Source organism: Variovorax beijingensis (assembly GCF_003951285.1).
GTDB classification, from domain to species: Bacteria; Pseudomonadota; Gammaproteobacteria; order Burkholderiales; family Burkholderiaceae_C; genus Variovorax; species Variovorax beijingensis.
This window is the reverse complement of the sequence record NZ_RXFQ01000015.1, coordinates 110,928-159,817: the sequence shown is the minus strand read 5'-3', so window position 1 is coordinate 159,817 and position 48,890 is coordinate 110,928. Positions and strand designations below refer to the sequence as shown.

Sequence of the window (48,890 nt, the reverse complement as noted above, 5' to 3'; positions counted from 1 at the left end):
GTCCGTGCATGACGCCAACCGAAAAGCCAAGCTCAATGAATTCGTCGAGACTGGAGCAATCGCTGTTCCCGAGGAGTTCAGGCACCGGAAGCTCCCCAGCGTCAATCCGCCCTTTGCTCGATGGGAGGGGGCCGATGTCAGCCTCCTGCTAATTGGGTATGCCAATGAGGAGGAGTTCTCGTTTGAGCGCAAGATGAATGAGGGAAGTCCAGATCTGAGTCTTGCAGGCGATGTATTTGCGGCGTACTACCTCTCTCAGATTGGCCGTTTGCACACAGAGCTTTGGTATCTCACCCGATTCGGCCGCAAGTTCAACAACCTTTCGGTACGCGATATACCTTTTACGGCGCTGGGTATGGTGCTGGATGCGCAGCCGAGGGCAGAGAGGCTGGCGCTAGCGCATCTTGCCGCATATCGAGGGGGGAGATTTAGGGATACTCTGTACCATCCCCTGTTCATCTATGTCTTCCGCGTCCTTGCCAGCTACTTCGATCAACCAGATATCGAAGTGACCGGAGACGCAAAGAAGGATGAGGTGACTCAAGCCCTCTTTGCGCTTTGGCGTACTCCAGATGCGAATCAGTTGGTCGACGTATGCCTAGACACGCTGGATCAGCATACGCATCGCTGTCGCGTTGGTGATGCACGTCACTTCTACGAATTCGAAGATTGCCATTGGATCCGTCTGCCCATCGAAATCTGGCTGACGTTTTGCCTTCGCGAAAAGCTGGGCCTGCAGAACCCCGTGCTGGATCATCCGTTGATGCCGAAGATGGACTACCGTGAACTCCGGCAGGTTGGCTGGAAACCGAGTGCCCTCGTTCAGCGCGTCTATGACCGCATGCTGCAAGAAGGCATGGACGAAGATCAGGTGCTGAGCGGCATCATGACCAACGGATAGTCCATCGTCGTTGATCGGATTCAGAGGGCTTCAGACTGATTGCGAAGGCAGTTTGGCTTTAATTGATAGCCTGCCGCAAGAAGTTGTTGAACGCGGAATGCATATGCTTGGTCTTGCGCACTAATTGTTTGGTTTGTAATCTTGCCTCCGGCCGCTTCTCTGATCCAGTCTTGAGTCTGCTGCAGCAAATTGAGGGTACTCGGATCCGGAAACGCTCCATTAATTGATGACTTGACCTCCGGTGCCCAGATGACCATGTTGGCATCATCGATGCCGAGCAAATCGACACCATGCCCGGAGTTGTTTTGGATGGAGCGGAAGGAGAGGCCCGTCGAACTCTGCATCAGATCTAACGCCAGCGCTTCGCCCAATTTTCCGTCATTGCGCGCGAGATTCGACATGCTGACGCGAGTCACGAATGAAGCCTCGCCACTCACCTGGCTCAGGTTCAACGGTGCCCTGGCGATGGCCTCTGCCGAACCCGTGGCCGGCCCCGTATTGCCCAGTCCGCCAGGAATCACATTGCCAACTTCAATGGCGTTGCCGTTCGCGTCGACATAGCGCGTCACGCCGTACTGCCCAAAACCACGCGCCTGCGTCGTCGCACCCGGCCTGGTACCGCCAAGCGTTGGGCTGGTCGGATTGGCAGCGCCTGTGGTGACCTCCGCAACAGCGTTGACCAGATTCAGGCACCTCTGCGGATTGGTGCCGCAATAGCCGACGAGCCCTTCGCCCGCGACCCCAGTGGAGCAAGCTGAGCTACGACTTCTTCGTCGGTGCACCGATCAGCAAGCCCGAGGGCTATCGCACTGCAAAGGTCACGCTCGGCTTCAATCTCAATGCGAGCTTCTGATGCATCCCGCAAGTCGACGATCACTGTGTCGCCGCCGACTTCCGCGGCCTGGTATCGGCCGTCGGGCGAGGTGAATGCGCAGCCCGCCACTTGCCCGGATAGATGGGCGATCGGTGCAACGGACGGATGAAGCCTGGTCATGAAGAAGAGACGAGGAAGGCGTGAGCATGACACGCGCTGCCGTCTGATAAGCTGCCGACGCTCCTCTCCCCCGACTGTTCCTTCCACCCGTCCTTGCGAACGCATTGCGCATGTCGTCCGAAGAAACCCTGCGCCGCTGGCGCCTGATCCTCGGCCGCTATGCGGCGCAGCCTCTGTCGCAGACGCAGTTCTCGGCGGGCGACTGGAAGCTCGACCAGTCGCTCGAATATCTCTACGGACGTGAGTACGAAGGCCGCGGCCTGGCCCGGCCCAATGGCGGGCCGGGTTCGCTCGACCCGAGCCAGTTGCGCGCGGTCGACTGGCTCAACCGCTCGCGGAGTCTCTTTCCGCAAGAGGTCTTCGAGCGCATGCAGACGCAGGCAATCGATCGCTACCAGCTGACCGACCTGCTCTCCGACCCGGCGGTGCTGCGCTCGCTCGACGCCACGCCCGGCCTCGCCAAGGCGCTGCTGGGCATGCGCGGGCGGCTGTCGGGCCAGATGCGCGACGCGGTGCGCGAGGTGATCCAGAAAACCGTCGACGAGATCACGCGCAAGCTCAGGAACGACTTTGTCAACGCACTCGTCGGCCGGCGCAACCGCATGCGGCGCTCGCACATCAAGAGCGCGCAGAACTTCGATGCGCGCGCCACCATCGCGGCCAACCTGAAGCACTACGACGTGGAGCGCAAGCAAATCGTCATCGAGCATCCGCGCTTCAATGCGCGCGTGAAGCGCAACCTGCCCTGGGACGTGGTGCTTTGCGTCGACCAGAGCGGCTCGATGATGGATTCGGTGATCTACAGCGCCGTCATTGCAGGCATCATGAGCTCGCTGCCCGCGGTGCGCGTGAAGCTGGTGGTGTTCGACACCAGCGTGGTCGACCTCACGCACCTGGCGCACGATCCGGTCGAGGTGCTGCTCACGGTGCAGCTCGGCGGCGGCACAGACATCGGCCGTGCGGTGGCGTATTGCGAGTCGCTGGTGGGCAACCCGCAACGCACGGTGTTTGCGCTCATCAGCGACTTCATGGAAGGCGCCGCGCCCGGGCCGCTCCTGGCCGCGGTGCAGCGCATGGCACAGTCGCGCGTCAAGCTGCTCGGGCTGGCCGCGCTCGACGAATCGGCCAACCCCGTGTACGACCGGCAAATGGCGCAGCGCCTGGCCGACAAGGGCATGCACGTTGCGGCCCTCACGCCCACGCATTTCGCGCAGTGGCTCGCGGAAGTGATGAACTGATGGCCTGGTACGACGGCTATCGCGCCTACGACGACGACACACTGGCCACGCTCGCCAACCCTGGCTTGCTTCGGCGCGCCGCAAAGGACGTGGAGGCGGGCAAGATCGCATGGGCAGAGCAGGGCACCGAAGCTGGGGTGGTGACGGCCGACGGCCAGCGTGTGCAGCTCGATGCACGCGGCCCGCAGCAGGCGCGCTGCGACTGCCCGGCACCGGGCATCTGCAAGCACATATTGAGCGCATCGCTGTGGCTGCGCGCATTGGAGCCGGCCGCGCCAGGCAGCCCAGCCGGCGCGCATTCGGACGAGCAGCAAGACAGACAGGCACCGCCCGGTACGGACCCGCTCGCGGAAATCCTCGCGCTCGATGCCGCGGCGCTTTTCAAGGCCGCGGGCGTGGCTGCCGTGCGCCGCGCCGCAGCCGCCGCCAGCAGCGTCGTCGAATGGCGGGTGCAGGGCGGGGCGCTCGTCATGGACCTGCCCGAGCTCGGCGCCTCCTGCCGCTGGGTGGCGGGCGCGGGCTATGCGGGCATGGTGTCCGAGGTGCCTGCCGCGGAACGCAAGGCGGTGCACCTGATCGCCATTGCCGCGCTGCGCAGCGCGCACGGGCAGCCCTTCGCATGGCCCGAGAGCGCGCGGCCCGCGCCGGTCGAAGACACCGTGCGCCTGGGCGAGCGGGAGCGTGCGTTCCTGCTGCAGGTGGAGTCGATGCTGGAAGAGCTGCTGACAGGCGGCCTCTCGCACGTGAGCGAGTTGACGTCGGCGCGCCTCCTGGCGCTCAACATGTCCGCGCGCGGCGAGGGCTTGCCGCGCCTGGCCGCCTTGCTGCGCAACCTTGGCGGCACGGTCGACCTGCTGGTGCGGCGCGACCACCGCGCCGAGGAGCGCGACGCCTTCGCGCTCATGGCGCGCATCCATGCGCTGTGCGCTGCGCTCGCGCGGGCCGAGGGTGAACTCGCCGTGGCACTGCGCGGCCGGCTCAAGCGCGACTTCGACGAATCGGCCGCACTCGACCTGCTGCCGCTCGGTGCGCACTGGTGGCAGACGCGCGGCGGCGCGCGCGGGCTCACCGTGGCGTTCTGGGACCTGGCCGGTGCGCGCGTGCTGCAGGCCTCGCTCGCACGGCCCGACGGAAGCGACACCGCCTTCACGCGCGGCAGCGCATGGTCCGCAAACGCGCTGTGGTCCGGCGCGGGCGCCGCGCAGAGCGTGTGCGAAGCGGCCCTGCGCCTCGAACAACCTCGCCTCGCCGAAGACGGCCGCCTGGCGCTCGGCGGCACCACGCGTGCCCAGCCCCTGCCTGCGTGGACGGCCGACGACCCGCGCCTGAAGTCGATCGGCTGCGGCAACTGGTCCGAACTCGGCGAGCGCCTGCGCGCCGCCACCGGCCTTGCGGCCGAGCCTTTCGACGCAGTGTTGCTGCGGCCATCGGACACGCGCCCGCCGGTGCTCGACGAAGCACAGCAGCGCCTCGACTGGCTGGTGCAGGACGACGCGGGCCGGTGGCTGCGGCTTGGCATTCCCGTTGGCCCGGAGCACCGGCAGCGCGTCGACAACCTCGACCGCCTTGCCGCGCGCCGTGCCCCAGTGCATGCGGTGCTGGTGCGCATCGAGCGCTCTGCCGCGAGCACCGAACTGATGCCAATCGCCGTGCTGAGCAGCAACGCGAAGAAGGCGCTGCAGGCGGTGCCGCTCGACTTTGCCGACGAGGCCGCGCGCACGACGTCGCTCGCCAACCGCATCCTGCGCATGCTCCAGGCACGGCAGCAGCAGCGGCAGGCGGTGCCGGTGGGTGCGCCCACGCTGGCGGCGCGCCTGCTCGCTCCCCTGACAGAAGTGACCGAGACGCAGGCCGCCACCGGGCGCATGGCATTGACCGCGGCGCAGCGGCAGCGCCTGCACGATGCACTCGACCGCGCAGGCTCTGTCGGCCTGGAGGTGCTGTCGAGTGCGCTGCGTGCGCACCTCGCTTCGCCGGCCGCGGTGCCGCTGCTGAAGCTGGGCTTTCTGTGCCAGTTGCTTGGCGAGCTCGACGGCTTGCCGGAGCAAAGGAAGGCGCAGCCGACTTAGAACCTTTGGCTTCGGTTGTTTCTGCAGGCCGCGAACTGGCCGAAGCGTCACGCCCAACTGCCAAAATGAGCGCGCAGGAGAACGAGGAGAACGCATGGGATTTCTGGACAAGATCTTGGGCGCTGTCACGGGCAGCGCCGGCACCGCAGCCGCCAACGGCTTGACGCGCGAGCAGGCGCAGCTGTTGAAGCAGGCCTTCGAGCCGCTCGAAAAAGCAGGCAAGGAGCTGCCCCAAAAGGCCGCCGCGTTCCTGGTCGACGGCACGCAGGAAACCGTGCTGCTCGACCTGCAGGCTGCCAAGTCCTTCGAGCCAGGGCAACTGCTCGGAGCCCCCGGCCGCCTGCGTTGGGGTTTCAGCAACTACCAGAACAAGGCGCTGGAGAAGATCGGCAACCAGAGCCTCGAGCAGCGCGGCCGCTTCTACGCCAGCGTGGATGCCAGTGCTCCTGCGCTCGACGTGCTGGTGCGACTGGGCAAGCTGCTTGCTGCAGCCGACGGCGGACAGTCGCTCGAGCATCCGGGCGCGCCGGTGCCCGACTGGCTTCAGTACCTCATCAACGACGCGGTGTTCGCGAGCTTCAACAAGAGCAACTCCAGCAACGCTGCCGAGCGCGATCTCGCCAAGCACCGGCCCGCGTGGAACGTGCATCTCATTGCAGCCTTGCTCGCGCACGAAGGACTCGATCCGCATCTCGCCCTGCAGGAGATCTTCGAGCGCAAGGGGCTGGACAGCTGGTACCACGACCGGCTCGACGGCCTGGTCGAGGCCCCTGCCGTCGCCGACTGCATGCGCAGCCAGCGCGATGCCACCGAGGCGTTGCCCGCAAAGCTGTCGGCTGCGGGCCGCGTTCTGCTGGCCAGGCGCATCGGCAAGGACAAGGCGCTTTTGAACGACTTTGCGCCGCTGTTCCTGCGCCTGGCCATCGACGGCAGCAAGACGGTGCGCGCCGAGGCGACGCCGCACCTCGAGGGCATTGCGGAGGTGCAGCGGCTCGAACTCCTGGGGCAACTGCTGAAAGACGGCGACACCACCCAGCGCACGCAGGCCGCCGAACTGCTTGCGCGTCTGCCGGGTGACGCCGCGCGCGCGATGCTCGACGTGGCGGCCGGCACCGAGACCAGCAAGACCGTGCAGCAGGCCATCCGCTCGGCCATGTCGCGGCTCGACGCCGCGGGCGACGCGGGCGAGCTCGAATTGCCCGAGCCGCCGGCCTGGCAACCCTTCGAGGACATTCCGCTTGGTGAAGAGGCGGTGCAGTTGCTCATTGCCAACCGCATCGAGCTGCTCGAGAAGAACCGCGTCGCGGCCGAGGCCGAGATCGAGGAGAACAAGGCCTCCAAGCAAACGTACAAGTACAAGTGGCGCCAGGACAACTACGCCGCCCACAAGAAGCTCACCGACGAGGACATGCGCGTGGCCGTGCGCGTGCTCAACGGGCAGGGCAGCAAGAACGACCAGAACCGCGCGAAGAACGGCCAGCTGCAGCAGGTCGTGGGTTTCGGCAATCGCTTGCAGTCGATGCCGGGATTCGGCATGCCGCACCTGATCCGCTGGCTGGCCGTGTCGCGCCACTGGACCAGCTTCTGGTTCGACGACGGTTTCCACAAGTGGCTCGGCCGCCAGCCCGTGGGCTCGGTCGACCTGCGCGCGCTGGCCGAGCTGCTCAAGCGCTCCGGCATGCCGATCGACGACGTGGCGCACACCGCGCTTTACCAATATTGGAACCAAGCCTCAGCGGTCGAGGTGCTGCCGGCCGACCGCGTGTGGCCCTTCTTCGCGGAACACCCCGAGTACATCGACGAAGGCCTGGGCCTTGTCGCGCCGCCCAAGCGCGAAGGCCGCCAGACCCAGCTCGACCTGAACGCCACGCTGCGCACGCTGGCGGTCTTTCCGACCGTGCAGGCGCGCTGGCTGCCGCGGGTCATGGAATTGGCGCTCGGCGAAGGCAAGACGCACCGCGCAGCCGCGCAGAAGGCACTGTCGATGCTGCCCGACATCGGCCGGCGCGTGGTCGAGTCGCTCGGCTCCACCAAGAGCGAGGTGCGCATCGAGGCCGCCAACTGGCTGGCCGAGCTCAAGTACGCCGATGCCGTGCCCGCCATTACCAAGGCGCTCGAGAAGGAAACCCGCGAGACCGTGCGCGCGGCCTACCTCACGGCGCTCGAGGCACTGGGCGACGACATCTCCGCACGCCTTGCACCGGCGATTCTTCTGGCCGAGGCGAAGAAGGGCCTGAAGGCCAAGCCCCCGGCGGGCCTTGCGTGGTTCTCTCTCGACGCGCTGCCCGCCTGCAAATGGCTGGACGGCAGCCCGGTCGAGCCCGAGATCGTGCGCTGGTGGGTGGTGCTCGCCTGCAAGCTCAAGGAGCCGGGCGGCAACGCGCTGCTCACGCGCTACCTCGGCCTGCTCGATGCAGCCAGCCGGCAGGCCGTCGGCAGCCTGGTGCTGCGCCAGTTCATTGCGCACGACACGCGCCACCCCACGCTCGACGAAGGCATTGCGCATGCCAACGCCCATGCACCGCAGCGCTACCAGGGCAACCAGCAGCGCTACCAGAACGCGAAGGCCGAGCACAAGCAGTACTACGAAGCCGACTTCCAGAAGACGCAGGAGCAGGTCTTCGAGGAGTGCAAGCGCGAGAAGATGAGCGAATACCTCGGCAGCGCGATTGGCGAAAAAGGCACGCTTGCCCTGACCGCCCATGCGCCGGGGCACGAGGTCGTCACGCTGCTGCAGCAGTACATGCGCGACCATTACCAGCGCCGCTCGCAGATCGAAGCCATGCTCGAAGGCGTGGCACCGGGCAACGACCCGGTGGTGATCCAGCTGCTGCTGGGCATATCGCGCCGCTATCGCACTGCCTCTGTCCAGGAGAAGGCGCGCGCGCTGGTGCAGCAGATTGCCGACCGCAACGGCTGGACGCAGGACCAGCTCGCCGACCGCACCATTCCCACCGCGGGCCTGGACGACACCGGCAAGCTCGAGCTCGCGTACGGCGACCGCATCTTCACCGTGGTGCTCGACGCCGCGATGAAGCCCGAACTGCGCAACCCCGAAGGCAAGATCGTCAAAGCCCTGCCCGAGCCGCGCCAGAACGACGACCCCGCGCTCATCAAGGATGCGAAGGCCCAGTTTTCGACCAGCAAGAAGGAGCTCAAGCAGGTCATCGACCTGCAGACCGCGCGCCTGTTCGAAGCCATGTGCACCGGCCGTACCTGGCCGCAGGCCGAGTGGCGCGAATACCTGCACCGGCACCCGATTGCCGGGCGGCTGATACAGCGGCTCGTGTGGCTCGAACTGGATGCGGACGGCGCGGTGCGCGGCAGCTTCCGGCCCACCGAGGACGGCAGCCTGATCGACACGCAGGACGACGAGGTCGAGCTTGCGGCCGACAGCCAGCTGCGCCTGGGCCACGCTTCGCTGGTCGACGAAGGCACAGCGGCCGCGTGGAACAGGCACTTCAAGGACTACAAGCTGATGCCGCTCTTCGCGCAGATGACGCGCAAGCCGCCGGCGGTCGCGTTCATCGACGACAAGGGCCAGCCGGTGAGCGAAATCAACGACAGGCTGGGCTGGATCAGCGACACCTTCACGCTGCGCGGCAGCTTTGCCAAGCTCGGCTACCAGCGCGCGCAGGCCGAGGACGGCGGCTTCTTCTACCAGTACACCAAGGAGTTTTCGTCGGCCGGCGTGCGCGTGGCCATCGAGTTCTCGGGCAACACCTTGCCGGAAGAGAACGTGCCCGCGGCGCTCAAGACGCTGGGCTTCGAGGACATGAAGACCCGCGGCTACAGCGACCGGGCGCTGCCGCTGTCAAGCGTGCCGCCAGTGCTCCTGGCAGAGGCCTATGCCGACTACCTGGCCATTGCACAGGCCTGCGCCGGGTTCGACGCGGGCTGGGAAAAGAAGATGCCGTGGTAAGCCCGGCGCGCCGACCCACAGAAAAACCAGCAGCAACATCATCATGAGCACCGGCACATCACCGTCTTCTTCCCCCGCGACCCAGGCCGTGCGCCTTGCCCCCGAGGCACGCTATGCGGACGAGCTCGCGCGGCTGCATGCGGCCGACACCGATGCGCGGCCCACCGGATGGAAGCTCTCGCCGCGCGCGGTGCGGCGCTTCATCCTCGGCGACGAGAAGCTGCAGGTGAGCCGCAAGTTCTACGGCGACGATCCGCTGGTCGACCGCGCCATCGTGACGCTCATGGGCCACCAGGGCCTCATGCTGGTGGGCGAGCCGGGCACCGCGAAGTCGCTGCTCTCGGAGCTGCTTGCAGCCGCCGTCAGCGGTGATTCGGGCCTTACGGTGCAGGGCACCGCCGGCACCACCGAAGACCACATCAAGTACAGCTGGAACTACGCGCTGCTGCTGGCCGAGGGGCCGAGCCAGCGCGCGCTGGTGCCTTCTGCGCTCTACCAGGCCATGCGTGCGGGCAAGCTGGTGCGCTTCGAGGAAATCACGCGCTGCCCGCCCGAGATCCAGGACGTGCTGATTTCGTTGATGAGCGACAAGCAGCTCATGATTCCGGAACTGGGCGACGATGCCCGGCTCTATGCACAGCGCGGCTTCAACATCATTGCCACGGCCAACCTGCGCGACCGCGGCGTGCACGAGATGTCGTCCGCATTGAAGCGTCGGTTCAACTTCGAAACGGTCAAGCCCATCCGGGACCATTCGTTCGAAGTCGAACTGGTGATGGCCCAGCTGAAGCGCGAACTCGAAGGCGGCGGCGAGTCGCCGGTCGAGGTGCCGCGCGACGTGGTGGCGCTGCTGGTTACCACCTTCCAGGAGTTGCGCGCGGGCCAGACGCAGGATGGCACCGCCATCAAGGGCCTCGATGCCGTGATGTCCACGGCCGAGGCCGTGAACGTGGCTTATGCGGCGGCCCTGCAGGCGCGCCATTTCAACGGCGGCCGGCTCACCGCGCGCGAGATCGCGGGCCAGCTGCAAGGCGTTGTTCTGAAGGACAGCACCGACGATGTGAAGCGCGTGCGCCACTACTTCGACACCGTCGTGCGCGAACGCGGCAAGCGCGACGCGCAATGGAAGACCTTTCACGACGCGGCACGTGCGCTGTGGCAGTAGTTGCAGAAGCAGGCAGCGTTCTGCCTGCCGGGCTGGAGGCCGCGCGTGGCCGGCTGTTCGGCGAGGACGGCGAGGGCGTGTTCTTCGTGCCTGTGAGGCACCACAGCCCGGCCTGTGCATTCGCATTGAGGGCGCTGCTGCGCGAGGTCAGGCCGGCGGCTGTGCTGATTGAAGGACCGGACGACCTGAACGCACTGCTGCCGCTGCTGCAGCACCCGCAAACCATCGCCCCCGTTGCATGGCTGTGCCAAAGCACCCGGCAGGTTCCGGTCGACGACCCCGACTCGGAAGAGAAGACGCGCACGGAGTCGCGCACGTCGTTCTTTCCGTTTTGCGACTACAGCCCCGAGTGGATTGCGGTGCGCGAAGGCGCGGCGCTCGGCGCGCGCCTGGGGCTGATCGATCTTCCCTGGAACGACAAGGCCTGGCATCGCGACGAAGGCGACGAGGGCGACGAAGGCGATGCACGCGACGCAGCGCGCAGCCTGATGGAAGAGCGCCATTTCGCGCACAGCCGCTACCTCAACGCCATGGCCGCCCAGCTCGGCTGCGTCGACCATCAGGAGCTGTGGGACCGCCTGTTCGAACTGCGCACGTCGGCCGCTCTCGGCCACTGGCGCGCCTTCTTTTCCGACGTGTTCAGCTGGTGCGCCATGGCGCGGCTCGACTACGAGCCCGAGGTGCTCGAGGCCGAGCTGAGCCTGCCGCGGGAGCGCCACATGGCGGCGCACATCCGTCGCTGGCGCAACGAGGTCGAGGGGCCGATCGTGGTCGTCACCGGCGGCTTTCACACGCTCGAGCTGGTCAACCAGTGGCAAAAGGCCAAGCCCTCGAAGGCGCCCGCCGGCAAGGACGCACCCGACAACGCATGGCTGATCCGCTACAGCTTCGAGCGGCTCGACGCGCTCAACGGCTATGCCTCGGGCATGCCGTCGCCCGGCTATTACCAGCAGGTGTGGGAACGCCTCGAAGCCGGCGAGGCCGACCCCTTCACCGCAGTGGCGCTCGACAGCCTGACCCGCTTTGCGCGCCAGACCCGCGCGCAGGACGATGCCGATGCGGTGTCTACCGCACTGGTGCAGGCCGCCGCCGCGCAGGCCATGCGGCTCGCGGCGCTGCGCGGCAATGCCGGTCCGGGCCGGCAAGACCTGCTCGATGCAATCCGCTCCTGCTTCATCAAGGGCGCCATCGACGAAGGCACGCGCGGCTTTACCGCCGACCTGCGCAACTTCTTGAGCGGCACGCGCATCGGCGACGTGCCGCCCTCGGCAGGCTCGCCGCCGCTGATCGAGGACGCGCGCAGGCTCGCCCGCCAGGCCGGCGTGCGGCTGGACGACAGCACCGCGCGCATGGCGCGGCTGGATCTTTATCGCAAGCCTTCGCACCGCGAGCGCAGCCGCTTCTTCCATGCCATGGCCTACCTCGACACGGGGCTCGGCACCTGGCTCGCGGGGCCGGATTTTCTTGGCAACAGCCGTTTGCATTTGCTGTTCGAAGAGTGGCGCGCCGCCTGGTCGCCGCTGGTGGAGGCGCGGCTGATCGAGCTGGCGGGCGATGGCGCCAGCGTGGAGGCCGTCTGCATGGTCAAGCTGCGCAAGGAAGAGATCGCGCTGTCCGACGAGGGCCGCGGACGCAGCGCGAGCGCGGCCGTGGCGCTGTTGCTGCGCGCCTGCATGGTCGGGCTGCAGTCGCGCCTGCCCCAGCTGCTCTCGATGCTTTCCACCCACCTCGACGAAGATGCCTCGCTCGGCTCGGTGGTCGAGTGCGGGCATCGGCTCGTCACGCTCTGGCGTGCGCGGGAGCCGCTGGGCGTGCAGCAGCATCCACAGCTGCGCAGCCTGCTGGAGCGTGTGTGGCCCGCGGCGCTGTTCCTGCTGCCCGATGTGGGCGGGTGCCCAGAAGAAGGTGAGGCGGGCGCGGTGAAGCAACTGCTTTCACTGCGCGAGCTTGGGCGCCTGCTGGCCTCGCTGCAAGGCGAACCGGGAGAAGCCGGCGACGGTGCCATCGACCTCGACCTGCTGCGTACGCAACTCGAACGATTCGCGACCGGTGCGTCGGCCGCGCCCGCGGTGGCCGGCGCTGCTTCGGCCCTGCTGTACCTCGATGGACACTGGGACGAGAACGCACTCGACACCGTGGTGCGGCAACGCTTCGGCGCGGGCGCACAGCCGCGCGAGGCGGTACGTTTTCTCAACGGGGTGATGGCCGCGGCGCCTGAACTGCTGCTGCGGCTGCCCGCGCTGCTCGAAGGCCTCGACGGCCTGGTGCAGGGCTGGGACGCCGAGGCTTTCGTGGCGCATCTGCCCGACCTGCGGCAGGCCTTCACGCGCCTCAAGCCGCAAGAGACGTCCGACCTGGCCGGCCGTATTGCCGCGCTGCATGGCATGGGCGAAACAGAGGGCCAGGCGCTCTACCAGATGCACTACGAAACCACCGAACACGACCTGCACGAAGGCGCGCAACTGCAGCTCGCGCTGGCCGAGTGCATGCGCCGCGACGGGCTTGCCGCGTGGCTGGCGGCCCCACCGCACAAGAAGAACAACATCGAGAGCGCGACATGACCATCGATCTCCAGACGCTCAAGTGCGGCGAATGCGGCAGCAGCGCGCTCAAACGCCCCTCTTGGAGGGCATGGCCACCAGACTGGTGGCCGCAGGATCCGGCCATTGAATGAAGGCGCCCGCTGACAAGCGTGCCATCTCCTTTCCGGCGCCCGTCAGTTGCGAATATTGCGTTTAGTGCGTATATTTCGTTTGAGGCGCCGGCGTAGCGCCAGCTATGAAAGGACCCAGCATGACCCAGATACTCGACCCAGCCAGCGAAATGGAAGCGGAAATGGCCGGTGCGGCGACGGCGTGCCTGGTTGCGGCCCTGGATCACTCGAAGGCAAAAGCGATCAAAGTAACCATCGAAGTGGACGGGGACGGCAAGGGCGAAGCCCCGGTGCTGCTCCTGCCTCCGCGTGCCTTGCACTTCCTTGCCGACGTGTTGCGCCAGATGGCCAAGCGCGAGCCGATGATGCTCGTCCCGCAGAAGCTGGAACTCACGACGCAGCAGGCTGCGGCACTTCTGAATGTGTCGCGCCCCTTCGTGATCAAGGAGATCGAGGCTGGCCGGCTGAAGTGCCGGCTGATCAACCGGCACCGCCGCATCGAGTTCGAAGAACTCATGCGCTACAAGGACGAGCAGAAGCAGCGGTCGGCCGACGCCCTCAAACGATTGAACGACCTCTCCCAGGAGATGGGCGAGGAGCTGTGAGTGGCAGGAAGCGCTCGGTACACAGCGGTGCTCGACGCCAACGTCCTGCATCCGGCGTTGCTGCGCGACGTGCTGCTCAGCCTGGCCGACGCGGACCTCTACAGCGCGAAGTGGTCCGTCCACATCCGCGAGGAGTGGACGCGCAGCCTGCTGCGGGACCGACCCGGCATGGGAGACCAGATTGCCGCTGCGGCGCAAGCCATGGAGGACGCCATTCCGGACTGCCTCGTCTCAGGCTACGAACACCTGATCGAGGGTCTGAAGCTGCCGGACCCTGATGACCGCCACGTGCTGGCGGCGGCGATCACTGGACACGCGGATGCGATCGTCACATGGAACGAGAAGGACTTTCCCAGGGAAGTGCTGGACCCGTTCGGCATCGAGGTACAGACCCCTGACGAATTCGTCCTCAATCAGTTGATGCTGGAGAAGCTCGCCGCCCTCGCGGCTTTGAAGCGAATGCGCGAGCGCTGGGCCCGGCCGCAGTACGACGCGATCGCGTTGGTCGCCCTGCTCGAAAAGCGCGGGTTGCCCCAGACTGCGGCGCACCTGCGCGATGTCGTGGCACTCATCTAGCTGTCTTGGCAGGAGCGCGCGGACTTGGCGCTATGTCATCCGGTGCGGCGTCAAGGGGATCACGTCGGCACCGATGCGCAGCTGGTCCAGGTAGTCCGCCCAGCGCTGCATCATTTCCCGGCGCGCGGGGAGATGCGCGGTGCGGTTGTACGCACGACCGTTGGTATCCCTGACCATGTGGGAGAGCTGGTGCTCGATGAAGTCCACGCGCTCGCCAAGCACCTCGTCCATGATCGTCCGCGCGGTTGCCCTGAACCCGTGGGCCGTGTGGACTTCGGCGCTGTAGCCCATCCCGCGCAGAGCGGCATTGATCGTGTTCTCGCTCATGGGGCGTTCACCCGTCCGTATGCTGGGAAACACGAACCGCCCATGCCCCGTGATCGGGTGGAGGTTCCGCAGGATCTCCACCGCCTGGGTTGCCAGTGGAACGACGTGATCGACCTTCATTTTCATCTTCGGGCCGGCGATGCGCCACTCGGCCGCGTCCAGGTCGATCTCGGCCCATTCCGCGGTGCGCAACTCGCCAGGCCGGACAAACAGCAGCGGGGAGAGCTTCAGCGCGGCAACGGTCGTGGGGTGGCCGCTATAGGCATGGATGGAGCGCATCAGGTCTCCGACGCGCTTGGGCTCGGTAATGGCCGCGAAGTGCCTGGTCGCTTTCGAGGCCAGCGCTTCGCTCAGATCGGCAGTGACGTCCCTCTCTGCCAGTCCTGACACCACTGCGAAGCGAAACACCTGCCCGCAAAGCTGCTTGACGCGATGGGCGGTATCGATGGCGCCGCGTGCTTCCAGCTTGCGGACCACTCGCTCCAGAATGTCGCGCGGACCGATGGTGGAGATGGGCATCTTGCCGATGAAGGGGAACACATCCTTCTCGAGCCATGTCTTGACCTTGAGCTGCGTTCCACTCGCTCGTTTGGCCGCAGTCTTTCCCAGCCACTCGCGCGCAACCGCCTCGAACGTATTCGCCGCCGCGTCGGCTCGGGCTCTCTTTTCGTCGCGCTTGGCCGCGCTCGGGTCGGTCCCGTCCGCCAGGAGCTCGCGAGCGGCGCCGCGGCGATCCCGAGCTTTGGCCAGCGAGACCGCCGGGTAGGTTCCCAGCGCCAGCGTTTTCCGCTTGCCGGCGAAGGTGTAGTCCATTCGCCAGTATTTCCCGGCAGTCTTGACCAACAGGTACATGCCGGCGCCGTCGGCATATTTGTCGCCGTTGGCCTTCCCGGTGGGCTTCACCTGCCGAACGAACGTGTCTGTCAGCGCCATCTCCACTCCTTAACGGTATCTCGCCACGGGGATTTCCGGGATACCGGGAAAAATAACGGTATTTCCGGGCGATGGGATGCTACGCCGCGTGTCGTCGCGAGGCAAAGAAAAACCCGCTACGCCTAGGGAGCGTGCGGGTTTCTGATGTGGGGCGAGACGCCGTGGATCGGGTCCTTGGTGCCTTCGACAGGAATCGAACCTGTATCTGAGTCTTAGGAGGACCCCGTTCTATCCATTGAACTACGAAGACGGAGGGCGGCCCGGACTTTACCAGTTTGGCGCGCCGCCGCGCAGCGACCGGCTCAGCGCAGGCCGATGCGCGAGGCGTGCCAGCGCAGCACGTCGGCGCGCAGCGGGTCGGAGGCCTCGATGCGATCGGCGCGCACCTGCAGCGCGCGCATCTGCTCGACTTCCTCGATCACCTTGCCGGGGCTGAGCAAGGCCTGAACGAGCACGCTGGCCTCTTCGGCGAGCGCCTTGAGCGCGCCAGCCAAGCCACCGGATGCGCTCGTGCCGGACGATCGGTCAAGGGTAGACATACGGGAACTCCTGGGATTCGTTGGTCGGGAAATAGCCACCATTTTAGGGTTTACCCGAATTTCCCCCGGATTCAAGGAAAAAGCGCACGCCATCGGTGCTGTTGCATGCGTCCGCATCCGTGCCGTTTCCCCTCGATGGCGCACAGGCCAGGCCCCGCTCGCCGGTTGCTCGGCGCGGGCTAACCCCAAGACAAAATCTTGGAAAAGTTGACCATGGTCAAGCAGGCGGAGTTCTTCCTGCGCGCACCATCGCCCCTGTTCGCATCTCGGCTCAGATCCACCAAAAAAGAGCGCACCTTACACAGGAGACAACATGATGAAGAACTTCTTTTCGCGCACCCGCGCTTGTCGGGCCAAGGTCTTCACCGCGGCCATGTTGGCGCTCGCGGTCGCCACACCAGCCTCCGCATGGGAGCCCACCAAGCCGGTGGAGTTCGTGATTCCGGCGGGCACCGGCGGCGGCGCCGACCAGATGGGCCGGCTGCTGCAGGGCATCGTCATCAAGTACAAACTGATGAAGGAGCCGCTGATCGTCGTCAACAAGTCGGGCGGCGCGGGGGCCGAGGGCTTTCTTGCCGTGAAGGAAGCCAAGGGCGATCCGCACAAGATCATCATCTCGCTGTCCAACCTGTTCACCACGCCCATGGCCACCGGCGTGCCTTTCAACTGGAAGGACATGACGCCGGTCGCGATGATGGCGCTCGACCAGTTCGTGCTGTGGACCAACGCCGAGCAGCCGTACAAGAACGCCTCGGAGTTCATCGCGGCGGCCAAGGCGGCGGGCCCGAACAAGTTCAAGATGGCCGGCACCGGCTCCAAGCAGGAAGACCAGATCATCACGGTGGCGCTGGAGAAGGCCACCGGCACCAAGTTCATCTACGTGCCGTTCAAGGGCGGCGGCGAGGTGGCGGTGCAACTGGTGGGCGGGCATGTGCAATCGACGGTCAACAACCCGATCGAGGCGGTGGCCCAGTGGCGTGCGGGCAAGCTGCGCGCGCTGTGCGTGTTCGACGACCAGCGCATGCCGTTCAAGGCCAAGGTGACGGAGACGCAGTCGTGGAACGATGTCCCCACCTGCAAGGAAGCCGGCGTTCCCACCAAGTACACGATGCTGCGAGGCATCTTCATGCCCGCCGGCGTGACGCCCGACCAGCTCGCCTTCTACGTGGACCTGCTGACCAAGATCGCCGCCACGCCGGACTGGAAGGAATACATGGAGAAGGGTGCCTTCAACCCGACCTTCATGACCGGCGACGCGTTCACCAAATGGCTCACGGAAGCGGAAGCCACGCACCGCACGCTGATGACGGAAGCCGGCTTCCTGGCCAGCAGCAAGTAGCAGTTACCGAGCGTCGCGCGGCGCTCCTCGCCTGATGAGACGGCCGCCCGCGGGGGCGGCGGGCGGAGCGCTGCACTTTGGGTTTCACGGCATACACACGAACGATGGGGACTCCATGGAGCACGAAGAGAATTCAGCAGACGGCCCGGTGCGCACGGGCGTAGCGACCCACGTGGTCGAGGCAGTGGTCGCATTGGTCCTGGTGGCCATCGGCCTGGTGGTGATCTACGAGAGCCAGAGGCTGGGCTCCGGCTGGACCAGCGACGGCCCCGGCGCGGGGTACTTCCCCTTCTACATCGGCGTGATCATCACGATCTCCGGCGCCGGCATCCTGTACCAGGCCTTGCTGGGCAAGAACAGGAAGACCGAGGTCTTCGTCGACTCGGTGCAGCTCAAGCGCGTGCTGTCGGTGCTGCTGCCGGCCACGGTCTACGTGGGGGCGATTTCCTTGCTCGGCATCTATGTGGCATCGGCGATCTATATCGCGCTGTTCATGGTGTTCCTGGGCAAGTACTCGTGGGTGAAGAGCGTCATTGCGGCACTGGTCGTCAACACGGTGTTCTTCTGCATGTTCGAGGTGTGGTTCAAGGTGCCGCTGTTCAAGGGCGCACTCGATCCTCTCCGGTTTCTCGGCTACTGAATCTCACGGAGCAAATGCGAAATGGATGAAATCAGTGCCCTGATGCAGGGCTTCTCGGTAATCCTCACGCCGATGAACATCGGCCTGATGTTCGTCGGCATCATCCTGGGGGTGCTGATCGGCGTGCTCCCGGGATTGGGCGGCGCCAACGGGGTGGCGATCCTGCTGCCCCTCACGTTCACGATGTCGCCGACCTCGGCGATCATCATGCTGTCGTGCATCTACTGGGGTGCGCTGTTCGGCGGGGCCATCACCTCCATCCTGTTCAACATCCCGGGCGAGCCGTGGTCGGTGGCCACCACCTTCGACGGCTATCCGATGGCGCAGCAGGGCAATGCGGGCGCCGCGCTGACCACCGCCTTCACCTCGTCGTTCGTGGGCGCGCTGCTGGCGGTGATCATGATCACCTTCCTGGCGCCGCTGGTGGCCAAGTTCGCGCTCAAGTTCGGCTCGCCCGAGTTCTTTGCGGTGTACCTGCTGACCTTCTGCAGCTTCGTGGGCATGGGCAAGGGCTCGCCGTTCAAGATCCTGGCGTCGATGGCGCTCGGCTTCGCGCTGGCCAGCGTGGGCATGGACACGGTCACGGGCCAGCTGCGGCTCACCTTCGGCCAGCCCGAGCTGATGCGCGGCTTCGACTTCCTGATTGCGGTGATCGGCCTGTTCGGCATCGGCGAGATCCTGCTGTCGATGGAAGAGGGCCTGAAGTTCTCGGGCAAGAGCGCGAAGATCGATCCCAAGGTGGTGCTGCAGACCTGGAAGCAGCTGCCGCAGTACTGGGTGACTTCGCTGCGCAGCTCGCTGATCGGCATCTGGATGGGCATCACGCCCGGCGGTGCGACACCGGCTTCGTTCATGGCCTACGGCCTGGCCAAGAAGATGTCCAAGCGCGGCTCCAAGTTCGGCACCGGCCAGATGGAAGGCGTGGTGGCCCCGGAGACCGCAGCGCACGCCGCCGGCACCAGCGCGCTGCTGCCGATGCTGGCGCTGGGCATTCCGGGCTCGCCCACCGCCGCGGTGCTGTTGGGGGGCCTGCTGATCTGGGGCCTGCAGCCCGGACCGCTGCTGTTCGTCGAGCAGAAGGACTTCGTCTGGGGCCTGATCGCCAGCATGTACCTGGGCAACATCGTGGGCCTGATCGTGGTGCTGAGCACGGTGCCGCTGTTCGCTTCGATCCTGCGCATTCCGTTCTCGATCATTGCACCGGTGATCATCGTGATCTGCGCCATCGGCGCCTACACGGTGCACAACGCGATGCTGGACATCTGGTTCATGCTCGGCTTCGGCGTGGTGGGCTACCTGTTCAAGAAGCTCGACTTCCCGCTGGCGCCGCTGGTGCTGGCGCTGGTGCTCGGCGACAAGGCGGAAGACTCGTTCCGCCAGGCCATGCTGGTCTCGCAGGGCGACGTGATGATCATGTTCTCGAACCCGCTGGTCGGCGGCATCACCACCCTGGCGCTCGTGCTGCTGTTCTGGCCGCTGATCTCCAAGGCGCTGGCGCTCGTCAAGCCCAAGAAGCCCGACGAGTTCGCCGTCGAGCGCCCGGTGGACTGAACGGAGAACAACGACATGCCAGTGATTGCACTCACCCAGGAGATGGGTTCCCTTGCCAAGGACGTGTCGCTTCGGCTTGCCGAAACGCTCGGGCTGGAGGTCATGCGCCACGAGACGATCGAGCGCGTGGCCGACCGCATGCAGGTGCCGACCAGCTTCATCGGCCGCCTGCGCGACGGCAAGGCCGGTTTTGTCGAGCGGCTCACCGCCGACCGGCGCAGCCTCGCGCTCTACACGGCCGAGGAGCTCTTCGCGCTGGCCGACCGCGGCAACGTGGTGCTGCGCGGCTGGGGCGCGACCTGCCTGCTGCGGCCGGTGCCGCACGTGGTGTGCGTGCGCATCACGCGCTCGATGAAGAAGCGGGTCGAATGGCTGATGGCGCACCTCGAAACCGACGATGCCGAGTTTGCCGAAGCCGAGATCCGGCGCAGCGACGACGCGCACGCCGCGCGCATGCATGCGCAGTTCGGCGTGACATGGGGCGACCCGGTGCTCTACGACCTGGTGCTCAACACGGACCGCCTCTCGGTGGACAGCTGCGTGGCGCAGATCCGCGCGCTGGTGGAGCGCCCGGAGTTTGCCGAGACGCCGGTCTCGCGCGCGCTCCTGGCCAACATGGCGCTCGCGGCGCGGGTGAAGTCGGCGCTCAAGGACAACGAGGCGACCGGCGACATCCGCGTGACCGTCGAGGCCGACCAGGGCAAGGTAAGGCTGAGCGGCATCGTGCTAGATGCACAGGAGCACGCCCTCACGCAGGAGGTGGCCTCCAGGGTCGACGGCGTGAGCGACGTCGACAACGCGCTGCGCCTGATGACCGTTCCGCGCCGTTTCGCGTCGGCCAAGCAGACCTGAGGACGGCGCCTGCCTAGATCTTTCCTCGTTTGCGGAGCCGGCTCAGGGTTTCCGCGGAGAGATTGAGGTAGGACGCCAGCTCCTTGCTGGGAATGCGGTCTTCCAGCTCGGGGTGCTTGCGCATGAAGCGGTGCACGCGGCCCGGTGCGTCGAGCAGATGCAGCGTGATGGTGTGCGCCATGATTTCGCTCATGCCGCGCATCACGCAGTATTCGAACAGTTCCTTGGTCTCGGGGTGGCGGTCCAGGAACGCGATCCACTCCTTCAGCGGCAGGCTGGCCACGCGGGCCTTGGTGACGCAGACGATGCCGTAGGGCGTGGGCGTGCCCAGCCGCAGCGCCGCGTAGCTGGTTTCCATGTCGTGCGCATCGGCAAAGCGCAGGATCATTTCCTTGCCCTCGGGGTTGCTCACCACCCGCTTGAGGATGCCGTCGAGGATGAAGTACTGCTCCATCTCGCGCACGCCCTGGTGCAGCAGGAAATCGCCCTTGTTTCCATCCACGATGACGAGATGGGTTTCCAGCTCGGCGCGGTCGCTCTCGCTCAGGTCCTTGAGAAGGATGTTCTGCCGGAGCTGCGCGCGAATGATGTTTTTCTCCGGGTGGTTTTCCAACAGCGTCATGGGTCCCGTCTTGCTCGAATGCGCAACAACAACTTCTGGTTCATCTGGCCGGTGCCGTTTTCCGGAAAGTTGACCGAGGTCAACGCCCGAAAGCATGCCCCCGAATCATAGTCCCGGCTCGGGCCTCGGCCATTCACCCAAGCAAGAAGGAGAGACATGTCTTCAGTAAGAACGGACAAAGAGGCATCCACCACCCTGGACGACGCCCTCAAGCCCAAGAACAGGGCAAACGACGGCGATGCGGTCGTGCTGGCCCTCAAGCACCCTGCCGACGAGGCATCGGGGGCGCAGGAAGCAACCATCGACGGCTTCCACCTGGTCATCGATGCGCTCAAGCTGAACGACATCGACACCATCTTCGGCCTGCCGGGCATTCCCATCACCGACCTCACGCGCATGGCGCAGGCAGAGGGGCTGCGGGTCATCTCGTTCCGCCACGAGCAGCATGCGGGCAACGCCGCCGCCGCGGCCGGCTTCCTCACGCAGAAGCCCGGTATCTGCCTGACGGTGTCGGCCCCCGGCTTCCTGAACGGCCTCACGGCGCTGGCCAATGCCACCACCAACTGCTTCCCGATGATTCTCATCAGCGGCTCGAGCGAGCGCGAGATCGTCGACCTGCAGCAGGGCGACTACGAAGAGATGGACCAGCTCGCGATCGCCAAGCCGCTGTGCAAGGCCGCCTTCCGCGTGCTGCACGCGGAGGACATCGGCGTGGGCATTGCGCGGGCCATCCGCTCGGCCGTGTCGGGCCGGCCCGGCGGCGTGTACCTGGACCTGCCGGCCAAGCTGTTCGCGCAGACCATGGACGCCGAAGCCGGCCGCCGCTCGCTCATCAAGGTGATCGATCCCGCTCCGCGCCAGATTCCCGCGCCCGACGCGGTCAAGCGCGCGCTCGACCTGCTCAAGCGTGCCAAGAAGCCGCTGATCCTGCTGGGCAAGGGCGCGGCCTACGCGCAGGCCGATGCCGACATCCGCGCGCTGGTCGAGAAGACCGGCATTCCCTACCTGCCGATGTCGATGGCCAAGGGCCTCCTGCCCGACACCCATGCGCAGTCGGCCGCGGCCGCGCGCTCCTACGTGCTGCAGGAAGCCGACGTCGTGATGCTGGTGGGCGCGCGCCTGAACTGGCTGCTCTCGCACGGCAAGGGCAAGACCTGGGGCCAGGACAAGGGCGCCAAGCAGTTCATCCAGATCGACATCGCGCCGACCGAGATCGACAGCAACGTGGCCATTGCCGCGCCGGTGATCGGCGACATCGGCTCCTGCGTGGCGGCGCTGCTCGCGGGCGTGGATGCCAAGTGGGCCAAGCCGCCGGCCGAATGGACCGGCGCCATCGCCGAGCGCAAGGACAAGAACCTCTCGAAGATGGCCGTGACGCTGGCCGCACGGCCTTCGCCGATGAACTTCCACAGCGCGCTCAGCGTGATCCGCGACCAGGTGAAGGCGCGGCCCGATGCCATCGTGGTGAACGAAGGCGCCAACACGCTGGACTTCGCGCGCAGCATCGTCGACATGTACGAGCCGCGCAAGCGCCTGGACGTGGGCACCTGGGGAATCATGGGCATCGGCATGGGCTTTGCCGTGGCCGCCGCGGTGGTCACCGACAAGCCCGTGATCGCCATCGAGGGCGACAGCGCCTTCGGCTTCAGCGGCATGGAGGTGGAGACCATCTGCCGCTACAACCTGCCCATTTGCATCGTCGTGTTCAACAACAACGGCGTCTACCGCGGCACCGACGTGAACGCGAGCGGCACGCCCGACGTGGCGCCCACCGTGTTCGTGAAGAACGCGCGCTACGACAAGCTGATGGAAGCTTTCGGCGGCGTGGGCGTCAATGCCACCACTGCGGATGAATTGCAGAAGGCGCTGGCAGAAGCCGTCGCCTCGCGCCGTCCGACCCTCATCAATGCCGTGATCGACGAGACCGCCGGCACGGAAAGCGGCCGCATCACCAGTCTGAACCCCAGCACGGCGAAGAAGAAGTAACCCCGCATCATCAAGGAGAACCTCAAATGAGCAACAAACCCCTCAACGGCATCAAGATCATCGACTTCACGCACGTGCAAGCCGGCCCGGCCTGTACCCAGATGCTGGCCTGGTTCGGCGCCGACGTGATCAAGGTCGAGCGCCCGGGCGCCGGCGACGTCACCCGCAGCCAGCTGCGCGACATCCCGAACGTCGACGCGCTGTACTTCACCATGCTCAACAGCAACAAGCGCTCGATCACGCTGGACACGAAGAAGCCCGAAGGCAAGGCCGTGCTGGAAAAGCTGATCCGCGAATCCGACGTGCTGGTGGAGAACTTCGGCCCCGGCGCGCTGGACCGCATGGGCTTCACCTGGGCGCGCATCCAGGAACTGAACCCCAAGATGATCGTCGCCTCGGTCAAGGGCTTCAGCGACGGCCACCACTACGAGGACCTGAAGGTCTACGAGAACGTGGCGCAGTGCGCCGGCGGCGCCGCCTCCACCACCGGCTGGTGGAAGGGCGAGAACTCGGTGCCGACGATCTCGGCCGCCGCGCTGGGCGACTCCAACACCGGCATGCACCTGGCCATCGGCATCCTGACGGCCATCATCGGCCGCCAGCAGACCGGCAAGGGCCAGAAAGTGGCCTGCTCGATGCAGGACGCCGTGCTCAACCTGTGCCGCGTGAAGATGCGCGACCAGCAGCGCCTGGACAGCGTGGGCTACCTGGAGGAATACCCGCAGTACCCGCACGAGATGGAGGCCTTCAAGGACAAGGTGGTGCCGCGCGGCGGCAACGCCGGCGGCGGCGGCCAGCCGGGCTGGATCCTGAAGTGCAAGGGCTGGCAGACCGACCCCAACGCCTACATCTACTTCACGGTGCAGGGCCACGCCTGGGACCCGATCTGCGACGCGCTTGGCAAGCCCGAGTGGAAGACCGACCCGGACTACATGACCCCCAAGGCCCGCCAGCCGCACATCGACCAGATCTTCGCCACCATCGAGGACTTCATCAAGGACAAGACCAAGTTCGAAGCGGTGGACATCTTCCGCAAGCACGACATTCCCTGCGCCCCGGTGCTGTCGATGAAGGAACTGCTGCACGACGAGTCGCTGCGCAAGAGCGGCTCCATCGTCGAAGTGCCGCACAAGGAGCGCGGCAGCTACTGGACCATCGGCAGCCCGATCAAGTTCTCGGACCTCAAGCCCGAGGTCACCGCCTCGCCGCTCCTGGGCGAGCACACCGACGAGGTGCTGGCGGAACTGGGCTACACCAAGGAACAGATCGACAATCTCAAGGAAGCAAAAGCCGTGTAGCGGCTCCCCCGGCGCCGCCCGTTCGAAGGCACGGGCGACGCCGGGAAATCGACTTGAAGCGCCAGAGGAAAAAATGCAAGCGAACGTTGATTTGAAGCAGCTCGTCGAAGGCGCCGGCGACGCGATCATGGTGTGCGATGCGCAAGGGGCGATCACGCTCTGGAACCGCGCGGCCGAGCGCATCTTCGGCTTCACCGAAGCCGAGGCGCTGGGCCAGTCGCTCGACATGATCATTCCCCAGCGGCAGCGCCAGCGGCACTGGGACGGCTACCAGAAGACCATGGAAACCGGCATCACCAAGTACGGTGCCGACCTGCTGCGCGTGCCGGCGCTGCACAAGGACGGGCACACGCTGTCGATCGCCTTCACGGTGTCGATGCTGTTCTCGCAGAGTCGTGAAGTCACGGGCATCGTCGCCATCGTGCGCGACGAAACCACCCGCTTCGCCGAAGAGCGTAAATTGCGCGCTCGTCTGCAAGAAGCAGAGGCCACGATCAAAGGAGACAGCTGATGAGCAAGGCACTTGAGGGCGTTCGCATCCTCGATTTCACCCATGTGCAATCCGGTCCCACCTGCACCCAGCTGCTGGCGTGGTTCGGCGCCGACGTGATCAAGGTGGAGCGCGCCGGAGAAGGCGACGCCACGCGCGGCCAGCTGCGCGACATTCCCGGCGTGGACAGCCTCTACTTCACGATGCTCAACCACAACAAGCGCTCGATCACGCTCGACACCAAGAAGCCCCGGGGCAAGAAGGTGCTCGATTCGCTGATCAAGACCTGCGACGTGCTGGTGGAGAACTTCGCGCCCGGCGCGCTCGACCGCATGGGCATCACCTGGGCCCATATCCAGGAGCTCAACCCGCGCATGATCGTGGCGTCTGTCAAGGGCTTCGGCCCCGGCAAGTACGAGCACTGCAAGGTGTACGAGAACGTGGCCCAGTGCGCCGGCGGCGCGGCCTCGACCACCGGCTTCGAGGACGGCCCACCAGTCGTCACGGGTGCGCAGATCGGCGACAGCGGCACCGGCCTGCACCTGGCGCTGGGCATCGTGGCGGCGCTCTACCAGCGCAACAGCACGGGCCGCGGCCAGCAGGTGCTCGCGCCCATGCAGGACGCGGTGCTCAACCTGTGCCGCGTGAAGATGCGCGACCAGCAGCGGCTGGAGCGCACCGGCACCATGCACGAATACCCGCAGTACCCCGACGGCAAGTTCGGCGACGCGGTGCCGCGCGCGGGCAATGCCTCGGGCGGCGGCCAGCCGGGCTCGATCCTCAAGTGCAAGGGCTGGGAGACCGACCCCAACGCCTACATCTACTTCATCACGCAAGGGGCGGTGTGGCCCGCGGTGTGCAAGGTCATCGGCGAGGAAGGCTGGATCGACGACGAGGCCTACGCCACGCCGGCCGCGCGCCTGCTGCACCTGAAGCCGATCTTCGCGCGCATCGAGCAATGGACCATGACCAAGACCAAGTTCGAGGCCATGGACATCCTCAACCAGTACGACATTCCGTGCGGGCCGATTCTTTCGATGAAGGAAATCGCCGCCGATCCGTCGCTGCGCGAGACCGGCACCATCGTCGAGGTCGACCACCCGACGCGCGGCAAGTACCTGACGGTGGGCAACCCCATCAAGATGTCCGACAGCCCGACCGAGGTCACGCGCTCGCCGCTGCTTGGCGAGCACACCGACGAGGTGCTGATGCAGCTGGGCTATACGGCCAGCGACGTGGCCGCGCTGCGCGCCGAGGGCGTCATATGACCACCCCCGAAGCGGCTCACTTCGTGTAGCCGCCTCCCCCTCGAGGGGGCAACACCGGTGGCCCGGCGGAGCCGGTTCCACGGTGTTCCTGGTATGGGGCGGGGGGCGCTTGGGCGGTGCGGTAATTGAACAGGAGCGCAATGCCTGCGAAAGGGGAATTGCGGCCAATTATGTATAACTTATCGTGAATGCATTCAATAAAATAGTTTAACTATTATTTATCGATCATCGAATCTACATTTTGATCATGCCGATCCGCAAAACATTTGACGCCCGGCATTCAATTTCTAGGAGAAATTTCATGATCGATGATTTGCCAATTCAATACTGGAGCAGCGAAACCGAGCGCAATGCCTACAACGCGGCGTTCTACGAATTGGGTTTCCGCTGGCATTGGGATCGCGAAGTCTATTGCCAGCTGCTGCGCGAGAGCCAGGATGGCATCGAGCGGATCTGCCATTACCTGCGTACCCACCAGCCGCATCTTCTGCGTGCCTATGACGCCAAATTCCTGGCCGAGGTGATCGAGCAGAAAAAGGAAGAGCATCAAAAGCGCGAGCTCGATGCCGGTGCCATGAAAAGGCGCTATTTCAACTGGGCCGAAACCCGCGGCGCCGAACTCGGCGCCTGAAAGCTGCCATGAATATCCACGAATACCAGGGCAAGGACGTATTGCGCAAATACGGCGTCCCCACGCCGCGTGGATATGCCTGCTTTTCGCCCGACGAGGCGGCCGACGCCGCGGCGCGGCTCGGCGGCCGGGCCTGGGTGGTCAAGGCGCAGATCCATGCGGGCGGCCGCGGCAAGGGCGGCGGCGTGCGGCTGGCCTGGTCGGCCGCCGAAGTGCGGCGCCATGCCGACGAACTGCTCGGCATGACCCTGCGAACGCACCAGACGGGCCCGCAAGGCCGGCTGGTGAAGCGGCTGCTGGTGGAGGAGAGCGTCGAGATCGAGAAGGAGTTCTACCTTGGCATGGCGGTCGACCGCGAATCGCGCCGCGTGGCCCTGATGGCCTCGAGCGAAGGCGGCATGGACATCGAGGACGTCGCGGCGCGCACGCCGGAAAAAATCCGCAAGCTCTTCGTCGATCCGTCCGCCGGCGTGAAGGCGGCCGAGGCCGACGGCCTGGCGCGCGACATCGGCTTTTCGGGAAAGCTGCTGCCGCAGGTGCGCACGCTGGTGCAGAACCTCTACCAGGCCTTCGACGCCTGCGATGCATCGCTGGCCGAGATCAACCCGCTGGCGCTCACGCGCGACGGCCGCGTGCTGGCGCTGGATGCCAAGTTCAACTTCGATCCGAACGCGCTGTTCCGCCAGCCCGAGATTGCCGCGATGCGCGATCTCGACGAGGAAGACCCGGCCGAGGTCGAGGCCTCGAAGTTCGATCTTTCCTACATTGCGCTCGAAGGCGACATCGGCTGCCTGGTGAACGGCGCGGGCCTGGCCATGGCCACGATGGATGCGATCAAGCTCTACGGCGGATCGCCCGCCAATTTCCTGGACGTGGGCGGCGGTGCCACGGCGGAGAAGGTGACCGAAGCCTTCAAGCTGATGCTGCGCAACCCGAACCTGCGCGCGATCCTGGTCAACATCTTCGGCGGCATCATGAAGTGCGACGTGATCGCGCGCGGGGTGGTGGCCGCGGCGCGCGAGGTCCAGCTGGCGGTGCCGCTGGTGGTGCGCATGAAGGGCACCAACGAGAGCCTGGGCAAGACCATCCTCGGGCAGTCGGGCCTTCGGATCATCAGTGCGGACGACATGGCGGAGGCGGCCGGGCTGGTGGTGGCTGCTGCGGGGCGGGGGGCCTGAAATGTCGATCCTCATCAACAAGCACACCCGCGTCATCACCCAGGGCATCACAGGAAAGACCGGCCAGTTCCATACCGCCATGTGCCGCGACTACGCCAACGGCCAGAAGTGCTTCGTCGCCGGCGTGAACCCCAACAAGGCGGGCAAGTCCTTCGACGGCATTCCGGTGTTCGGCACCGTGAAGGAAGCCAAGGCCGAGACCGGCGCCACCGTGTCCGTGATCTACGTGCCGCCGCCGTTTGCCGCCGCGGCCATCGACGAGGCGGTGGATGCGGGGCTCGACCTCGTCGTGTGCATCACCGAAGGCATTCCGGTGCGCGACATGATCCGCACCCGCCACCGCATGGAGGGCAGCAAGACCCTGCTGCTCGGCCCCAATTGCCCAGGCCTCATCACGCCCGAGGAAATCAAGATCGGGATCATGCCCGGCCACATCCACCAGAAGGGCCGCATCGGCGTGGTGTCGCGCTCGGGCACGCTGACCTACGAGGCCGCGAGCCAGCTCGCGAGCTTCGGCATCGGGCAGTCGACGGTGGTGGGCATCGGCGGCGATCCGGTGGGCGGGCTGCGGCACATCGACGTGCTGAAGATGTTCAACGACGACCCGCGCACCGACGCCGTGATCATGGTCGGCGAGATCGGCGGCAGCGACGAGGAAACATGCGCGCGCTGGATCAGCGAGCACATGCGAAAGCCCGTGGTCGGCTTCATCGCCGGTGCCAGCGCGCCGCCGGGCAAGCGCATGGGCCATGCGGGCGCCATCGTCTCGGGCGGCAAGGGAACGGCGCGGGAAAAACTGGCGGTGATGAAGGAGTGCGGCATCCACGTGACCGACAACCCGGCCGAGATGGGAAAGCTGCTCGCGTCGCTGGTGATCCCCGACTACCTGCCCTTCGACTGAACGCAGAACCACTCCGACAGAAACTAAAGGAAGGCGCGACATGCAGCAGCAACAGCAGCAACAACAACAACGGTGGGTCCGTTTCGAACACGGCGGCGAAACTGGCTTCGGCACGCTCGAGGGCGATGCCGTGCACGAGCACCGCGGCAACATGTTCGACCGCCCGGAGCCGACCGGCCGCGTGTTCCTGCTCTCGGGCGTGCGGCTGCTCACGCCCACCGAGCCGACCAAGGTCATCGCGCTGTGGAACAACTTCCACGCGCTCGGCGAGAAGCTCAAGCTGGCGGTGCCGGCCGAGCCGCTGTACCTGCTGAAGGCGCCCAACTCCTACCTTGCGCCCGGCGCGCCCATCCGCAAGCCGCTGTGCGAGGGCAAGGTGGTGTTCGAGGGCGAGCTCGGCATCGTCATCGGCAAGGCGTGCACCGCCGTGTCCGAGGCGGATGCGCTCGGCCATGTGTTCGGCTACACCTGCGCCAACGACGTGACGGTGGCCGACATCCTGAACCGCGACGCCTCGTTCGCCCAATGGGTGCGGGCCAAGGGCTTCGACACCTTCTGCCCGATGGGCCCGGCGGTGGCCACCGGCCTCGATCCCGCCACGCTCACTGTCACCACGCTGCTCGACGGCGAGGTGCGGCAGAACTATCCGATCAGCGACATGCGCTTTTCGGTCCGGCAACTCGTGAGCCTGATCTCCCAGGACATGACCCTGCAACCCGGCGACGTGATCCTGTGCGGCACCTCCGTCGGCGTCGGCTCGATGAAGCCCGGCAGCCTGGTCGAAGTGGAGATCGGCGGCATCGGCAGGCTCGGCAACCGCTTCGGCTGAGACCGACCCGCGCCGGAAGAATCAACAACCTTGGGGATCGACATGAAGATTGCAGTCATTGGAGCGGGCGCCATCGGCGGCCTGGTGGGCGCGAAGCTCGCCCTGGCCGGCGAGGACGTGACGTTCATCGTGCGCGGGAAGAATCTCGACGCCATCGCCACCAACGGCTTCACGCTCATCGGGGCGGATGGCACGCAGCAGGTGGCGCGCAACGTCAAGGCCACCGACCGCTACGACCAGGCGGGGCCGCAGGACATCGTCGTCCTCGCGATGAAGGCGCACCAGGTCGAGGCCGTGGCCAACGACGTGCCCAGGCTCTTCGGGCCCGAGACGGTGGTGGTGACGATGCAGAACGGCATCCCGTTCTGGTACTTCCACCAGCACGGCGGCGCGCTGGCGGGCACGCCGGTGCGCAGCGTCGACCCGACCGGCCTGGTGGCCGCGAAGATCCCGGCCGAGCGCGTCATCGGCTGCGTGGTGTATCCCGCCTCCGAGCTCACCGCACCCGGCGTGGTGAAGCACATCGAGGGCGACCGCTTCCCGGTCGGCGAGCTCGACGGCTCCTCGAGCGCGCGCGTGAACCGCGTCTCGGCCTGCCTGGGCGCGGCCGGCTTCAAGGCGCCGGTGCTCGACAACATCCGCGCCGAGATCTGGCTCAAGCTCTGGGGCAACCTGACCTTCAACCCGATCAGCAGCCTGTCGCACTCCACGCTGGTCGACATCTGCCAGTACCCGCCGTCGCGCGAGCTGGCCGCCGCGATGATGCGCGAGGCGCAGGCGGTGGCGCACAAGCTGGGCATCGAATTTCGCGTGACGCTCGACAAGCGCATTGCGGGCGCCGAAAAGGTCGGCAAGCACAAGACCTCGATGCTGCAGGACGTGGAAGCCGGCCGCGCGCCCGAGATCGATGCGCTGGTGGGCGCCGTGGTCGAGCTGGCCCGGCTCACCGACACGCCGACGCCGCACATCGACACCGTGTATTCCCTGGTCAAGCTGCTGGCGCGTACGATGGAAGAACAGCGCGGCCGGGTCTGCCTTCACGAGATGGCGGGCTAGCTCCACTCAGGCTGCGCAATTCGGCGCCGAGGGGGCGCCGGTCGTGCGCTGTGACCGATCGATGAAATGGAACGGATGATGCGACGTACACGCAGCGCGAAGATCGTGGCCACGCTGGGCCCTGCCACCACCGACGAGCCGGCCATCCGAGCCCTGTTCGAGCGCGGCGTGGACGTGTTCCGGCTCAACTTCAGCCATGGCACGCAGCATGACCATGCGCGCCGCCTCGACACCATCCGGCGGCTCGAGAAAGAGTTTGGCCGGCCGATCGGCGTGCTGCTCGACCTGCAGGGGCCGAAGCTGCGGCTGGGCACCTTCGAAGGCGGCCGCGCGCAGCTCGACGCGGGTTCGCGCTTCCGGCTCGACATGGACCCAACCAGCGGCAACGCGCGCCGCGCGCCGCTGCTGCATCCGGAAATCTTCGCGGCGCTGCAGGTGGGCACCGACCTGCTGCTCGACGACGGCAAGCTGCGGCTGCGCGTGGACAGCTTCGGTCCCGACTTCGCCGAGACCACGGTGCTGGTCGGCGGCCCGATCTCCGACCGCAAGGGCGTCAACGTGCCGAGCGTGGTGCTGCCGATCTCGCCGCTGACGCCCAAGGACCTGGACGACCTGGCCTGCGGGCTTGCCATGGGCGTGGACTGGGTGGCGCTGTCCTTCGTGCAGCGCCCCGAAGACATCGAGGAGGCGCGCGCCATCATCGGCAAGCGCGCGTGGATCATGGCCAAACTCGAGAAGCCCGCGGCCATCGACCACCTGGACGCGATCGTCGACCTGTGCGACGGCGTCATGGTGGCGCGCGGCGACCTCGGCGTGGAGCTGCCGCCCGAGCGCGTGCCCGAGCTGCAGCGCCTGATCGTGCGCGCCTGCCGCAAGCGCGGCAAGCCGGTGGTGGTGGCCACGCAGATGCTCGAATCGATGATTGCCGCGCCGGTGCCCACGCGCGCCGAGGTGTCAGACGTTGCCACCGCCGTGTACGACGGCGTGGACGCGGTGATGCTGTCGGCCGAATCCGCCTCCGGAAAATATCCGCTGGAGGCCGTGGCCATGATGGACCGCATCATCTCGCGCGTGGAGGCCGATGCGTCCTACCGCATCGGCATCGACGCCACGCACGAGGCCTCGCTGTCGACCACGGCCGATGCGGTGTGCGCGTCGATGCGCCAGGTGGCCGCGCTGCTTGCGCCCGCCGCCACCGTCACCTACACCTCGTCGGGCTTCACCAGCCTGCGCGCCGCGCGCGAGCGGCCGGCCGTGCCCATCATCAGCCTCACGCCCGACGTGGCCACGGCGCGCCGCATGGCGATGGTGTGGGGCGTGCATGCGGTGCTGGTCGATGACGTGCACGACGTGGCCGAGATGATCGAGTGCGCCTGCCGCAACGCCTGCACCGAGGGCTTCGCGAGCACCGGCCGCGACGTGGTGGTTGTCGCGGGCCTGCCGTTCGGGCTTTCGGGAACGACGAATCTGCTGCACGTGGCGCGCATACCCTAGCCTCCTGCCGGGCGCGGCCTGGCGCGCAGTACGATGCCCGCTCGATTGCAGCAGCCCCCTTTTTCCGAATGAAGCACGCGACCCTGCGCCAGTTGAAAGTCTTCGAAGCGGTGGCGCGGCTGCTGAGCTTCTCGCGCGCGGCGGAGGAGCTTCACCTGACGCAGCCGGCCGTTTCCACGCAGGTGCGCAAGCTCGAGGAGCACGCGGGCAATGCGCTGTTCGAGCAGTTCGGCAAGAAGATCTACCTGACGCCGGCCGGCACCGAGCTGCTGCAGATCAGCCGCGCGATCATCCAGCAGTTCGAGGCGGCCGAGAACGCGATGCTGCAGTTCAACGGCGTCTCGGGCGGCAAGCTCAACGTGGGCGTGATCAGCGCGGGCGACTACTTCTTTCCGCGCCTCCTGGTGGAGTTTGCGAGCCGGCACCGCGGCGTCACGCTGAACTTCACGGTGCACAACCGCGAAGGGCTCATGACCCACATCGCGGAGAACCTCACCGATCTGGCGATCATGGTGCGCCCGCCGACCGACCTGGACACCGTCAACCAGCCGTTCGCGCCGCATCCCTACGTGATCGTCGCCGCACCCAACCATCCGCTGGTGGGTGTGCCGCGCATCCCGCTGGCGCGGCTCATGCGCGAGCCCTTCGTGGTGCGCGAGAAGGCCTCGGACACCTGGCATTCGATGGAGGAGGGCTTCGGCGGCGACCTCCGCGGCATCAACATCGCGATGGAGATCCGCAGCACCGAGACCATCAAGCAGGCGGTGATCGCGGGCATGGGCGTGAGCTTCGTGTCGGCTCACACCATCAGCCAGGAGCTGCGCGCCGGCAGCCTGCGCGTGCTCGACGTGCAGGGCTTTCCGCTGATGCTCAACTGGTACGTGGTGCACCGGCGCAGCAAGCGGCTGCCGCCGGTGGCGCAGGCCTTCAAGGACTTCCTGCTGGCCGATGGACCCGCGCTCATTTCGCAGATCGTGCCGTTCGAAGCTGCGCCGTGAACCTCGTCAGCGCAGGCCGATGCGCGAGGCGCGCGAGCGCAGCAGCTCGGCGCGCGCCGGATCGGTGGGCTCGATGTCGTCCGCCGCCACCTGCAGCGCACGCATCTGCTCCACCTCGCCGATGATCCTGTTCGGGCTCAGCAGGGCTTCGATGAGCACCAGGGTTTCGTCGAGAAGCGCCTTGAAGGCATCGGCAAGGCTTTCGGCGGCGCCGGCATGGAATGGTTCGCGAAGGGTGGGCATCGATCAACTCCTGGTTGCTTGGGATGCCTTCATCTTGGGCCCGCGTTCGCATCAAGTAAAACGATATTAATTGCCAGTTGAGTGCAAAATTAATGCACTCAAAAAGGATGCGGCATGGACATCAACCTGGCCCGGACGTTCCTGGAAATCGTGGACACGCGCAGCTTCCAGCGCGCCGCCGAGCGGCTGCATGTCACGCAGACTTCGGTGAGCGCGCGCGTGCGAACGCTCGAGGAGCTGCTGGGCCGGCCGCTCTTCGTCCGCAACAAGGCGGGTGCGGTGCTCACCGCGGCCGGCGAGCAGTTCCTGCCGCACGCCACCATGCTGGTGCAGGTGTGGGAGCGCGCGCGCCACCAGGTCGCGGTGCCCATCGGCAGCCGCGCCGTGCTCGCCATCGGATGCGAGATCAGCCTGTGGGATCCGCTGCTGCTGCAATGGCTGCTGTGGATGCGCACGGCCGCGCCGCAGCTGGCCATCCGCACCGAGGTGGGCTTTCCGCACGACCTGCTCGACAAGGTGGCCGCGGGCGTGCTCGACATCGCCATTGCCTACGCGCCGCAGCAGCGGCCCGGCCTGCGCGTGGAACTGCTCATCGAGGAGAAGCTCGTCATGGTCACGACCGCGCAGCACCCGCGCGTGCCGCGGCCCGCGGACTACGTGTATGTGGACTGGGGCCCGGAGTTCGCGGCGCAGCACGGCCTTGCCTTTCCCGAGCTCTCCAACGCCGCGGTGAGCGCCGGGCTCGGGCCGCTCGGACGCGAGTTCCTGCTGGCCGCGGGTGGCACCGGCTACTTCCGGCACGACGTGGTGCGCAGCCACCTCGAATCGGGCCGGCTGCGCCGCGTGCCCGGCACGCCGGAGTTTCTTTATCCGGCGTATGCGGTGTACGCGGTGGGAGCGGACGCGGCCATCGTCGATCCCGCGCTTGCGGGCCTGCGCCAGGTGGTCAAGGCGAAGCCGGAGGCTTAGGCGGCCAGCATGTGCCTTGCACGCTCCACGCGCTCTTCATGCGACTGCAGCAGCGACTCGTAGTAGAGGCACAGCGGCATGGCAACGAACACCATGCCCGCGACGTAGACGATCAGGCCCATCAGCGGAAAGTCGTCGCCTCCCCAGTAGGGAATGGACGCCACCGCGGCGCCTGCTGCAATGACTGCAATCACGCACTGCAGCGCGTGGCGCAAGAACGTGGTTCGCGAGTAGCCCGGCGGGTCGTACTTCTGACGGTCCAGCGTGGAACACTCGCCCTTGTCTCCTTCACCGTGCATCGTCGTTCCTTGTTAGAAGGGCGTTAACGATTTTTAACCCTGCGAATTACCGCGGTCAAGGCGGCAGACCCGCAGCTCAGTCGTACTTGAGCGTGTAGATCAGGTCGAGCCCGCTGGTCTGGCCGGCCTGTCCGCGCAGCGTGAGGCGCTGCGTCAGGTCGTAGAAGATGAAGATGGTGCCGAAGGTGCCGCCCAGGCTGCGTTCGTAGGTGAGGTAGAAATCCTTCGACAGCCGCTTGCCGAGCGTGACCGCCGACTCGCGCAGGTCGCCGCCGTTGCCGGGGCCCTTGAAGCCGAGTTCGTCCAGGCCGAAGCGGCTGGCCAGGCTGCCGCCGCTCGTGCCCTTGCTGACATGGCCGATCAGTGCGAGCGCCGCCTGCTGCAGCAGCGCCGATTCGCCGCCGCTGGTGGCCGAGGCGCGGCCGAGCACCACCCACGAGAGCGTCTCCGCATCGGACAGCGCGGGCTCCGAATAGAGCTTGACGCGCGGCGACTGCGCGGTGCCCGTGATCTGCACGCCGGCGCGCTGCGAGATGTTGGGCCGGATGGCCAGGATGTCGAGCGCGGGATTGTCGAAGGGCCCGTTGAAGCGGGCCACGCCGGTTTCCACGTCGAGCTGCTGGCCGTAGGCGCGGTACTGGCCCCGCACGGTCTTCACCTCGCCGGTGATGCGCGGCGGCGCATCGAGGCGGGTGCTGCGGATCTCCAGGTCGCCCTCGAGCCGCGTGGTGATGCCGCGCCCCTGCACCGCGAAGTCGTCGCCCAGGTCGAAGTTCACCACGATGTCGGGCGGCTTCGCGGTCTGCGGCTTGGCAGCCTGCGCCTCGTTGCGCGCGGCATCGCGCCGGGCCTGCTCGGCCATCTCGCGGTCCTTGGCGGCGGAGCGCACCACCACGTCGGTGCCCAGGCTCGGCGCGGTCTCGTCGGGCAGGATGATCACCGCGCGGTCGGTCCTGAGCTTGCCACGCACGCTGAACTGGCCGCCGTCGAGACGCGCCTGCAGATTGCCCGAGAGCGTGAGCTGCCGGTCGGTGCGCACCAGCACGCGCAGCGCGCGCAGGTCGGCCTGCAGCGCCATGCGGATGCCCGTGCCCGAGGCGCCCGCCGCGCCCCAGGCCATGTCGCCGCGCGCCGAGAGCGAGCCGCCGTCGCTCGCGGCCTGGCTGGCCGCGGTGCTGCGGTTGCCGCTCTGGCCCCCGATGCGCACCGTGCTGCCGGCGCCGCCCTTGAGCGTGAATTCGGTGATCTCGATGCGCTCCCCGGTGAGCGTGGCACGCAGCCGGCCGTCGCGCAGGTCGAGCCCTTCGACCGGCGCGCGCAGCGCGAGCTTGTCGGCGCCCAGCGTGCCGTTCCAGCGCGGCGCCGCGCGGTTGCCCGAGAGCGCGGCATCGGCGTCCAGCGTGCCCGCCACGCGCCAGCCGGGCGGCGCGAGCATCGACCACACGCCCAGGTTGGGCAGCGTGGCCTTGATGTTGCCGGCCAGCGGCGCATCGGGCGCCCATTGCCAGCCGCCCGCGCGCTGCTGCATGCGCGTGTCGAGCCCGGCGTCGATCTTGCCCGCGCGTTCGCTGTCCCAGGCCAGCGTGGCGCGCACGGCCTCGCCTTGCGCATCGAGGCGCAGTTCGGCCTGGCGCAGGCCCGCCGGCGTGCTGGGCGTGGTGCCCTGCGCAGTGGCGGAATTCATCGTGCGCTCGCTGGCCGTGCCGGTGCCGCGGCTCGTGATGCGCGTGACCAGCGCGGCCTCGCCCGCCTGCACGCGGATGTCGCCGCTCTGGCGCGCGATCCGCGCATGGGCGCGCAAGGTGTCACCGGCGTCGATGTCCCAGTCGCCGTCGAACATGAGGTCGCCGCTCACGCCGAGCTCGTTGAAGGTGGCGCTGGCGCCGAAGGCCTCGGCCCAGGCCATCGGAAGGCCCTGCAGCTTGCCCTTGGATTGCAGGCGGAAGGCCTGGTTGGGCGCCGCGCCGCTTTGGGTGAAGCGCAGCGGCTGCCATTCGATGCGCACGGTGCCGGGCGCCGGCCCACGCAAGGTGGCGGCGGCGGCCGAGGCTTCGAGGTCGAGGCGGTGGCTGCTGCCGCTTCCGCTGGTCTTGATGGTGGCGCTGACTTCGCGGCCGAGTTCCAGCGTCCAGGGCGCGCTGGCGGTGGCGGGCTGCGCGCTGTCCTGGGCCTGCAGGCGCAGGCTGGCGAGCGCCGCGCGCCATTGGTTGGGGCCCGCAAGGCCGCCGCTCGCGCGCGCGTCGAGCGCGAGCTTCTGTGTGCCGGTGCTGGCTTCGCCCTGCAGCGCGAGCGTGGCCTGCGCCAGGCTGCCGGCAAGGTCCGCGCGCAGGTCTTTCAGCTGGACCGTGGTGGCCGCTGCATTGCCGTTGCCGTTGCCATTGGCAGCCGGCATGCGCAGTTCCAGGCGCGGCACGCCGAGCGCGGCCTTGAGGCTGGGCTCTGCAATGCCGCGCTGGGCCGGCGCATTGGGGTTCTCGAGCCGGCGCTGGATGGTCTGCCAGCCGCCCTGCCAGCTGGCGTCGAGCCGCGCGGAGCCCTTGGCGGTCTTGCCCGCGAACAGCTTCGACAGTTCGGGCAGGCCTTCGATCCAGCGCTGCACGGCTTCGGCGTCGTCGATGCGCGCCTTGATCTCGCCGGCCCCTTGTGCCGGTGCGATGCGGCCTTCGAGCTGCGCGCCGCCGCCCGGCAGCGCGAGGTCGAGCTTGCCGCTCGCGGCCTGCTCGGCCACGCGCACCTGCAGCCGGCCCCCGATGCTGGCGCGCTCGGCTTCGACGCGCAGCGTTTGCAGGTCCAGCACCTGGTTCTTCCACTGGCCCTGGGCGAGCACGCGGTCGAGGCCGAAGCCCGGCATGGCCGCGCTGCCGGCGCCGCCTTGGGCACGCAGCGCGAGGTCGAAACCGATGGTGTCCTCGCGCTGCTGCGCCGTGGCCGTGCCGTTGATCGGCGCGCCCGACAGCTCGCTGTGCAGCAGGCCGGGCCGCACGCCGCGCACGGAGGCGCGCGCCTGCCAGGGTGCGGGCGCGGGGCTCCAGCGGCCTTCGGCGTCGATGCGGCCGCCGCCCGCGCGCAGCGTGGCTTCGGGGATCGTCCAGTTGGTGCCGTCGAACCCCACGCGCGCCTCGACCTGTTCGAGCGGCAGCGCGCCCTTGTCCCAGGGGCCGGGCAGCGCATTGCGGATGCTGGCCGAGGCCTGCCAGGCGGCGGGGCCGGTGGCCGCGTCGGGTTGCAGCTCGACCGTGCCGGTCAGGCGGGTGCGCGGTGCGCCGGGCCAGAGGCTGGCCGCATCGACGTTGCGCAGGTCGGCCTTGGCATCGATGACCGGCTGCGGCAGCCAGGGCGCGATGTTCGCTTGCAGCTTCGCTTCCATGGGAGCTTCGGCATCGGGCTCGACCGGCTTCAGTTCGGCGGCCACCTGCAGCCGCGCGTCGGTGCCGGCAAGCGTGCCCTGGATGGCGGCTTGGGCCAGCACCTCGATGCTGCGGTCTTCGGCCAGCGGCGCCTTCACGCGGCCGTCCAGCGTGGCGTCGAGCGCCATCGGCGCAGGCCCTTGCAGCTTCACGCGCGCGCTGTAGTGACCGTCGGCAATGTCGACGCCCTTGACCTCCAGTCGATGCTCCGCGCCGGTGTAGCGGTAGCTGCCCGCGAGCTGGTTGGCCTGGAGCGCGGGCGGCCCGGCCCAGCGCAGCTCGTCGATGCGGAACGGCAGCTCGACCTCGATCGGCAGCGCGAGCTGTTCGAGCGGCTCGGTGGGCGTGTCGCTCGGCGGGCCGCGGCGCTCGATCAGCAGGCGTGCCGCATGCACCTCGCCGACCTGCAGCTTGCGCTGGAACAGCGGCGCGAGCTGCCAGCCGATGTTCGCCTCGTGCACCTCGACAGCCAGCTCTTCGCTTTGCCAGCGCAGCCAGCCGATGTGCCCGCCGGTGCGCAGCGAGCCCGTGACCTCGCGGCTTTCGAGCGTCTGGCCGGCGGGCAGGTAGCGCGCGGCCTTGGCGAGCGCGAAGGCCAGCGACTGGTTGGAACCGATCCACCACCACGCGCCCGCGCCGATCACGAGCACCAGTGCAAGCAGGCCCGCGGCCGTCCAGCCCAGCGCACGCAGCGCGCGCCGCGTGCGCGAACGCTTTGCGCGTGCGGGCGGCGTGGACTGGGGTTCGGCGTCGGTCTGCATCGATGGGTGCGCGCTCAGAAAGTGAAGCCCAGGCGAAAGTGCAGGCGGAACTTGCGCGTGTCCACGCCGTAGGCAAGGTCGGCCTGCACCGGCCCGACCGGGCTGCGCCAGCGCGCGCCCACGCCCACGCCGACCTTCGGCTTGAGCTCGCCGGGCTTGTCGGCCACGGCGCCGGCGTCGACGAACACCACGCTCTCCCATTCGGTGAGCTTGTCGTTGTAGACGAAGGGCCGCTGCCATTCGGCGCTCACGACACCGAGGTAGCGGCCCGCCACGATCTGGCCGTCGTCACGCACGGTGCCGATCTGGCGGTAGCTGTAGCCGCGCACGGTGGTGTCGCCGCCGGTCAGGAACATCAGCGTGGAGGGGATCTGCGCGCTGTCCTTGGCGGATACCGCGCCGGCTTCGGCGCGCAGCTGGAGCCGGCTGCGGCGCGCCAGCGTGGCGGCGTCGCGGTCTTCGGCGAAGCCCAGCGGCAGCACGCCGAGCCAGCGCGCATAGGTGCGCGTGAAGGGCAGGCGCTCGCCGGTCAGCGTGTAGCCGGCGCCCAGTTCGAGCGCCAGGCCGAAGCCGCGCGTGGGCGCGGCGTTGTCGTCGAAATAGCGGCCGGTCCAGCCCCAGTTGGCGGTCACGGCCGAGGCCGAGGGCGGTGCATTGGTGCCGCGGTTCTGCGCGTAATCGTACTGCAGGAAGTAGCTGCGGTCGATGTGGCCGCTGGACTTGCTGCGCCCGCTGCGCAGGCGGCCGCTGTCGACCACGTAGCTGCCCGACGTTTCGCTCTTGAGCCCGGCGCCTGCGAACCAGCGCCATCCGCGGTCGTCGGGAATGGCGTTCCACTCGGTGCCCAGCGACTTGATGTCGCGGTCGACCGACAGCCGCGACACGGCGCGCCAGCCGAGCAGCGGCAGCCGGTTGTGGATGTGGTCCACCGACAGCCGCGGCCCGTTGTCGGTGGTGAAGCCGGCGCCCAGCACCACCTTCTGCATCGGGGCTTCGCGCAGCTGCGCAATCACCGGGGCTGCGAGCGGCGTGCCGCTTTCGGTGTCGAGCGTGAGGAACACCGAGTCGTAGTAGCCGCTGCTGGCCAGGCGCTGCTGGGCGTCGAGCAGCTTCTGCTGGTCGTAGTCGGTGCCGGTGGGGAGCTGTGCGATGCGGCGCGCGCCGTCGGCGTCATAGCGCTCGGTGCCGCGCAGCACGAGCGGGCCGAAGCGGTAGGCCGGGCCCGACTGGTAGGTGACGCTGAGGCGGGCCTCGTGCCGGTCGGCATCGACCTCGGCGCGGCTCACTGCAACGCTGCCGGTGGGAAAGCGCCTGGCCGTGAGGCTGCGCAGGGCGATGGTCTTGGCGTTGTCCCAGCCCTGCTGCGTGAAAGGCTGGCCCGCGCGCAGCGCCCAGGCGGTGCGGATCGAATCGCGCTGGGCCTCGGCCGCGGGATCGTCGGCCATCGCGCCGCTGTAGCTGATCTGCACGTTGCTCACGCGGGTGAGTTCGCCCGGCTCCACCGTGATGACGATCTCGCGCGGCGCCCTGTTGCTGGCCGGCGTCTCGTTGAGTTCCAGCGTCAGCGTGGGCGTGAAATAGCCCAGCGTGCCGAGCAGCTCTCGGGCGTTGGTCTCCGCCGCCACCATGAGCCGCGAAATCTCGGTGGCGCCCAGGTCGTCGAGCGTGCGGTAGCGCTGGATGTCCAGGTGCAGCGCGAGATAGTCGCGCACGGTATCGGGCCCGCGGACGTCGACGGTGAAGGCGTCGCGCCGCGGCGCGCTTCGTTCGCCGTCCTTGCGGCCCGTGTCGGCGGCCGAGCCATCGCTGCGCACCAGCGCGGGGGTGGCCGTGTCCTGCGCGCTGTCCTTTTTCGGCAGCAGGCTGCATCCCTGCAAAAGCAGGACACCGCAAAAAAGCAAGGCCGGCAAGCACGCCGGCGCAATGACTGGAACCACCCTGAGCATGGGCGGATTTTGACAGCAAGGCGCATCGGTTCCGTAAGCATCCGGAAACAGTTCCGGGCTTCGCACCTGCCTTACTTAGAAAGCATTCGCATTGCTTCTTCGAGACCCCGCAGCGTGAGCGGGTACATGCGGTTGGACATGAGCTGCTGCATCACCGCGATGCTCTGGCGGTACTGCCACACGCCCTGCGGCTCGGGGTTGATCCAGGCGAACTTCGGGAAGGTGTGCGTGAGGCGCTGGATCCATTCGGCGCCGGCTTCCTCGTTGTTGTATTCGACGCTGCCGCCGGGCTGCAGGATCTCGTAGGGGCTCATGGTCGCGTCGCCGACGAAGATGAGCTTGTAGTCCTTGTTGTACTTGCGCAGGATGTCCCAGGTCGCGAACTTCTCGGAGAAGCGGCGCTTGTTGTTCTTCCACATGAAGTCGTAGACGCAGTTGTGGAAGTAGAAGAACTCCAGGTGCTTGAACTCGGTCTTGACGGCCGAGAACAGCTCCTCCACGCGCTGGATGTGCTCGTCCATGGTGCCGCCCACGTCCATCAGCAGCAGCACCTTGACGTTGTTGTGGCGCTCGGGCCGCATCTTGATGTCGAGGTAACCCGCATTGGCGGCGGTGGAGTGGATGGTGTCGTCCAGGTCCAGCTCTTCCTCGTGGCCTTCGCGCGCGAACTTGCGCAGCCGCCGCAGCGCCACCTTGATGTTGCGCGTGCCGAGCTCCTGGCTGTCGTCGTAGTCCTTGTAGGCGCGCTGGTCCCACACCTTCACGGCGCTCTTGTTCTTGCCCGCGCCGCCAATGCGCACGCCCTGCGGGTTGTAGCCGCCGTGGCCGAAGGGCGAGGTGCCGCCGGTGCCGATCCACTTGCTGCCGCCCTCGTGGCGCTCCTTCTGCTCCTCGAAGCGCTTCTTGAGCGTTTCCATGAGCTCGTCCCAGCCCATCTTCTCGATCTTGGCCTTTTCCTCGGCCGTGAACTCGCGCTCCAGCGTCTTGCGCAGCCAGTCGAGCGGCACTTCCTTGGTGAAGTCGGCCAGCATCTCCACGCCCTTGAAGTAGGCCGCAAAGGCGCGGTCGAACTTGTCGTAGTGCTTCTCGTCCTTGACCAGCGCGGTGCGCGAGAGGTAGTAGAAGTCGTCCAGGCCGAAGGCGCCGTCGGAGTTGGGCCCCACCACGTCGGCCTGCAGCGCCTCGAGCAGCGTGAGGTATTCCTTGACCGAGACCGGCAGCTTGGCCGAGCGCAGCGTGTAGAAGAAATCGATCAGCATGGTCGGGCTTTCCTTGGACTTCTCTTCAGCTTCGCGGCTTGTCGAGCAGGTAGAGCAGCTGGGCCTTCACCTCGGGCCACTCGCCCGCGGCGAGGCTGTACATGACGGTGTCGCGGATGGTGCCGTCGCGGCGCATTGCGTGGCCGCGGATCACGCCATCCTTCTTGGCGCCGAGCCGCTCGATCGCGCGCTGCGAAGCGAAGTTGAAATTGTCGGTGCGCCAGCCCACCACGTTGCAGCCGAGGGTATCGAAGGCGTGCGTGAGCATGAGCAGCTTGCAGGTGGTGTTGACGTGGGTGCGCTGGCAGCGTCTGGCGTACCAGGTGTAGCCGATCTCCACGCGCTTCACGGCCGGCAGGATGTCATGGAAGCTGGTGCTGCCGAGCACGGCGCCGGTTTCGGCCTCGGTCACGGCAAACGCAAAGCGGTGGCCGGCCTCGCGCCCCTGCAGGGCGGTTTCGATGTAGGCGCGGGTCTCGTGCGGCTCGGGCACCGAGGTGACGCGCAGCTTCCAGAGCTCGCCGTCGGCCGCGGCGGCGCGCAGGCCCTCTTCATGACCGAGCGACAGCGGCACCAGCGCCAGGTCGCGCGCCTTCAGCGTGACAGGTTCGACGAACGCCATCTCAATTCCCCAGCGATTGTTTTTCAGCCTCTCGGCTTGCCGTACTTGCGGTCGTACCAGGCCCGGGCCAGCTGCACGCCGCCACCGCCGCCGATGCCGATCAGCACGATGCCGAAGATCTCGCGGTTGCCATAGCCATTGGGGCCGAAGGCATCGAGTCCCAGCTTGAGCCCGATCCAGCGGCCGAGCAGCGCACCCGCCACGAACAGCACGGCCTGCGCCACGCCCAGCTTGAGCAGCTGGCCGACGGGATGCGGCGCTTGTGGCTGGCTCATCGATTGTTGCGCTGCATGAAGACCAGCTTTTCGAACAGGGTCACGTCCTGTTCGTTCTTGAGCAGCGCGCCCACCAGCGGCGGCACGGCGACCTTGTCGTCCTTGCTCTGCAGGGCCTCGAGCGGAATGTCCTCGGCCACCAGCAGCTTGAGCCAGTCGAGCAGCTCGGAGGTTGAGGGCTTCTTCTTGAGGCCGGGCAGGTTGCGCACGTCGTAGAAGGTCTTCATCGCGGACGTGAGGAGCTCCTGCTTGAGGCCGGGGAAGTGCACCCCCACGATGCTCTTCATCGTTTCCGCGTCGGGGAACTTGATGTAGTGGAAGAAGCAGCGGCGCAGGAAGGCATCGGGCAGCTCCTTCTCGTTGTTGGAGGTGATGAACACCACCGGCCGGTGCTTGGCGCGGATGAGCTCGCGCGTCTCGTAGCAGTAGAACTCCATGCGGTCGATCTCGCGCAGCAGGTCGTTCGGGAATTCGATGTCGGCCTTGTCGATCTCGTCGATGAGCAGCGCCACCGGCTGGTCGGCCGTGAAGGCCTGCCAGAGCACGCCCTTGACGATGTAGTTCTGGATGTCCTTGACGCGCTCGCCGCCGTCCACGTCCTTGAGCTGCGAGTCGCGCAGTCGGCTCACGGCGTCGTATTCATAGAGGCCCTGCTGCGCCTTGGTGGTCGACTTGATGTGCCACTGCAAGAGCGGCAGCCCGAGCGATTGCGCCACTTCCTCGGCCAGCATGGTCTTGCCGGTGCCGGGCTCGCCCTTGACGAGCAGCGGGCGCTTGAGCGTGATGGCGGCATTGACGGCCAGCATCAGGTCCTGAGTGGCGACGTAGTTGTCTGAGCCCTTGAATTTCATGAGTGAACGCGAGCAGGGTGGAGAAGGCGGGGTGGAGAAAAGAACACACTCGATTCGCTTCGCGCAGCCACTTGGACGGCTTGAAGGGGTTCCCGGAGGACCCTTGCATATAATCGAATGTTGATTCGAAAAACTGTATCTCCACGAGATTGTGCGCGCAAAATGAACAAGTTGTTGACCACGATGTTTGCCTTCGCTGTCGCTTGCGTGACGGTCTCGGCGCAAGCCCAGCAAGTCACGGGCAATGCCCAGGAGGGCGCCAAGAAGGTTGCCATGTGCGTGGGCTGCCACGGCATCGTCGGCTACCAGGCCAGCTTTCCGGAGATCCACAAGGTGCCGATGATCGCCGGCCAGAGCGCCAGCTACATCGCCGCCGCCCTCACCGCCTACAAGGGCGGCGACCGCAAGCACCCCACCATGCGCGCGATTGCCGACACCCTGAAGGAGCAGGACATCGCCGACCTGGCCGCCTACTACAGCCAGCTGGGCCTGAAGGAAGGCGACGCGCCCCCGGCCGCGCTCGCCAAGCCCATGCCCGAGAACGTGCAGGCCCTGGTGTCGCGCGACAAGGACAACAGCTGCACCAAGTGCCACGGCGCCAACTTCAACACGCCCAATGACGGCACGGTGCCCAAGCTGGCCGGCCAGCATGCCGACTACCTCTTCGTGGCGCTCAAGTCGTACCGCGTCAAGAACAACCTGCACCTGGGCCGCTCGAATGCGGTGATGGCGCAGCAGGTCGAACCCAAGAAGTTCACCAACGCCGAACTCAAGACGCTCGCCAGCTACATCAGCTCGCTGCCCGGCGACCTCAAGACGGTGCCCGAATCGCGCATTCACCGCGCTGCGCAGTAAGCGCCGCGACCGTCCCCGTCCCACCCTCCCATGAAGAAAGCCCGCATCGAGCGGGCTTTCCTGTTTGCGGGGCCGGTTGGTGTTCAGACGTCGAAGAACACCGTCTCCTGAGGGCCCTGCATGCGGATGTCGAAGCGGTAGCTCACCGCGCCGCCTTGCTCCACGCGCTCGGCAATCAGCGTGTGGCGGCGCTCGGCCGGCACGCTGGCCAGCACGGCGTCCTTGGCGTTGGCTTCGGCCTCGTCGCTGAAATACACGCGCGTGAACGCATGCAGCAGCAGGCCGCGCATCAGCACGATCGCATTGATGTGCGGGGCTTCGCCCGGCGATTCGGTGCCCGGCTTCACGGTGTGGAACACGAAGCGGTTCTGCGCATCGGTGCCCGTGCCGGCACGGCCGAAGGCGCGAAAGCCGATCTCGCGGGCCTCGGCGGGTGTCTGGGGATAACGGCCCTCGCCATCGGGCTGGCTGATCTCGACCAGCGCATCGCCAATGGGGTTGCCGTCGCCGTCGATCACGCGGCCTTCGAGGCGGATGCGCTCGCCGCAGGCGTTGTCCAGGGCCACCACGGCGTCGAAGGGCTGGTCGAAGTCGTAGCCGTACTGCGCGGCGGTGAGGCCGTAGGCGAAGTAGGGGCCCACGGTCTGGGAAGGGGTCTGGCCGAAGTCGGCTTCCTGTGCGGTCATCAACATGGTGTGTGCTCCTTCTGGCTCAGCGGTTCTCAAAGGGGGTTTCGTCGGCGCCGCGCAGCACGATGTCGAACTGGTAGCCGAGCGCGTAGCCTTCCTCGGTGATGTCGAGGCTGAAGTCGGCAATCAGCCGGTTGCGGTAGCGCTCGGGCGTGCCGGTGACCATGGGGTCGTACTGCAGCAGCGGATCGCCGGGGAAGTACATCTGCGTGACCAGCCGGCTGGCAAAGCTCTGGCCGAACAGCGACAGGTGGATGTGCTGCGGGCGCCAGGCGTTGGGGTGGTTGCCCCAGGGATAGGCGCCGGGCTTGATGGTGAGGAAGCGGTAGCGGCCCTCGCTGTCGGTCAGGCAGCGGCCCGCGCCCAGGAAGTTGGGGTCGAGCGGCGCGTCGTGCTGGTCGACCTTGTGCACGTAGCGGCCGGAGGCATTGGCCTGCCAGAGCTCGACCAGCGTGTTGGCCACGGGGCGGCGGCGCTCGTCGAGCACCTGGCCGGTGAGGATCATGCGTTCGCCGAGCGGCTCGCCGTTCTTGCGGGCGTTGCGCGTCAGGTCATGGTCGAGCGCGCCGATGCTGTCGTGGCCGTACACCGGCTGCTGCAGCTCGCCCAGCGAGGCCTTCAGCGGGACCAGGGGCTTCTGCGGGCCGCGCTTCGCGGTCGACTTGTAGCCGGAGTAGATGTACGAGGGATGGGCTTCCCAGTCGCGGGGGGTGAGGGTGGCCGGGGTTTTCGTCAACATGTCGTTGTCTCCTGTCGTGGGACGAATCGAATCGGGAAGCTGAACTTTAGAAGCCGCGTTCGATGATGTAAATTGAAGATTGGTCTGTTTTACATAACTATCAGTAATTGAAAACGCCCGCCGATCTTCGCCAGGACTTTGTGCGCAACGTGCAGCTGCGCCATCTGCGCTGCCTTGTCGCGGTGGCGCAGGAACGCCATCTCGCGCGCGCCGCCGAGCGGCTGTCGCTGAGCCAGCCGGCGGTGTCCAAGACGCTGGCCGAGCTGGAGGCCATCGTCGGGGCGCGCCTGGTCGAGCGCGGCAATGCCGGGCGGCGCGGCGTGCAGGGGCTCGCGCCGGCGGGCGAGCAGCTGCTGGCCCACGCGCTGCGCGTGCTCGAGGCCATCGACGCCAGCGCGCAGGCGGTGGCGCCGGCCTCCGGCGAGCGGGTGGAGCGGCTGCGCATCGGCGCGCTGCCGAGCGTGGCCCCGGCGCTGCTGCCGGCGGCGCTCGCGCGCTTTCGCGAGCGCTGGCCTTCGGTGCAGGTGGTGGTGAAGAGCGCGGCCAACCCGGTGCTGCTCGACGAACTGCGCGCCGGCGAGCTCGACCTGGTGGCGGGCCGCATGAGCGATCCGCGGCTGATGGGCGGGCTCAGCTTCGAACTGCTCTATACCGAGCCGCTGGTGTTTGCCGTGCGCCCCGGCCATCCGCTGGCGGGCCGGTCGACCCGGGCGGTGTCGGTGCAGGCGGTGCTCGATTTTCCGCTGGTGGTGTATGGCGAGGGCACCATCCCGCGCCACAACACCGAAAGCTTCCTGTCGGCCCGCGGCCTGGCGCTTCCGGCCCACGCGCTGCAGACGCTCGACGTCGCGGTGGCGCGCGGCCTGGTGGCGGTGTCCGATGCGGTCTGGATCACGCCGCTGGGCGCCGCGCGCGGTGAGCTGGTCGAGGAACGGCTGGTCCGCTTGCGCATCGAAACCGCCGGCACCGACGAGCCCGTGGGCCTGCTGCTGCGCAGCGACGCCGAGCCCTCGGCGCTGCGCAGCGCCATGGCCGCGCTGCTGCGCGAGGGAGCGAAGCAGCAGGGCGCGCTGCCTTCCCGGAAGGCCGGCTAGTCCTTGGTTGCGCGGCGCTGCACGCAGGCCACATAGCCGTCGCCGTCCGGCGGCCGGCCGGCGCGCTGACTCTCCCACATCATCTGGCCCAGGCACTCCATGGCCTCGTGATGCGCATCGAGCAGCGAGCCGCGGCGGGCGGCCAGCAGCTCGACGGCCTGGCGGATGCCGCGCGGCTGGTCGATGGAGCATTGCTCGCTGATCGAAAGATGCATCGACAGGTGCAGGAACGGGTTCTCGCGGCCGTTCGACCCGTCGTACACGCGGGCCACGGCGGCATCGGCGTCGGCCAGGTCCTCGTGGTATTCGGGATGCGCGTCGATCCATCCTGCGGCAATCGTCTCGAGCGCTTCCATCGGCAAGCCTTGGCGGTGCTTTGCGTATACGTCGCAAAAGAAGCGGCGCACGTCTTCCTGGGAGGGATTGAACATATCTGTATGGAGAGGCTGGAAAAGGAAAAGGGAGGAAGAAAAATCCGCGTGCCCGCAGGCTCCAAAGGCGCCCGATGTTCCGGTAGCGGGACGTTACATCGTTACGTAACGAACGGCCAAAACGGTGTCCAAAGCGCTGTTCCGGCCGACCGCGCACACATCGCTTTTCAGAAAAATATCCATAGAAATCAATAGCTTGCGTTCTTGACGAACCGGTGGCTCAAAAGAGTTGGCAGCGCGGCACGCTAGTTGCCCCTGTAGATGCATCTTTTGTCACAGAGGCTGTCATGAACGCACCACAAGCACCGACCCATTCGACCGAAGGACTTGCCGCCAGTGGCGTTGCTCCTGTGGTCATCGCCCAAGCCACCAGCACACCGCTCGGCGCACCCGCCGCGATGAGCTCGTCGGCACCTGCTGCCGCTGCGGCGGCACCCGCCAGCGTGGGCACATTGTCCAATGCTACGCCGGGCGTCGCGGTGATGCGCGACGGTGTCCGCATTCCGGTGGACGGCAACCAGACCCTGATCGCGGGCGACCGCGTGATCGTTCCCGAAGGCGGACAGGCCAACGTCCTGTTCCCCGGCTCGGCCACCAACAAGGCGCCGCTGGCCGGCGTCTTCACCGGCGGCACCGACGCCACCATCGGCTCGACCAAGCTGCCCGGCGGCCTCGAACAAGTGAACGTGGACGTTGCCTCGGGCGACCTGCAGGTGACCCCGCCCGACAGCGACGCCGACGCGGCCGCACTGGCCGTCACCAAGAAGCTCGCTGCCGGCAGCGGCATCGGGCTGGGCGAATTCGCACTCGGCGCACTGGGCGCCGCTGCACTCGGTGCCGCACTGGGCGGCGGTGGCGGTGGCGACGGTGGAGTGATCCCGTTCTTCGCCGGCGGTGGCGGTGAGGGCGATGCGGATGCAGACGCCGACGCGGATGCCGATGCGGATGCCGACGGCGATGCGGATGCGGACGCCGATTCTGATGCTGACGCGGATGCAGATGCAGATGCAGATGCAGATGCAGATGCAGATGCAGATGCCGACGCGGATGCTGACGCTGACGCTGACGCTGACGCTGACGCTGACGCTGATGCGGATGCGGATGCGGATGCTGACGCTGACGCTGATGCGGATGCGGATGCTGACGCTGACGCTGACGCTGACGCTGACGCTGACGCTGACGCTGACGCTGACGCTGACGCTGACGCGGATGCGGATGCGGATGCTGACGCCGATGCCGATGCCGATGCCGACGCCGATGCCGATGCCGATGCAGACGCAGACGCAGACGCAGACGGCGACGGCTTGCTCGATCCAGGCGACGGCGCAGCCGGCGGCCTGGTCGGTTCGATCGGCGACACCGCGGGTCTCGGCGACTCGCTCGACCCGGTGCTGG

42 protein-coding genes and 1 tRNA gene (1 of these 43 only partly in view) are annotated in these 48,890 nt (G+C 67.0%); 27 read left to right on the top strand and 16 right to left on the bottom strand.

Annotated elements, in window-relative coordinates; genetic code table 11:
* Window positions 1-901 (top strand): hypothetical protein (locus EJO66_RS32635; RefSeq protein ID WP_206168887.1); only part of this gene is annotated, 901 nt, incomplete at its 5' end.
* A 20-nt stretch (window positions 902-921) separates the two neighbouring features.
* Here EJO66_RS32635 and EJO66_RS23635 read toward each other — a convergent pair.
* Window positions 922-1,470: a hypothetical protein gene (locus EJO66_RS23635; protein WP_125966319.1), complete on the bottom strand. Its 549-nt coding sequence runs from the start codon at window positions 1,468-1,470 to the stop codon at window positions 922-924.
* Window positions 1,471-2,005: 535 nt separating this feature from the next.
* On the opposite strand from EJO66_RS23635, the gene EJO66_RS23630 reads away from it, so the two are divergent.
* The 7 genes from EJO66_RS23630 (at window position 2,006) to EJO66_RS23600 (ending at window position 14,123) form a co-directional block, all read left to right on the top strand.
* Window positions 2,006-3,133, top strand: a complete 1,128-nt coding sequence (locus tag EJO66_RS23630; RefSeq protein ID WP_125966318.1) for a VWA domain-containing protein — start codon at window positions 2,006-2,008, stop codon at window positions 3,131-3,133.
* On the top strand, window positions 3,133-5,202 hold the full coding sequence (locus tag EJO66_RS23625; protein WP_125966317.1) for an SWIM zinc finger family protein: 2,070 nt from the start codon (window positions 3,133-3,135) through the stop codon (window positions 5,200-5,202). The genes EJO66_RS23630 and EJO66_RS23625 overlap by 1 nt, the downstream gene beginning before the upstream one ends.
* A gap of 94 nt (window positions 5,203-5,296) precedes the next feature.
* Window positions 5,297-9,124, top strand: coding sequence for a DUF4132 domain-containing protein (locus EJO66_RS23620; RefSeq protein WP_125966316.1), 3,828 nt, complete (start codon window positions 5,297-5,299; stop codon window positions 9,122-9,124).
* A gap of 43 nt (window positions 9,125-9,167) precedes the next feature.
* Window positions 9,168-10,289: an ATP-binding protein gene (locus EJO66_RS23615; protein WP_125966315.1), complete on the top strand. Its 1,122-nt coding sequence runs from the start codon at window positions 9,168-9,170 to the stop codon at window positions 10,287-10,289.
* Window positions 10,280-12,850 (top strand): DUF5682 family protein, encoded by a 2,571-nt coding sequence (locus tag EJO66_RS23610; protein WP_125966314.1) that lies wholly within the window; start codon window positions 10,280-10,282, stop codon window positions 12,848-12,850. The genes EJO66_RS23615 and EJO66_RS23610 overlap by 10 nt, the downstream gene beginning before the upstream one ends.
* A 232-nt stretch (window positions 12,851-13,082) precedes the next feature.
* Entirely contained in the window at window positions 13,083-13,547 is a 465-nt protein-coding gene (locus EJO66_RS23605) for a helix-turn-helix domain-containing protein (RefSeq protein ID WP_125966313.1), read from the top strand.
* 27 nt (window positions 13,548-13,574) lie between these two features.
* A complete protein-coding gene (locus tag EJO66_RS23600; RefSeq protein ID WP_240648713.1) occupies window positions 13,575-14,123 on the top strand; it encodes a PIN domain-containing protein in 549 nt (182 codons plus the stop codon).
* A 30-nt stretch (window positions 14,124-14,153) separates the two neighbouring features.
* Here the strand turns inward: EJO66_RS23600 and EJO66_RS23595 are convergent, their stop codons facing one another.
* From EJO66_RS23595 to EJO66_RS23585, 3 genes are all read right to left on the bottom strand, one after another.
* Entirely contained in the window at window positions 14,154-15,383 is a 1,230-nt protein-coding gene (locus EJO66_RS23595) for a tyrosine-type recombinase/integrase (protein ID WP_125966311.1), read from the bottom strand.
* Window positions 15,384-15,558: 175 nt separating this feature from the next.
* Window positions 15,559-15,633 (bottom strand) — tRNA-Arg (locus EJO66_RS23590).
* Window positions 15,634-15,685: 52 nt separating this feature from the next.
* Entirely contained in the window at window positions 15,686-15,922 is a 237-nt protein-coding gene (locus EJO66_RS23585; RefSeq protein WP_027729805.1) for a hypothetical protein, read from the bottom strand.
* A 313-nt stretch (window positions 15,923-16,235) separates the two neighbouring features.
* Here EJO66_RS23585 and EJO66_RS23580 point away from each other — a divergent pair, with 313 nt between their 5' ends.
* The 4 genes from EJO66_RS23580 (at window position 16,236) to EJO66_RS23565 (ending at window position 20,304) form a co-directional block, all read left to right on the top strand.
* A complete protein-coding gene (locus tag EJO66_RS23580; RefSeq protein WP_124960233.1) occupies window positions 16,236-17,261 on the top strand; it encodes a Bug family tripartite tricarboxylate transporter substrate binding protein in 1,026 nt (341 codons plus the stop codon).
* Between the two features lie 115 nt (window positions 17,262-17,376).
* Window positions 17,377-17,901 carry a tripartite tricarboxylate transporter TctB family protein gene (locus tag EJO66_RS23575; protein ID WP_124960232.1) on the top strand — a complete coding sequence of 175 codons (525 nt, stop codon included), beginning with the start codon at window positions 17,377-17,379 and terminating at the stop codon, window positions 17,899-17,901.
* A 21-nt stretch (window positions 17,902-17,922) separates the two neighbouring features.
* Window positions 17,923-19,452 (top strand): tripartite tricarboxylate transporter permease, encoded by a 1,530-nt coding sequence (locus EJO66_RS23570; RefSeq protein WP_124960231.1) that lies wholly within the window; start codon window positions 17,923-17,925, stop codon window positions 19,450-19,452.
* A gap of 15 nt (window positions 19,453-19,467) precedes the next feature.
* Window positions 19,468-20,304 (top strand): cytidylate kinase family protein, encoded by an 837-nt coding sequence (locus tag EJO66_RS23565; protein WP_124960230.1) that lies wholly within the window; start codon window positions 19,468-19,470, stop codon window positions 20,302-20,304.
* A gap of 13 nt (window positions 20,305-20,317) precedes the next feature.
* Here the strand turns inward: EJO66_RS23565 and EJO66_RS23560 are convergent, their stop codons facing one another.
* On the bottom strand, window positions 20,318-20,926 hold the full coding sequence (locus EJO66_RS23560; protein ID WP_025569429.1) for a Crp/Fnr family transcriptional regulator: 609 nt from the start codon (window positions 20,924-20,926) through the stop codon (window positions 20,318-20,320).
* Window positions 20,927-21,082: 156 nt separating this feature from the next.
* On the opposite strand from EJO66_RS23560, the gene oxc reads away from it, so the two are divergent.
* The 11 genes from oxc (at window position 21,083) to EJO66_RS23505 (ending at window position 33,055) form a co-directional block, all read left to right on the top strand.
* Window positions 21,083-22,912, top strand: a complete 1,830-nt coding sequence (gene oxc, locus EJO66_RS23555; protein ID WP_124960229.1) for an oxalyl-CoA decarboxylase — start codon at window positions 21,083-21,085, stop codon at window positions 22,910-22,912.
* Between the two features lie 26 nt (window positions 22,913-22,938).
* On the top strand, window positions 22,939-24,210 hold the full coding sequence (gene frc / locus EJO66_RS23550) for a formyl-CoA transferase (protein ID WP_124960228.1): 1,272 nt from the start codon (window positions 22,939-22,941) through the stop codon (window positions 24,208-24,210).
* Between the two features lie 73 nt (window positions 24,211-24,283).
* Window positions 24,284-24,721, top strand: coding sequence for a PAS domain-containing protein (locus tag EJO66_RS23545; RefSeq protein ID WP_025569426.1), 438 nt, complete (start codon window positions 24,284-24,286; stop codon window positions 24,719-24,721).
* Window positions 24,721-25,968: a formyl-CoA transferase gene (frc, locus tag EJO66_RS23540; RefSeq protein WP_021009169.1), complete on the top strand. Its 1,248-nt coding sequence runs from the start codon at window positions 24,721-24,723 to the stop codon at window positions 25,966-25,968. Before EJO66_RS23545 ends, frc (EJO66_RS23540) begins: the two co-directional genes overlap by 1 nt.
* A gap of 301 nt (window positions 25,969-26,269) precedes the next feature.
* On the top strand, window positions 26,270-26,599 hold the full coding sequence (locus EJO66_RS23535; RefSeq protein ID WP_124960227.1) for an HAD family hydrolase: 330 nt from the start codon (window positions 26,270-26,272) through the stop codon (window positions 26,597-26,599).
* 8 nt (window positions 26,600-26,607) lie between these two features.
* Window positions 26,608-27,777 carry an ADP-forming succinate--CoA ligase subunit beta gene (gene sucC, locus EJO66_RS23530; protein ID WP_124960226.1) on the top strand — a complete coding sequence of 390 codons (1,170 nt, stop codon included), beginning with the start codon at window positions 26,608-26,610 and terminating at the stop codon, window positions 27,775-27,777.
* Between the two features lies 1 nt (window position 27,778).
* A complete protein-coding gene (sucD, locus tag EJO66_RS23525; RefSeq protein WP_015867251.1) occupies window positions 27,779-28,678 on the top strand; it encodes a succinate--CoA ligase subunit alpha in 900 nt (299 codons plus the stop codon).
* 40 nt (window positions 28,679-28,718) lie between these two features.
* Entirely contained in the window at window positions 28,719-29,507 is a 789-nt protein-coding gene (locus tag EJO66_RS23520) for a fumarylacetoacetate hydrolase family protein (protein WP_124960225.1), read from the top strand.
* Between the two features lie 42 nt (window positions 29,508-29,549).
* Entirely contained in the window at window positions 29,550-30,563 is a 1,014-nt protein-coding gene (locus EJO66_RS23515; RefSeq protein WP_124960224.1) for a 2-dehydropantoate 2-reductase, read from the top strand.
* 78 nt (window positions 30,564-30,641) lie between these two features.
* Entirely contained in the window at window positions 30,642-32,057 is a 1,416-nt protein-coding gene (gene pyk, locus EJO66_RS23510) for a pyruvate kinase (protein WP_124960223.1), read from the top strand.
* Between the two features lie 68 nt (window positions 32,058-32,125).
* Window positions 32,126-33,055, top strand: a complete 930-nt coding sequence (locus EJO66_RS23505; RefSeq protein WP_124960222.1) for a LysR family transcriptional regulator — start codon at window positions 32,126-32,128, stop codon at window positions 33,053-33,055.
* 6 nt (window positions 33,056-33,061) lie between these two features.
* Here EJO66_RS23505 and EJO66_RS23500 read toward each other — a convergent pair whose 3' ends face one another.
* Window positions 33,062-33,298, bottom strand: a complete 237-nt coding sequence (locus tag EJO66_RS23500) for a hypothetical protein (RefSeq protein ID WP_124960221.1) — start codon at window positions 33,296-33,298, stop codon at window positions 33,062-33,064.
* 114 nt (window positions 33,299-33,412) lie between these two features.
* Here EJO66_RS23500 and EJO66_RS23495 point away from each other — a divergent pair, with 114 nt between their 5' ends.
* A complete protein-coding gene (locus tag EJO66_RS23495) occupies window positions 33,413-34,267 on the top strand; it encodes a LysR family transcriptional regulator (protein ID WP_124960220.1) in 855 nt (284 codons plus the stop codon).
* Here the strand turns inward: EJO66_RS23495 and EJO66_RS23490 are convergent.
* The 7 genes from EJO66_RS23490 to EJO66_RS23460 form a co-directional block, all read right to left on the bottom strand.
* Window positions 34,264-34,566, bottom strand: a complete 303-nt coding sequence (locus EJO66_RS23490) for a hypothetical protein (RefSeq protein ID WP_124960219.1) — start codon at window positions 34,564-34,566, stop codon at window positions 34,264-34,266. The genes EJO66_RS23495 and EJO66_RS23490 overlap by 4 nt on opposite strands.
* 76 nt (window positions 34,567-34,642) lie before the next feature.
* A complete protein-coding gene (locus EJO66_RS23485; RefSeq protein WP_125966310.1) occupies window positions 34,643-38,734 on the bottom strand; it encodes a translocation/assembly module TamB domain-containing protein in 4,092 nt (1,363 codons plus the stop codon).
* A 14-nt stretch (window positions 38,735-38,748) separates the two neighbouring features.
* Complete coding sequence (locus EJO66_RS23480) at window positions 38,749-40,680, bottom strand: autotransporter assembly complex protein TamA (protein WP_124960217.1); 1,932 nt, start codon at window positions 40,678-40,680, stop codon at window positions 38,749-38,751.
* 71 nt (window positions 40,681-40,751) lie between these two features.
* On the bottom strand, window positions 40,752-41,939 hold the full coding sequence (locus EJO66_RS23475; RefSeq protein ID WP_124960216.1) for a vWA domain-containing protein: 1,188 nt from the start codon (window positions 41,937-41,939) through the stop codon (window positions 40,752-40,754).
* 25 nt (window positions 41,940-41,964) lie between these two features.
* Window positions 41,965-42,561 (bottom strand): GNAT family N-acetyltransferase, encoded by a 597-nt coding sequence (locus EJO66_RS23470; protein WP_124960215.1) that lies wholly within the window; start codon window positions 42,559-42,561, stop codon window positions 41,965-41,967.
* A 23-nt stretch (window positions 42,562-42,584) separates the two neighbouring features.
* Complete coding sequence (locus EJO66_RS23465) at window positions 42,585-42,836, bottom strand: hypothetical protein (RefSeq protein WP_124960214.1); 252 nt, start codon at window positions 42,834-42,836, stop codon at window positions 42,585-42,587.
* Window positions 42,833-43,687, bottom strand: coding sequence for an AAA family ATPase (locus EJO66_RS23460; protein ID WP_124960213.1), 855 nt, complete (start codon window positions 43,685-43,687; stop codon window positions 42,833-42,835). Before EJO66_RS23460 ends, EJO66_RS23465 begins: the two co-directional genes overlap by 4 nt.
* Before the next feature lie 162 nt (window positions 43,688-43,849).
* Between EJO66_RS23460 and EJO66_RS23455 the strand changes: the two genes are divergently transcribed.
* Entirely contained in the window at window positions 43,850-44,542 is a 693-nt protein-coding gene (locus EJO66_RS23455; protein ID WP_124960212.1) for a c-type cytochrome, read from the top strand.
* Between the two features lie 83 nt (window positions 44,543-44,625).
* Here the strand turns inward: EJO66_RS23455 and pcaG are convergent, their stop codons facing one another.
* Together pcaG and pcaH are read right to left on the bottom strand one after the other, a co-directional pair.
* Window positions 44,626-45,234: a protocatechuate 3,4-dioxygenase subunit alpha gene (gene pcaG / locus EJO66_RS23450; RefSeq protein ID WP_124960211.1), complete on the bottom strand. Its 609-nt coding sequence runs from the start codon at window positions 45,232-45,234 to the stop codon at window positions 44,626-44,628.
* Between the two features lie 19 nt (window positions 45,235-45,253).
* Window positions 45,254-45,970 (bottom strand): protocatechuate 3,4-dioxygenase subunit beta, encoded by a 717-nt coding sequence (pcaH, locus tag EJO66_RS23445; protein WP_124960210.1) that lies wholly within the window; start codon window positions 45,968-45,970, stop codon window positions 45,254-45,256.
* Between the two features lie 107 nt (window positions 45,971-46,077).
* Between pcaH and EJO66_RS23440 the strand changes: the two genes are divergently transcribed.
* On the top strand, window positions 46,078-47,064 hold the full coding sequence (locus tag EJO66_RS23440; protein WP_124960209.1) for a LysR substrate-binding domain-containing protein: 987 nt from the start codon (window positions 46,078-46,080) through the stop codon (window positions 47,062-47,064).
* Here the strand turns inward: EJO66_RS23440 and EJO66_RS23435 are convergent.
* The gene (locus EJO66_RS23435) at window positions 47,061-47,495 is read right to left on the bottom strand and encodes a DUF1841 family protein (protein WP_018906845.1); all 435 of its coding nucleotides are present in this window, start codon (window positions 47,493-47,495) and stop codon (window positions 47,061-47,063) included. The genes EJO66_RS23440 and EJO66_RS23435 overlap by 4 nt on opposite strands.
* 287 nt (window positions 47,496-47,782) lie before the next feature.
* Here EJO66_RS23435 and EJO66_RS23430 point away from each other — a divergent pair, with 287 nt between their 5' ends.
* Window positions 47,783-48,890: the 5' end (the start) of a hypothetical protein gene (locus EJO66_RS23430; RefSeq protein WP_125966323.1), read on the top strand. Its footprint extends 2,408 nt past the window's final position; 1,108 of the gene's 3,516 nt are visible here — the first part of the coding sequence; its start codon is at window positions 47,783-47,785; the stop codon falls past the right edge of the window.

Coding starts and splice junctions, on each gene's coding strand:
- EJO66_RS23545 (WP_025569426.1), top strand. CDS start 24,284: ATGCAAGCGAACGTTGATTTGAAGCAGCTCGTCGAAGGCGCCGGCGAC.
- EJO66_RS23480 (WP_124960217.1), bottom strand. CDS start 40,680: ATGCTCAGGGTGGTTCCAGTCATTGCGCCGGCGTGCTTGCCGGCCTTG.
- EJO66_RS23520 (WP_124960225.1), top strand. CDS start 28,719: ATGCAGCAGCAACAGCAGCAACAACAACAACGGTGGGTCCGTTTCGAA.
- EJO66_RS23615 (WP_125966315.1), top strand. CDS start 9,168: ATGAGCACCGGCACATCACCGTCTTCTTCCCCCGCGACCCAGGCCGTG.
- EJO66_RS23570 (WP_124960231.1), top strand. CDS start 17,923: ATGGATGAAATCAGTGCCCTGATGCAGGGCTTCTCGGTAATCCTCACG.
- EJO66_RS23620 (WP_125966316.1), top strand. CDS start 5,297: ATGGGATTTCTGGACAAGATCTTGGGCGCTGTCACGGGCAGCGCCGGC.
- oxc (WP_124960229.1), top strand. CDS start 21,083: ATGTCTTCAGTAAGAACGGACAAAGAGGCATCCACCACCCTGGACGAC.
- EJO66_RS23470 (WP_124960215.1), bottom strand. CDS start 42,561: ATGGCGTTCGTCGAACCTGTCACGCTGAAGGCGCGCGACCTGGCGCTG.
- EJO66_RS23575 (WP_124960232.1), top strand. CDS start 17,377: ATGGAGCACGAAGAGAATTCAGCAGACGGCCCGGTGCGCACGGGCGTA.
- EJO66_RS23505 (WP_124960222.1), top strand. CDS start 32,126: ATGAAGCACGCGACCCTGCGCCAGTTGAAAGTCTTCGAAGCGGTGGCG.
- pyk (WP_124960223.1), top strand. CDS start 30,642: ATGCGACGTACACGCAGCGCGAAGATCGTGGCCACGCTGGGCCCTGCC.
- EJO66_RS23455 (WP_124960212.1), top strand. CDS start 43,850: ATGAACAAGTTGTTGACCACGATGTTTGCCTTCGCTGTCGCTTGCGTG.
- sucC (WP_124960226.1), top strand. CDS start 26,608: ATGAATATCCACGAATACCAGGGCAAGGACGTATTGCGCAAATACGGC.
- sucD (WP_015867251.1), top strand. CDS start 27,779: ATGTCGATCCTCATCAACAAGCACACCCGCGTCATCACCCAGGGCATC.
- EJO66_RS23495 (WP_124960220.1), top strand. CDS start 33,413: ATGGACATCAACCTGGCCCGGACGTTCCTGGAAATCGTGGACACGCGC.
- EJO66_RS23460 (WP_124960213.1), bottom strand. CDS start 43,687: ATGAAATTCAAGGGCTCAGACAACTACGTCGCCACTCAGGACCTGATG.
- EJO66_RS23485 (WP_125966310.1), bottom strand. CDS start 38,734: ATGCAGACCGACGCCGAACCCCAGTCCACGCCGCCCGCACGCGCAAAG.
- pcaH (WP_124960210.1), bottom strand. CDS start 45,970: ATGTTGACGAAAACCCCGGCCACCCTCACCCCCCGCGACTGGGAAGCC.
- EJO66_RS23435 (WP_018906845.1), bottom strand. CDS start 47,495: ATGTTCAATCCCTCCCAGGAAGACGTGCGCCGCTTCTTTTGCGACGTA.
- EJO66_RS23605 (WP_125966313.1), top strand. CDS start 13,083: ATGACCCAGATACTCGACCCAGCCAGCGAAATGGAAGCGGAAATGGCC.
- pcaG (WP_124960211.1), bottom strand. CDS start 45,234: ATGTTGATGACCGCACAGGAAGCCGACTTCGGCCAGACCCCTTCCCAG.
- EJO66_RS23585 (WP_027729805.1), bottom strand. CDS start 15,922: ATGTCTACCCTTGACCGATCGTCCGGCACGAGCGCATCCGGTGGCTTG.
- EJO66_RS23465 (WP_124960214.1), bottom strand. CDS start 42,836: ATGAGCCAGCCACAAGCGCCGCATCCCGTCGGCCAGCTGCTCAAGCTG.
- frc (WP_124960228.1), top strand. CDS start 22,939: ATGAGCAACAAACCCCTCAACGGCATCAAGATCATCGACTTCACGCAC.
- EJO66_RS23565 (WP_124960230.1), top strand. CDS start 19,468: ATGCCAGTGATTGCACTCACCCAGGAGATGGGTTCCCTTGCCAAGGAC.
- EJO66_RS23490 (WP_124960219.1), bottom strand. CDS start 34,566: ATGCACGGTGAAGGAGACAAGGGCGAGTGTTCCACGCTGGACCGTCAG.
- EJO66_RS23500 (WP_124960221.1), bottom strand. CDS start 33,298: ATGCCCACCCTTCGCGAACCATTCCATGCCGGCGCCGCCGAAAGCCTT.
- EJO66_RS23595 (WP_125966311.1), bottom strand. CDS start 15,383: ATGGCGCTGACAGACACGTTCGTTCGGCAGGTGAAGCCCACCGGGAAG.
- EJO66_RS23475 (WP_124960216.1), bottom strand. CDS start 41,939: ATGCTGATCGATTTCTTCTACACGCTGCGCTCGGCCAAGCTGCCGGTC.
- EJO66_RS23535 (WP_124960227.1), top strand. CDS start 26,270: ATGATCGATGATTTGCCAATTCAATACTGGAGCAGCGAAACCGAGCGC.
- EJO66_RS23560 (WP_025569429.1), bottom strand. CDS start 20,926: ATGACGCTGTTGGAAAACCACCCGGAGAAAAACATCATTCGCGCGCAG.
- EJO66_RS23630 (WP_125966318.1), top strand. CDS start 2,006: ATGTCGTCCGAAGAAACCCTGCGCCGCTGGCGCCTGATCCTCGGCCGC.
- frc (WP_021009169.1), top strand. CDS start 24,721: ATGAGCAAGGCACTTGAGGGCGTTCGCATCCTCGATTTCACCCATGTG.
- EJO66_RS23580 (WP_124960233.1), top strand. CDS start 16,236: ATGATGAAGAACTTCTTTTCGCGCACCCGCGCTTGTCGGGCCAAGGTC.
- EJO66_RS23515 (WP_124960224.1), top strand. CDS start 29,550: ATGAAGATTGCAGTCATTGGAGCGGGCGCCATCGGCGGCCTGGTGGGC.
- EJO66_RS23625 (WP_125966317.1), top strand. CDS start 3,133: ATGGCCTGGTACGACGGCTATCGCGCCTACGACGACGACACACTGGCC.